Here is a 45,217-nt window from a genome sequence, read left to right as displayed (position 1 = left end):
TCTACAATGCGGGCTCGATGCCCTAGGAGCGGCTCTGCTTCATGGCCTTCCCTCGATGATCAGTCGAGAACTTTGGCCTGCAAGGAGGCAAAAGTCGAGATACAAGGAGCGGCCCCTGTGCCGCGATCGGGCCCGCGGGGCCCGTAGCATTAGCCACGCCGGACATATAGCTCACTCGACAGGCTCAGCCAAGTCCGCCGCTCACAACCCTTCGAGAATGTCCGACATGTCGTCGGCGTGCTCTTCTTCCTGGGCCAGGATGTCTTCGTAGATACGGCGGGTGGTCGGGTCCTTGTCGCCGATGTACTTGATGATCTCGCGGTAGCTGTCGATGGCGATCCGCTCGGCCACCAGGTCTTCCAGGACCATCTCGCGCAGGGTGTTGCCTGCCACGTACTGGGCGTGGGAGTTGCGGCTCAGGTTGTCCGGGTTGAAGTCAGGCTCGCCGCCCAGCTGCACGATACGCTCGGCCAGACGGTCGGCGTGTTCGGCCTCCTGGTTGGCGTGCTCGAGGAATTCCTCGGCTGCGATGCTGGCCTTGATGCCGCTGGCCATGAAGTAATGGCGCTTGTAGCGCAGCGTGCAGACCAGCTCGGTGGCCAGCGACTCGTTCAACAGGCGCAGGATCTCTTCGCGGTCGGCCGAGTAGCCCTCGGTGACGGCGCCGTTTTCCACGTGCTGGCGGGCGCGTTCGCGCAGGACTTGGATGTCGGTCAGTTCAGCGTTGCTCATCGTTATCTCCAGGAAATCAGGTCAGGGTGCTCGCGGCGACTTGCAGGCTCAGGCACCTGGGGTCGCTCTGCGGTCTTGCTCGCGTTCCTTGCAGGTCTTGAAGCCCTTGGCATCCACGTGGCCGGTGGCGTCGAAGCGCACGTAGTACGGCTGCTGCTGGCCTTCGTGATTCAGGATGTAGTCGTTGCAGGTGCCGCCGTTGGGCAGGTCGCTGACGAAGGACGGGCTGCCGCCGATGGCGATGACGCGCTGCATGGTCATGCCGTTTTCCACCTGCTTGACCAGGGGCTGGTCACGGTAGGTGACGTAGTCCACCGGGTTTTCCGGGCGGCTGCTGCAGGCGGCCAAGGTCATGCCGGTCAGAAGGATTGCCAGGGTCTGCTTGTACATGGTCCGGTCCTTGTTCAGGTCTGTGTGGTTTGGAACCGCAGCACGCGCCAGGAGTTCGATCGCGATGGCCAGCATTGGGCCGGTAGTTTGAAAAACCCTGAAACACCTTGGCGCAAGACGCTATGCCTGATGGCTGAAGGCTGGCAGACTGCTGCCTTTTCGCCGCCCACAGCGAGGCCGTATGACCTTCACCCCACGTCAGATCACCCAGGCCAGCTGGATCATCGTGGGAGCCGGCCTGTTGCTGGCGCTGCCGTTGAAGCTGCTGCCAAGCCTGTTGGCAGGCTTGTTGGTGTTCGAACTGGTCAACATGCTGACGCCGCGGCTGCAGCCGCTGATCGCCGGTCAGCGGGCACGCTGGCTGGCAGTGGCCCTGCTGGGCACGCTGGTGGTCACCAGCCTGGCGTTACTGTTCGCCGGTGCGATCAGCTTCGTGCTGCACGAGGCCGAGAACCCGGGTGCCTCGCTGGACCGTTTCATGGTGGTGGTCGACCGCGCACGGGCGCAGCTGCCGCCGTTCATCGACAGCTACCTGCCTGCCAGCGCGGCGGAGTTCCGGGTGGCCATCGGCGACTGGTTCAAGAGCCACATGGGCGAGTTGCAACTGCTGGGCAAGGGCGCGGCGCACATGTTCGTCACCTTGCTGATCGGGATGATCCTGGGCGCCATCGTCGCCCTGCAGCGCCTGCCGGACGTGTCACGGCGCAAGCCCCTGGCGGCGGCACTGTTCGAACGGCTCAACCTGCTGGTCCAGGCGTTTCGCAACATCGTCTTCGCGCAGATCAAGATTTCCCTGCTCAACACCGCGTTCACCGGGATCTTCCTGGCGCTGGTGCTGCCGTTATTCGGGGTGCACCTGCCCCTGACCAAGACCTTGATCGTGCTGACCTTCCTGCTCGGCCTGCTGCCGGTGATCGGCAACCTGATGTCGAACACCTTGATCACCATCGTCGGCCTGTCGCTGTCGATCTGGGTGGCGGTCGCCGCGCTCGGCTACCTGATCGTCATCCACAAGGTCGAGTACTTCCTCAATGCCCGCATCGTCGGCGGCCAGATCCGCGCCAAGTCCTGGGAGCTGCTGCTGGCGATGCTGGTCTTCGAAGCGGCGTTCGGCCTGCCGGGCGTGGTGGCCGGCCCCATCTATTACGCCTACCTCAAGAGTGAGTTGCGACGGATCGAGTTGGTCTGAGCAGGGGCTGCATGCTTCGAGCTACACGCTTCAAGCAAGAGCAGGCCACAGGCGACCGTCGAAGTGCCGCTGCCTTGCTCTATCGCGTAGCTCGCCCCTCGTTCCTCTCTCAGCCGTAACGCTTGCGTGCCTCGATGGCCAGGCCGCTGCCGATGCTGCCGAAGCGGTTGCCTTCGACGTGGCGGGCGTTCGGCAGCATGGCAGCGACGCTCTGGCGCAGGGCCGGGATGCCGCTGGAACCGCCGGTGAAGAACACGGTGTCGACCTGACCGACGCTCACGCCTGCCTGGCTCAGCAGGTCGGTGACGCTGCCGCGCACGCGCTCGAGCAGGCCGTCGATGGCGTGTTCGAACAGCGGACGGGTCAGGTCGGCGACCAGGCCTGGCTCCACGCGCCCGAGGTCGATGCGGCGGCTCGGCTCGTCGGTCAGGGCGATCTTGCTGGCCTCCACTTCCATGGCCAGCCAGTGACCGGCGCGCTGCTCGATCAGCTTGAACAGCCGGTCGATGCCCTGGGCATCCTCGATGTCGTAACGCATGTTGCCCAGCGCCAGTTGCGACTTCTGCGCGTACAGGGCGTTGATGGTGTGCCAGGTGGCCAGGTTGAGGTGGTAGCTGGTGGGCATCAGGGCCTGGCTCTTCATGCGGCTGCCGTAGCCGAACAACGGCATCACCCCTTGCAGGCTGAGCTGCTTGTCGAAGTCGGTACCGCCGATGTGCACGCCTCCGGTGGCCAGGATGTCGCCCTGACGATCGTCGAGCGAGTGGCGCTCGGGCGCCAGGCGCACCAGGGAGAAGTCCGAGGTCCCCCCGCCGATGTCGACGATCAGTACCAACTCCTCGCGCGCGATGCTCGACTCGTAATCGAACGCTGCGGCGATCGGTTCGAACTGGAACGACACGTCCTTGAAGCCGAGCGTGCGGGCGACCTCGGCCAGGGTGTCCTCGGCTTCCTGGTCGGCCGCCGGGTCATCGTCGACGAAGAACACCGGACGCCCGAGCACCACCTGGTCGAAGCTGCGCTCGGCCGTGGCCTCGGCCCGGCGCTTGAGTTCACCGATGAACAGGCCCAGCAGGTCCTTGAACGGCAGGGCAGTGCCCAGCACGCTGGTGTCGTGCTTGATCAGCTTGGAGCCGAGCAGGCTCTTGAGCGAGCGCATCAGCCGGCCCTCGTAGCCTTCCAGGTATTCGTGCAGGGCCATGCGCCCGTAGGCGGGGCGCCGCTCTTCGAGGTTGAAGAACACCACCGACGGCAGGGTGATCTTGCCGTCCTCCAGCGCGAGCAGGGTGTCGCCGCCCGGTCGATGCCAGCCGACCGTGGAGTTCGAGGTGCCGAAGTCGATGCCGCAGGCGCGGGCCGGGGTGTGATCTGACATGCTTGCAGGTGTCCGGAGGCAAAAACGGCCGCGCAGTGTATGCGAGTGAACGTGAGAATCAAGACCGATCGTCTGCGCCAGATTCACCCACGGGGCAACTTGAAAGGCTATGCTTGGCCCTTATCTTCAGCAGTAACGCCTATTTTTCGAGGGTGAGCCCTTAGATGGACTTCAAAGACTATTACAAGATACTCGGTGTGGAGCCGACGGCAGACGACAAGGCGATCAAGGCCGCCTATCGCAAGCTGGCGCGCAAGTACCACCCCGATGTCAGCAAGGAACGGGACGCCGAGGACAAGTTCAAGGAGGCCAACGAGGCCTACGAAGTGCTTGGCAGCCCGGAAAAACGTGCCGAATTCGACGAGATCCGCAAGTACGGTGGCCAGCACGGCCGCCCCTTCCAGGCACCGCCCGGCTGGCAGGGCCGAGGTGGCGCCGAGAGCGGGTTCGAGCAGGGTGATTTCTCGGACTTCTTCAGTTCGATCTTCGGCGCACGCGGTGGGAACCCCTTCGGTCGCGGCCCACAACAAAGCGCGGGCAGACGAGGGCAGGACGTGGAACTGGAACTGGCGGTGTTTCTCGAAGAGACCCTGAGCAAGGAGTCCAAGCAGGTCAGCTTCCAGGTGCCTCAGGTCAATGGCCAAGGCCAGCGGACCGGCTTCACCACCAAGACCTTGAACATCAAGATCCCGGCCGGGGTGACCGATGGCGAGCGCATTCGCCTCAAGGGCCAGGGCGCACCCGGCCTCGGCGGCGGCGCCAATGGCGACCTGTACCTGACGCTGCGCATGGCGCCGCACCCGCTGTTCGATGTCGAGGGCCACGACCTGATCATCACCGTACCCCTGGCGCCGTGGGAGGCTGCCCTGGGCACCAAGGTGGCGGTCCCGACCCTGACCGGCAAGATCAACCTGACCATCCGCCCCGACAGCCAGGCCGGGCAGCGCCTGCGCGTCAAGGGCATGGGCCTGGTCAACAAGCAAGGCGGGCGCGGCGACCTCTACGCTCAGCTCAAGGTGGTGATGCCAAGCCAGTCCAACGCCGATACCCGCGAGCTGTGGAGCAAGCTGGCCGACAAGGCCGCGTTCAACCCGAGGACTCAATGGAGTAGCTGATCATGAGCAGCACCCTGATCGTTCAACTGGACATGCGTACCCTCTGCCAGGAAGCCGACTTGACGGCCGACTGTGTGATCGAAATCGTCGAGCACGGCATCGTTGAACCGTCGGGGCGCACGCCCGACGACTGGCGCTTCGACGACCAGGCGTTGCACCTGGCCCGCCGCGCGGCCCGATTGCGTGACGAGCTGGAGCTGGAGTGGGAAGGTGTGGCGCTGGCGCTGGAACTGCTGCAGGAGGTGCGCACGTTGCGCAGCGAGAACGATCGGTTGCGACAGCGGTTGGGGCGGTTCACGCAGGTGTGAAGCCTGTATGGCCTTGCTCGGGCGTCGGCTCCATTAGGGCCTGTCGGCTTGAGACGCTGTGCCCCTGCTGACGCTATCGCTGGCAAGCCCCCACTTGTGGCGCTACCCGCCTGGTTGCTGGTAGCGGGCGCGTTGCTGGCAGGAATACCGTGTTTCTTCTGTTTGACCATGGTAACTGTGCGTGTGGACCCTTCGGTCCCATGGATGAAACCAGCCCACACATCGGTGAATCACACAGAACACGAACGACGGCTGCCTACGGTAACGGCGATCATCCAATCTGTATGCGCTTGGAAACCAGACCTGTGGAAGCTGGCTTGCCAGCGATAGGTCCCGTTCAGGCGCCGCCTGCATCGCGGGCAAGCCCGCTCCCACAGGGGGCCAATCAGTGGGCTGATACCAGGTAGTTGCTTGAAATAAGGGCCAGTGGGAGCTGGCTTGCCAGCGATGAGGCCAGGTCAGACGCACCTGTCCCCTTCCCTTGCGCTGGCATCCAGGCACTGTCCTGCCTTCACCTCACTTCTTGCCTGCTTTCATCTTTTCCAGCAGCGGCCGGCACTGGTCCGGCACGTCGTCCCCCGGCGCGATCAGGGCCAGCAGCCCGGCTGCCGGGCCGACGGTAGCGCCCAGGGCCAGCATGCCGGCGCCGCGCAGCGCCAGTGGTACAGCCTTCACGCCCGCATTGGGCTTGGCGAAGGTCCCGCGCACGTACAGCGGTGAACGCAGGGAGAACAGCCGGAAGCCCTTCGATTCCGGGGTCACTTCAAGGTCCATGCGCTCGCTGGCCAGGTTGACGTTGCCATCGATGTAGATGATCGCGTTCTCGGTGTCGAAGACGAACACCCGCGTGCTCGCCAGGCCATCCTTGATCCCGACGTCGGCCGCTGCGCAGTTGATCTTCACGTCTTCGTCGCCGAACAGTTTGTCGACCAGGTAGTTACCCACGTTCAGGCCTGCGATCTCCATCAGGCTACGGCTGATCGCGCCATCGTTGATCAGCAGGCGCAGGTCACCATTGGAGCTGCCCAGCAGGGCCGCCACCGAGTTGCCGCGCCCGCGCAGGTCGGCATCGCCGTTGAGTTCACCGAAGCTGGTCTGCATCGGTGCGAAGCTCGGGAACAGCTGTTTGAGCTTGAAACCACGGGCGCTGAGCTTGGCATGCCCCTGGAGCGGCACGTTGCGCCCGTCCAGGCGAATGCGCGACTCCAGATTGCCCCCGGCGACACCGAAACGCAGCGGGTTCAGGCGCAGCAGGCCATCGTCGAGCAGCACATGGGCCGACAGGTCGCTGAACGGCAGCTCCTTGCTGTGCACGATGCGCTTGCCGGTGAACTTCACGTCGGCATCCATGGCGCGCCAGCGCTCGGTACGGAATTCTTCCACCGGCAGCACCTTGTCCGTCGGCTGCTTGCTGGCGCCACCGCGGGACTTCTGCTCAGTGTTGGAATCGGCGCCGATCAGCGGCGCCAGATCCTCGAACAGCAGCTGGTTCGACACCAGTTCGCCACTGAGCTTGGGCCGTGGCTTGCCGGCGGCGAAGGCCAGGGTGCCGTGAATGTCGCTGTTGCCGATCTTGCCGTTGAACCCCTCATAGCGGAAGCGCATGCCCTGCTTGTCCTGCAGGTTGGCCGTCAGGTGACCGTCGGTGGAGTAAGGCGGTGTGTCTGGCAGCGTTACGCCGGTCAGCGGGTACAGGTTGCCCAGGCTCTTGCCCGACAGGCGCAGGCGCAGGTCGAGCGCCCCCAGGTTGAGTGGGTCGATCAGGGTGCCCGCTAGCACCACGCGCGTGTCAGCGGCTCGCACGTCGGCCTGGAGCGGGAACGGCTGGTCGCTGTCACGCAGGGCCAGCAGCCCGCCGATCTTGCCCGTACCGGACACCGGCTGGCCTTTGTAGCGCCCTTCGGCCTTCAGCCCGAACGCGTAGTCCTGGGCGCCACCGGCCTTGTCCGCACGCTCCTTGCCGACGATGTCGCTGAACGGGATCGGCTTGCCTAGAGGGTCGATCTGCACCTTCACGTCCGCCTTGAGCATCTGGTCGTCATACCGCACGTTGCCCTGGTCGAAGCGGATCGAGCCGATGTCCAGCGTCCAGCTCGAGGGTTCGGCGTTCTCATCCTTGGGCCCCAGATCGAAGGTCCAGTTGGCGCGGCCATCGGCCAGGCGCGTCAGTTGCGCGTCGGGCTTGGTCAGGTCGATGCGCGGGATGGTGATGCGCTGCGCCAGCAGAGGCAGGGGCGACAGGCGAAACTCCACGCGTTCCAGGCCGACCATGCGCGGCTCCTTGGCCCAGTCCGGGTTGCCCAAGGTCAGGTCATCGGCGATGAACCGAGGCCATGGCACCCAGGCGCGCCAGCCGCCTTCTTCGGGTTCGCGTTGCCAGCGCACGGCCAGGTTGCCGTTGATGGCGAACGGCCGATGCAGCGCTTCGGACACCTTCTCGTTGAGCATCGGCTTGACCCGATTCCAGTCGAAAGTGGCAATGATCACCACCAGCACCGCCAGCAATGCGACGAGGCTGGCGAGGGTCCAGGCGATGATTCGAGCAGGGCGCGTCATTGCGAAGTTCTCCTGAGAGCGGCGCAAGCCGAGGATGACGAGAGCGACAGTATTACGTCGGACTGACGAAACCCCGTCAGGTTTTATCCGAGGCACGATATCGCGATTTTTTTACGTCGCGCTTGAATGCACCAGGACGTCCAACTCGCCCGCAGCCTGCGCCTTCTCAAGGCCGACCGGCTGGAAAACCGCATTCCAGAGCGCCTTCGGCGACCATCATCGGCGTCGATGATCACCATCACCCGGATGAACTTCTCGTCTCGCGCACGCGGCGTAGCATGGGCCTCGTTCCCCTTTTCACTTGCCCATCAGGAGCATCCCCATGAAATCTCTCTTGCTGCTCAGCCTGAGCCTGTCCCTGCTGTCGACCCAGGCCCTTGCCCTGCCCGCCCCGGATCAACCCACGATCGGCGAAGCGCGCTCGACGCACGCGGCCCCGGCCTACCTCACCGAAGGCGGCGCCGACCGGTTGCTCGAACGCGCCGGGCAGCTCGCCGAAGGCGGCGCCGACCGTCTGCTGGAGCGCGACACCGCCTTGGCCGAAGGCGGTGCCGATCGCTTGCTCGAACGCAGCGAAGCGGTAGCCGAAGGTGGCGCCGAACGCGTGCGCAAGGCAGGTCATCTTGGGTGAGCGCATCGCCTCGAGGCACAGGTACGATCGATTCAGCCTGCATTGACCCCGCTCGGTGCTTTTCTCTAGAGTGCGATTCCACACCAGCCACAGATTGCCCGCCATGCTGCCGCGCGCCGAACAGAAGCTTCAGACTCGACAGGCCTTGCTCGATGCCGCCTGCCAGTTGATGGAGAGCGGGCGCGGTTTCGGCAGCCTCAGCCTGCGCGAGGTGGCGCGTCTGGCCGGTATCGTGCCGACGGGCTTCTACCGTCACTTCTCGGACATGGACGCCCTGGGCCTGGCCCTGGTCGGCACCATCGACGCCACGTTCCGTCAGACCATTCGCCTGGTGCGGCAGAACGAGCTGGAAATGGGCGGCATCACCGATGCCTCGGTGCGGATCTTCCTCGACGTGGTCGCAGCCCACCGTGCCCAGTTCCTGTTCCTGGCCCGCGAGCAATATGGCGGTTCGCAGGTCGTGCGCCAGGCCATCGCCCGGCTGCGCCATGGCATCAGTTCGGACCTGGCCACCGACCTGGCGCGCATGCCACGCTGGCAACACCTGGATGCGCCCGCCCTGGCGGTCATGGCCGACCTGGTGGTCAAGACCGTATTCGCCACCCTGCCCGAGCTGATCGACACCCCGGACGCCGAGTGGCCGGAGCCCTTGAGCGCGCAGGAAAAGATCATCCAGCAGCTGCGCTTCATCTTCGTCGGGGCGCGTCACTGGCAGGGCCTGGGCTACCCAGGCTGAGGCCGCGCGGCGGTCGATTCTGCTACCATGGCGCACCGCCCGACCGTCCTGAGCGCTTTCATGTCCACGCCCTCATCTGCCCTGTCCGACTTCGATGCCCGTCTGCGCCGCTTCAGGCATCACCTTGACGATATCCTTGTGCCGTTGTGGCAAGGTCCCGGATGGAATGCGGACATGGCCTTGCCCTACGAAGCCCTGGACGCCGAGCACCGTCCCTTGCCCGTGGTGCGCTACCGTGCCATGGCCTGCGCGCGTCAGTTGTACCTGTTCAGCAGCCGCCTGGGCGAGCCCGGCGCTGCGGCGCGTGCCGCGACCTTGTTCCGTTCGTTGCGCACGCACTTTCACGATGCCGAGCACGGTGGCTGGTTCTACAGCATCGATGCGCAAGGCCAGCCGTTGGATCGACGCAAGGATCTCTACACCCACGCGTTCATCGTGTTCGCCTGCGCGCATTACTGGGGGCAGGTGGGCGAACGCTTGGTCGAGTCCACACTGGAAGGGGCGTTGAGCGTCGTTGCCGAGCGCTTCGCCCGTGGCGATGGCCTGTACGAGGCCAGCCTGGGCGAGGATTGGTCGGACCTGGGCAGCGGCCCTCTGCAGAACCCGCAGATGCACTTGGCCGAAGCCTTCCTGCAGACATTGGCCGTCAGGCCGGACGAGGCCGTACAGCACGCGCTGACCGGGCTGTGCGATGCCCTGCAGCGCGACTTCGTGGACCCCGACACAGGCGTGATGCTGGAGCTTCCACGGGGCGCAGCGGATAACTGGTTCGAGCCGGGGCATCAATTCGAATGGTTTTTCCTGCTCGACACCTCGCCGCTGCTGCGTGACACGCCGCTGCATGCGTCCATCGACCGGGCGTTCGGCTTTGCCGAGCAGTACGGGGTGAAGGATGGGGCGGTGCTGGCAATGCTGGCTGTGGATGGCCAGGCACTGGATGCCACCCAGCGGATCTGGGCGCAGGCGGAATACCTGCGGGCGCTGGTGCTGCGTGCGGGCGGCGAGGCGAAGCTGGCTGGGCAGTTGCAGGTGCTGGAGGCGCGGTTCCTGCGTGAGGCGGGCTGGTATGAATGTCGGGATGGAGAAGGCAATGTCAGTCGGCATGATATGCCGTCGACCACGCCCTACCATTTGGCGACTTGCCTGCAAGGTCTCCTCAGCGCCACCTGACCTGACATTTTTATCAGTTTCGACGAGATCAAGGCGTTGCTAGATTCAAGGCCTCACTCATTGGAGGCGTCAGCATGGACAGAGCAGCGTTCAAGAGTTTTCTCGAAGCCCAGATCAACGCGGCAGCCAAGCAGATCGTCGACAAGCAGAAAGCTGACCTGGACCACATTGCCCATGGCAAGCTTGGTTTCCTGCTCAGCCTTCGTCGAGTGGTAGACGGCACTGCAACCCGGGAAGACCTCGGGTTGCACGACGCCATCAACGATGTGTTGCAGCGCTTGGACCTGCTAGAAACAAACGCTACTTACCTGAAGAAAATTCCTCAATAGCGTCTGTGGGCGATTCGCAAGGCCTGCCGCGGCTGGGCTAATGCATTCGCGGGAGAACCCGCGAATGGGCCCTTGGATCAGCCTTTGACCGAACGATCGATGGAGAACCCTGCCCAGTCCTGGCTCACCGGCATCAGCTCCAGGCTGTTGATGTTGATGTGCGCCGGCTGGTTGAGGATCCAGAAGATGGTCTCGGCAATGTCCTGCGGCTGGATTGGCTCGGCACCGGCGTAGGTCGCATCGTACCTGGCCTGGTCACCGCCGAAGCGCACCAGCGAGAACTCGCTCTCGCAGAGGCCCGGCTCGATATTGCTCACACGCACGCCGGTCCCGCGCAGGTCGCAACGCAGGCTCAGCGAAAACTGGCCGACGAATGCCTTGGTACCGCCATACACGTTGCTGCCTGGGTACGGGTAGTTGCCTGCCACCGAGCCCACGTTGAGGATGCTGGCGCCGCGCCCATGGGCGATCAGGCGGGGCAGCAGCAGGCGGGTGGTGTAGATCAGGCCTTTGATGTTGGTATCGACCATGGTCTCCCAGTCGTCCAGGTTGCAGGCCTGGGCCGGTTCGACGCCCAGGGCCAGGCCGGCGTTGTTGACCAGGGCGCGCAAGGTCGCGAATGCCGGAGGCAGGTCGGCGATCGCCTGCTCCATGGCCTGGCGGTCGCGGACATCGACGACCAGCCCATGCACCTGGGTCTTGGCCGACAGCTCGGCGCACAGTGCGTCCAGTCGCTCCTTGCGGCGCCCCGTCAGAACCAGCGACCAGCCGGCTTCGGCGAATCGCCGGGCAGTCGCTTCGCCAAAGCCGGAGGTGGCGCCGGTGATGAATACGGTGGACGTCATGCTGTTCTCCTTGATCGATACGGGCGTGTGACAGGGGCCGAAGCATGCCCCGATGGAAAGCTCTCGGCAAGCCACCTGCCACTGATCAAAAAATGATCAAACCTCTGCAGGCCACGGCGGACAAGGCCGCCAGCGGATTATGCGCACCTTATCCACAAGCCTTTCCCCACAGGCTGGGGGCAAAACGCTCGTTTTCAGGATCAGGCCTGGGTGCAACGGTGAACACTTGGAAAACGTGAAGACTCAACAGCTTCAAGCAGGCAGACGAGGCGCTATCCCGGCTTTTTCCACAGACTTATGCACAGAGTTTCCACACAGTGAGACGCATGGCGTGGGCACGCCTTGCACGAACTTCTCATCGTCCTGTCGTTTTTGATCAAAAAACGAACAAAGCTCTGCAGGCCATGTCAGGCATGGCCTCCAGAGGATTGCACCCATCTTATCCACAGCCGGTTCCACACGAACCGTGCACAACGTGTCGCCACGTACATCACTTGCACGTGGCGCTGAGGCGCCTGTCAATGCCCGCCACATGCGACACGTTGTCCACACGGTGCCCCCCTCGCTCGCCGAACCCGACCGAAACACCGTTCATCCAAGGCGGTCAGTGCCCGCCCAGGTAGGCGTTGCGCACTTCATCGTTGGCCAGCAGCTCCTGCCCCGTGCCGGTCATGCGGATCTGCCCGTTGACCATCACGTAGGCACGGTCCGAGAGCTTGAGCGCATGGTTGGCGTTCTGTTCCACCAGGAAGATGGTCATGCCCTCCTGGGCCAGCTCGCGCAAGGTCGCGAAGATCTGCTTGACCACGATCGGCGCCAACCCCAACGACGGTTCGTCGAGCAGCAACAGGCGCGGCCGACTCATCAGCGCGCGGGCGATGGCGAGCATCTGCTGCTCGCCACCGGACATGGTCATCGCCCGTTGCGTGCGCCGCTCCTTGAGCCGTGGAAACAACGCGTACATGCGCTGCATGTCCGCATCGGCGTGCTTGTCGCCGATGGGGATGGTGCCCATCATCAGGTTTTCCTCGACCGTCATGTCCGGGAACACCCGCCGCCCTTCCGGGGATTGGGCGATGCCGTTGGAGGCGATGTAGTGCGGCGTCTTGCGCGTGATGTCGGTGCCTTCGTAAAGGATCTGACCCGAGGCGGCGCGCGGCTGGCCGAAGATCGACATCAGCAGCGTCGACTTGCCCGCGCCGTTGGCACCGATCAGGCTGACGGTCTCGCCTTTGTCGATGTGCATCGACACCTTGCGCAATGCCTGGATCGGCCCGTAGAACACGTCCAGGTCGCGCAGTTCGAGAATCGCTCCGCTCATGCCAGTTCCTCTTCGTCAGCGCCCAGGTAGGCGGCGATCACCGTGGGGTTGTTGCGGATGTCCTGGGGGGCGCCCTCGGCGATGACGTTGCCGTGGTCGAGCACGACGATGTGGTCGGAAATGCTCATGACCATGCCCATGTCGTGCTCGATCAGCACGACGGTGATGTCGTGCTCGTCGCGCAGCACCCGGATCATCCGGCTCAGGGCCTCGGTTTCCTGGGGGTTGAGGCCGGCGGCCGGCTCGTCCAGGCAGATGATGCCGGGCCGCGTGCACATGGCCCGGGCGATCTCCAGCCGCCGTTGCTGGCCGTAGGACAGTTCACCGGCCAGGCGGTTGGCGCAGTCGACCAGGTCGACCACTTCCAGCCAGTAGAAGGCATGGTCGAGCGCCTCGCTCTCGGATTGCCGGTAGCCTGGCGTATTGAGCACGCCGGCCAGCAGGTTGCGGTTGACCCACATGTGCTGGGCCACCAGCAGGTTCTCCACCACCGACATTTCCCGGAACAGGCGGATGTTCTGGAAGGTGCGCGCCAGGCCTGCACGGTTGACCAGGTGGGTGCCGCCGAACATCTTGTAGTACACCCGGTTGGCGAAGCGTGCGGGCGAGAAGAAGTCCGTCGCCTCGAAGCGCTCGCCCAGCAGCTGGATGATGTCGGTGCGAGCACCGCGCAGGTTCAGTTCGATGCGCCCGCCACTGGCCTTGTAGAAGCCGGTCAGGCAGTTGAACACGGTGGTCTTGCCAGCGCCGTTGGGGCCGATCAGCGCGAAGATCTGGTTGCGCCTGACCTTCAGGCTGACGTCGCTGAGCGCCTTGATACCGCCGAACTGCATCATCAGGTTGTCGACCGACAACACGACTTCATCGCTCATGGCGCCACTCCTTTACGCGGGACCACGCCAGCACGGCTGATACGGATCAGCCCACGCGGACGCCAGATCATCATCAACACCATCAGCACGCCGAACAGCAGCACCCGGTATTCGGAGAAACTGCGCAGCAGCTCGGGCGCCACGGTCAGCACGAAGGCAGCGATCACCACGCCGACCGTCGAGCCCATGCCGCCCAGCACCACGATGGCCAGGATCAGCGCCGACTCGAAGAAGGTGAAGGACGACGGGTTGACGAAGCCCTGGTAGGTGGCGAAGAACACCCCGGCCAGCCCGGCCGTGGAGGCGCCGAGGGTGAACGCCGAAAGCTTCACCAGCACATGGTTGAGCCCCATCGAGCGGCAGGCGATCTCGTCCTCGCGCAATGCCTCCCAGGCCCGGCCGATGGGCATGCGCGTCAGCCGGTGCTTGATGTAGAGCACCGCCAGCACGACGATGAACAGCACGGCGTAGATGAACAGGAATTTCAGGTTGGGGTTGTAGTCGATGCCGAAGAACTCGTGGAACGGCACGCCACCGTCCTTGGCCCGTCGCCCGAACTCCAGGCCGAAGAAGGTCGGCGACGGCGCCGGCATGCCGTTGGGGCCACCGGTGAACGACAGCCAGTTGTTCAGCACCAGGCGGATGATCTCGCCGAACCCGAGGGTGACGATGGCCAGGTAGTCGCCGTGCATGCGCAGCACCGGGAACCCCAGCACGCAGCCGGCCAAGGCCGCCGCGATGGCCGCCAGCGGCAGCACGCTCCAGAAGCCCAGGCCCAGGTACTGATAGCCCAGTGCCAGGCCATAGGCCCCGATCGCGTAGAAGGCGACGTAGCCCAGGTCGAGCAGCCCGGCCAGACCCACCACGATGTTCAGGCCCAGGCCCAGCAGCACGTAGATCAGCCCGAGGATGACCACGGTCAGCAGGTACTTGTTGGCGAAGACCGGGAAGACGATGGCGATCACCACCAGCGCCGGGATGATCCAGCGCAGCCGCGACTTGTAGTCCGGCGCCAGCACGTGCACGCCCGAGCCACCCCGCTCGAACCCGTGCAGCACGCGCTGCCCGGCGGCGGTCTGGAAGTACAGGCTGAGCACGAAGCGCCCGAGCATCACCGCACCGACCAGCCAGGCGACGCGCGCCGGATGGGCGTTGAAGCTGTAGCCATCGAGCACCACGCCGACCACCGGGCCGAACACGATCAGTGCCAGCAGGCCGGCCACCACGGTTTCCAGCAGGCTGCGCTTGAGGCTGAAGGCCGGCGCGGTGGGGGCGGAAACGACAGAATGCGTAGAAGGGGTCATGTTCATACCTTGGCCACCAGTGGACGACCCAACAGGCCCTGGGGCCGGAAGATGAGGATCAGCACCAGCAGCGAGAAGCTGAACACGTCCTTGTAGTCGGAGTTGATCAACCCCGAGAACAGCGACTCGGAGATCCCCAGGATGATCCCGCCGAGCATGGCACCGGGCAGCGAACCGATGCCGCCGAGCACGGCGGCGGTGAACGCCTTGATGCCGATGATGAAGCCGGCGTAGAAGTCGAAGGTGCCGTAGTTGAGGGTGATCAGCACCCCGGCGAGCGCAGCCATCACGGCGCCGATGACGAACACGTAGGAGATCACCCGGTCGGTGTTGATCCCCAGGATCGAGGCCATCTTGCGGTCCTGCTGGGTCGCCCGGCACATGCGACCGAGCTTGGTGAACTTGATCACGTAGGTGAGCACGCCCATGCCGACGAAGGCGGCGATCAGGATGAAGATCTTGGTGTAGGTCAACTGCACGAACCCGCTGCCCACGTCGATGCGCAAGGCCCCTTCGAGCAGCGTCGGGACGCCCTGCTGGCGGGCACCCTGGCTGATCTGGGCGTAGTTCTGCAGGATCAGGGAAATGCCGATGGCGCTGATCAGCGGCGCCAGGCGCGTGGAGTTGCGCAGGGGTTTGTAGGCGATGCGCTCGATGGTGAAGCCATAGACGCCGGTCACCACGACGGTGAACAGCAACGTGCCGAGCATCAGCAACGGGAAGGATTCGATGCCGAACCAGGCCAGCAATGCCAGGCTGATCGCCGCGAGGTACGCGGAGATCATGTACACCTCGCCGTGCGCGAAGTTGATCATGCCGATGATGCCATAGACCATTGTGTAGCCGATGGCGATCAGGCCATAGACCGACCCGAGGGTCAGGCCGTTGACCAGTTGCTGCAGGAAAATACCATCCATAACGCAATCTCACCTGATCGAGACCACACCCGGTGGCGCACGCACGGCCGCGGAAAACACGACCTTGCGCTGCACGACCTGATGGGTTCACGAATGTGGAGGGGTACCGCGAAACCGCCCCGGCACCCGCCCGGACGGCTCATCGTTCTTATTGTTGTTGTTCGAGCTGGTGATACTTGCCGTTGGCGTCCCACTGGTAGACCACATAGTCGGAGACGGTCAGGTCACCCTTCTTGTCCCAGCGTTTCTCGCCCATCACGGTCTTGACCGGGTTGGCCTTGAGCCATTCGGCGGCGTCTTCGCCCTTGTTGGACTTGGCACCGTTGAAGGCGGCGGCCAGGGCCTGGATCGAGGCGTAGGCGTACAGCGTGTAGCCTTCTGGCTCGGTACCGCCCTTGCGGAACTGCTCGACCACCGCCTTGCTGTCGGGCAGCAGGCGCGGGTCGGCCCCGAAGGTCATGTAGACGCCGTTGGTGTACTGCGCCCCGCCTGCGGTAGCCACCAGCTCGTCGGTGACGATGCCGTCGTCGGACATGAACGCCACGTCCTTGAGCCCCTGCTCACGCAACTGCCGCACCAGCGGGCCGGCTTCCGGGTGCAGGCCACCGAAATAGACCACGTCGGCACCGGCAGCCCGGATCTTGGTCACCACGGCGCTGAAGTCCTTCTCGCCACGGGTCAGGCCCTCGTAGAGCACCGGCTTGACCCCGCGCTTTTCCAGCTGCGCCTTGGTCGCGTCGGCCAGACCCTGGCCATAGGTGTCCTTGTCGTGCAACACCACGACCTTCTTGCCCTTGAGGATGTCGACGATGTAGTTGCCGGCGACCACCCCTTGCTGGTCGTCACGGCCGCACATGCGGAACATGCCCACCATGCCGCGCTCGGTGACCTGCGGGTTGGTGGAACCTGGGGTGATGGCGATCACGCCGGCCTCGTCGTAGACCTCCGACGCCGGGATGGTGGAGGACGAGCAGAAGTGGCCGACCACGCCGGCGACCTTGTCCTGGTCGACCAGGCGGTTGGCGATCGACACCGCCTGCTTGGGCTCGCAGGCATCGTCCCCCTTGACCAGCACGATCTTCTCGCCGTTGACCCCACCTGCAGCGTTGATCTGGTCGGCCGCGGCCTGTGCGCCCTTCATGTATTGCTCGCCGAACGCTGCGTTCGCGCCGGTCATGGGTCCGGCGACACCGATCTTGAGGTCGGCCTGTGCGTAGGATGAAAGACCCAGCACCGACGCTACGGCAATGGCCAATACGCCTTTTCTGTAGAACGACTGCGACATGAGGTAGTGCTCCTGGAATTGTTATGGGGTAGGCACTGCAACTTCAGCATCGAGCTATGAGCAAGCGGCGTGCCATGCGTCCCGGCTCGCCCGGCGATACGGAGCGGATACGCACGCCAGAGAGCCGCGCGAGGTGGCCGCACGGCACGTGCAACCGTCAAGCACGTGCCTGTCGCCACCTTCCGTGCACGGACGGCGCAACCGTGACGCGCCATCATTGCAACCCCGAGCGGGCCACCACCTGCCCCGTCGTGTAACAGCCAGCGTCACCGAAGTGCACAACGCCGGTGCGTGAATGCTACTGCGGGCACTGTTGCGAGGCTGGGGACGCCTGGCTGGGTCGGTGCCCGTGGACGCCCGGCGCTTCATGCATCGCTAAAGCCGGCGGCATTGGGCACAATGACCGCTACCCCGCGCGCCTGGTCGTTTCGGCAGGCGCCGCCGACTTGGAGTCCTTACATGAGCGAGAGCGCATTCGCCGAGCGCATCGTGCACAACCTGCTCGACACCGATTTCTACAAGCTGACCATGATGCAGGGCGTCCTGCACAACTACCCGGATGCCGACGTCGAGTGGGAGTTTCGCTGCCGCAATGGCGAGGACTTGCGCCCTTATCTGGAGGACATCCGGCAACAGCTCGAGCGGCTGGCCGACCTCACCCTCGACGAAGGCCAGCTGACTTTCCTGGAGCGCATCAGCTTCCTCAAGCCGGACTTCCTGCGCTTTCTGGGCCTGTTTCGCTTCAACCTGCGCTACGTGCGCATCGGCATCGAGCACGATCAGCTGTTCCTGCGCCTGCGTGGGCCCTGGCTGCACGTGATCCTGTTCGAAGTCCCCCTGCTGGCGATCATCAGCGAAGTGCGCAATCGTCACCTGCACCCGCAGATGCGCCTGAGCGAAGCCCGCGACCAGTTGTACCGCAAGTTCGACTGGTTGCAGGCGCATGCCAGCGCCGAGGAGCTCGATGCCCTGCAGGTGGCCGACTTCGGCACGCGGCGGCGCTTTTCCAGCCAGGTCCAGGCCGAAGTGGTGCGGGTACTGCGCGATGACTTCCCGGCGCGCTTCGTCGGCACCAGCAACGTCGACCTGGCCTGGAAGCTCGGGATCAAGCCGCTCGGGACCATGGCCCACGAATGGATCATGGCCCACCAGCAGCTCGGCCCGCGCCTGATCGACAGCCAGATCGCCGCCCTGGACTGCTGGGTACGCGAGTACCGCGGCCTGCTGGGCATCGCCCTGACCGACTGCGTCACCATGGACGCGTTCCTGCGTGACTTCGACCTGTACTTCGCCAAGCTCTTCGACGGTCTGCGCCATGATTCGGGCGACCCGATCGCCTGGGCGGAAAAGGCCATCGCCCACTACCGCCAGCTGGGCATCGACCCGATGACCAAGACCCTGGTGTTCTCCGACGGGCTCGACCTGCCACGTTCGCTGGCAATCTTCCGTGCCCTGCGCGGTCGGATCAACGTGAGCTTCGGCATCGGCACCAACCTGACCTGCGATATCCCGGGCGTGACGCCGATGAGCATCGTGGTCAAGATGACCGACTGCAACGGCTCGCCGGTGGCCAAGATTTCCGACGAGTCCGCCAAGACGCAGTGCCGCGACGAGAATTTCGTCACCTACCTGCGCCATGTGTTCAAAGTCCCCAACAAGGAGTAACCCATGCAAGCCAGCCAGCAGGAGATCATCCAGCAGCTCAAGGTCCAGCCGCCCTTCGCCGATGACGCGGCGCTGGAGGCCGAGATCACCCGACGTGTGGCGTTCATCAAGCAGTGCCTGGACAATGCCGGGCTGAAAGCGCTGGTCCTTGGCATCAGCGGCGGCGTCGACTCGCTGACCGGTGCGCTGCTGGCGCAGCGTGCGGTGCGTGAGCTGCGCGAGGAGACCGGTGATGCGGCGTACCGCTTCATCGCCGTGCGCCTGCCCTACCACGTGCAACAGGACGAGCACGATGCCCAGGCCTGCCTGGACGTGATCAAGCCTGACGAGGTGCAGACGGTGGACATCGCGCCAGCCGTGCGCGCACTGGTCGCCAACGTGAAAGCCCTGGACGACCGCTCGGCGGGTACCAAGGACTTCGTGGTCGGCAACACCAAGGCACGTATGCGCATGGTGGCCCAGTACACCATCGCGGGCGCCTGCCAGGGGCTGGTGATCGGTACCGACCACGCGGCCGAAGCGGTGATGGGCTTCTACACCAAGTTCGGCGACGGCGCGTGCGACCTGGCACCGCTCAGCGGCCTGGTGAAGCGTCAGGTGCGCGCCATGGCCCGCGTCATGGGAGCCCCGGCGAACCTGGTCGAGAAGGTGCCGACCGCGGACCTCGAAGACCTGGAACCCGGCAAGCCGGACGAAGCGGCCCACGGGGTGACCTACGCCGAGATCGACGACTTCCTGCACGGCAAGCCGGTGAGCGACGCTGCCGCCGAGGTCATCCTGTCGGCCTACCGCAAGACGCAGCACAAGCGCGAACTGCCGTTCGCGCCGTGACCCAGCCCTTCGGGAGCAGGATGATCGTCATCCGCTCCCGGCAGGCTTCACGCGTGTGTCACTTGACGACGACCTTGCCCTTCATCAAGGCCATGTGCCCAGGGAAGGTGCAGAAGAACGTGTAATCGCCACCGGCCTCCAGCCTGGACAGGTCGAGGGTGATGGTGTCCTGCTTCTCGGGCGCGCCGATCATCTTGGTGTAGGCGATGATGCGTGGGTCGTCGGCCTTCAGGTATTCCTTGTCCAGGCCCTGGCTCATGCCTTCGTTGGCGATGGACTGGGCATCTTCCGTCTTGCTGATCACCAGGTTGTGGCCCATCACGTTCTTCGGCAGGTTGCCCGAGTGGGTGAGCGTGACCGTGAACGCCTTGCAGCCCTTGTCGACGGTGAACGATTGGGTGGTGTAGGCCATCTGATCGGTCGATTCGACCGTGACCGCACATTCGGCGGCGAAGGCGCTGGCACTGGCCAGCGTGAACAGGGATACCGCGACCGCTTTGAGAAACATCGTGACTCTCCTTGGCAAGGATGGCCGACTCACGTGGCTCACCGATCCATGCCAAGGGGGAGCGGCACGACAGTCGATCGGTTGAAACCCTGCATGGACGGCATACAGAAAATCTTGGAGCGCATCTTGCCCCTTTGAGGGACGATTGAACAATCGTTCATTCAGGAGTCGTCAGCATGTCGTTCACACAGTTCATGAAAGGTTTCCTGGCAGCCTATGCATGCGGGGCCACCGGCGCACCGGCCTGCGAATTCGCCCGTCCCGAGTGATCGGTCTGGCCGTGAACGGCTCGGCGCCTTACCCTGTGGCCAGCTTTTCACTGGAGATGATCGATGTCCCTACGTTCCGTGTGTGTCTTCTGCGGCGCCAGCACTGGCGCCAATCCCCTCTACCGTGACGCTGCGATCGCCCTCGGTCGAACCCTGGCCGAGCGCGGGTTGACCCTGGTCTACGGCGGCGGCGGCGTGGGCTTGATGGGCATCGTCGCCGATGCGGCGCTGGCCGCCGGTGGCGAGGTCATCGGCATCATTCCACAAAGCCTCAAGGACGCCGAGGTCGGTCACACGGGGTTAACCCGTCTGGAAGTGGTGGACGGCATGCACGCGCGCAAGGCCCGCATGGCCGAGCTGAGCGATGCGTTCATCGCCCTGCCGGGCGGACTGGGCACGCTGGAGGAACTGTTCGAGGTCTGGACCTGGGGGCAACTGGGCTATCACGCCAAGCCGCTGGGCCTGCTGGACGTGAACGGGTTCTACGAGAAGCTGGGCAGCTTCCTCGATCACATCGTCGACGAGGGGTTCGTGCGGCCTCAGCATCGGGCGATGCTGCTGCTGGGCAGCGAGGCGGGGGCGTTGCTGGAAGGCATGGCACGGATGGAGACACCGGTGGTGCCCAAGTGGGTGGAAAGCAACCCGGGGTAAGCCTGGAACAGGGGCGCTCAGGGTGCAGCGCCACTGATATTACAGCTTTTGCGGGCCCCATCGCTGGCAAGCCAGCTCCCACCCAGACCTCTGCAGCCGTCGGTGTAGGCATGGCTGCGCAAGCAGCTTGTGGGAGCGGGCTTGCCCGCGATCGGCCCTGAAAGGGCCGCACACGTCATGCCCCCTACCCTCAGCGCGGCAACGCCGGCTGACGCGGCTTGCGCCCACCCTTGCCGCCCTTGGCCGCCTCCTTGCGCTCCTTCGCCGCCTGCTGGTTGCGTGCAAAGGCTTCGGCCTTGGCCTGCTCGCGCTTGTCCCATGGCTTGCTGCCATCGCTGGCGCGCGGCGGCAGGCCCGTGTGCTGGCTGAGGATCTTCTGCTCCTTGGCCACCTTGTGGCTGCCGGCCGGCGTGGAGTTCTTGCGCCGCGCACTCTGGTAGCTGTCGGACTGCGGCTGGTGCAGCGGGATCAACTGGTGCTTGCCCGGCCCGATCAGGTCGGCGCGGCCCATGCGCTCGAGTGCTGCACGCAGCATCGGCCAGCCCTTCGGGTCGTGGTAGCGCAGGAAGGCCTTGTGCAGGCGACGCTGCTCCTCGCTCTTGACGATCTCCACGCCTTCGCTCTTGTAGGTGACCTTGCGCAGCGGGTTCTTGCCCGAGTGGTACATGGCCGTGGCCGACGCCATGGGCGACGGGTAGAACGCCTGCACCTGGTCGGCGCGGAAGCCGTTGCCCTTGAGCCACAGCGCCAGGTTCATCATGTCTTCGTCGGTGGTGCCGGGGTGGGCGGCGATGAAGTACGGGATCAGGTACTGCTCCTTGCCCGCCTCCTTCGAGAACTTCTCGAACATGCGCTTGAAGCGGTCATAGGTGCCCATGCCCGGCTTCATCATCTTGTCCAGCGGGCCGCGCTCGGTGTGTTCCGGCGCGATCTTCAGGTAGCCGCCGACGTGGTGGGTCACCAGCTCCTTGACGTACTCCGGCGACTCGACCGCCAGGTCGTAGCGCAGGCCCGAGGCGATCAGGATCTTCTTCACCCCCGGCAAGGCACGCGCCTTGCGGTACAGCGAGATGAGCGAGCTATGGTCGGTGTTGAGGTTCTCGCAGATGCCGGGGAAGACGCACGACGGCTTGCGGCAGTGCTTTTCGATGTCCGGGCTCTTGCAGGCGATGCGGTACATGTTGGCGGTCGGCCCGCCAAGGTCGGAAACCACGCCGGTGAAGCCCGGCACCTTGTCACGCATCTCCTCGATTTCGTGCAGGATCGACTCGTGCGAGCGGTTCTGGATGATCCGCCCTTCGTGCTCGGTGATCGAGCAGAAGGTGCAGCCACCGAAGCAGCCGCGCATGATGTTCACCGAGAAACGGATCATCTCGTAGGCCGGGATGCGCTCCTTGCCATAGGCCGGGTGCGGCACGCGCGCATAGGGCATGCCGAACACGTAGTCCATTTCCTCGGTGGTCATCGGAATGGGCGGCGGGTTGAACCACACGTCCGCCTCACCGTGCTTCTGCACCAGGGCCCGCGCGTTGCCGGGGTTGGTCTCCAGGTGCAGCACGCGGTTGGCGTGGGCGTACAGCACCGGGTCGTTGCGCACTTTCTCGAACGACGGCAGGCGAATCACCGACTTGTCACGGGTCATGCCCGGGCTGTCGAGGATCTGCACCACCTTGGCTTCGTTCGGGTCTTCGACCTCGCCCTTGGCCTGCTCGATGGCGCACGCCTGGGTGTCCTGCGTGTTGACGTAGGGGTTGATGATCTTGTCGACCCGGCCAGGCCGGTCGATGCGGGTCGAATCGATCTCGAACCAGCCCTGGGGCGTATCGCGGCGCACGAAGGCGGTGCCGCGCACGTCGGTGATGCTCTCGATGCTCTCCCCGAACGCCAGGCGCTGGGCCACTTCGACCACCGCGCGCTCGGCGTTGCCGAACAGCAGGATGTCGGCGCAGGCATCGATCAGGATCGAGTGGCGGACCTTGTCCTGCCAGTAGTCGTAGTGCGCGATGCGGCGCAGCGACGCCTCGATGCCGCCGAGCACGATCGGCACGTGCTTGTACGCTTCCTTACAGCGCTGGCTGTACACCAGGCTGGCCCGATCGGGCCGGCTGCCGGCCAGGCCACCGGGGGTGTAGGCGTCGTCGGAGCGAATCTTCTTGTCGGCGGTGTAGCGGTTGATCATCGAGTCCATGTTGCCGGCCGCGACGCCGAAGAACAGGTTCGGCTCGCCGAGCTTCATGAAGTCGTCCTTCGACTGCCAGTTCGGCTGGGCGATGATGCCCACGCGGAAGCCCTGGGCTTCCAGCAGCCGGCCGATGATTGCCATGCCGAACGACGGGTGGTCGACGTAGGCATCGCCGGTCACGATGATGATGTCGCACGAATCCCAGCCGAGCTGATCCATCTCCTCCCTGCTCATCGGCAGGAACGGCGCCGGTCCGAAGCATTCGGCCCAGTATTTGGGATAGTCGTAGAGAGGCTTGGCTGCGTGCATGTCAGTGACCAGTCTTGGGTGCAGGGAAAATCGCGGGCGCGAAATATAGCACAAAAATTGATCAAGTCCGACGGTCTTGGTGGGAATTGCGGGGTCAAGCGACGTTCGGGCGTGCAGGCACGCCGAGCAGCCGAAGGCCACCTGGGGCAGACACCCGCCTCCCTTTTAAAAGGAAGTTATTACTTAATGTTTTAGCTAGATGACCCTTCATCACATCCAAACCATTAATTAATAAAGAATAACGGCTCTTTTCCAATCACCTTGTAGGAATTGTACTTCCACCCCTAGTAATAAATCCTACTCAACATGACCTGCCAACATAAAAACACTACTTGAACCGAAAAAAACAGCACGCTACAACTGACTGGCGCTCACCGCGCATCTCATTCATCAAGAGGAGTAACCCTTATGGGACGCCGTCGCTCTGAAATTGCAGTACCGCACATTGTTCAGACCACGAACTACATGTTCACCGAGTCCGAGACCCACTTCCTTAATCAACTGTAAGCGTTCGACCGGGAGGGCTGAGCCCTTCCGGTCTTTCTGAGGAACATGTCATGATGACTGAACGCGAATTTGCTACGGACGAAGCCATTCAACGCCTCAATGCGTTGACCACCCTGTTAGGCCTACATGCCGTTCTCACCCCCCAGGAAAGCACTCAACGGGTGATAACCTGCCAGCTCTACGGTGCCCACGGTGACGAGGTGGCCTGCGGCGCTGGCAAAGGCGAAACCTGTGCCGTGGGTGCTTTGGCCGAAAGCCTCGAGCACTACTTCATCGATATCGCCCCACCTGATCCCACCCTCAGCGATCAGATCCTCACTACCGTGGCGCCATTCGACGACTGGCTGCTCAACGCCATACCATCAGGTTGCCAGGTACCCAGCTTCACGTTTGGAGGCTTGAACAACGACAAGCACATCAAGATCCCAGCGGTACTGGTAGCGCCCGCTGCCAGACACGTGTCTTTTATCGAACGCACAAAGGCTGGCTTCTTGAGCAAATACGCGAGCAACTCGGGCATGGCGCTAGGCTGCACCCCGAGCGAAGCGTTGCTGCATGCCGTGAACGAGGCGGTCGAGCGTCATGCGCTGTCGATGTATTACCTGGCGCTCTGCGGCTTGGCGGCTGCACCCCGGCTTTACCGCCCTTCTCGAACATTCCTGCAAGAAACGTTCACGAACGACAGCGTTTTGCTCGAGCATGTCAACGATCTGGATATCTTCCTGACCCACGATTTTTTCAACATACCCTTTTGCATCGCGTTGTCTCGTCCTGATGCCAGACGTCCTCTCGGCACTGTCGGCTCTGGCAGTTCGCTCAGCCCTGCTGTGGCCCTGTATCGCGCGGTGACCGAACACCTTCAATGCGAATGTTTACATGGCCCAGCAGAAGCGCAGGAAGATTATGCAACTAAAGCGCTTTTAAACAGTTCGACCCGACTCACTGCGCTGGTGCATCCCTGCCCCACCGAGCCGGTCGAGATTTTCCACCCACCGCCTGAATCCTTCAGCGTGTGCAGCCAAATCGAACATCTATCGAAGAAATTAAGTACTTGCAACATGTCCATCTTCTATCGAACGGTCTTCGAGCACCCCCACCTGGCGACCATCGTGCAAGTCTATATTCCCGGCCTGGAAAGGTTTCACTTGATCAGGGCCGGCGTCCCCGTCGCCCCCCAACAGGCATTCGCACCTGGAAGACCTCGACATGCGGATGCCTAACGGCCTGGTCGCCGCTCTGGGTGCCACGCTGATCCTGAAAATGGCCACCGTCGTTCCTGCCTTGGTGCTGGCAGACATCATCGATGGCCTTTCTGTTTCGTCAGCCTCCACGCCACGCCTGCTGGGAGTCTTTCTATGCCTCATTGTCGTACACGCCTTGCTGATCCCTTTGCAAACCTGGAGCCTGGCCCGGCTTTGCCAAGCGCGCGTGAAACAACTGTCCATCCGCTGGTGCCGTGCGTTGCTGGACAAACGCTTCGAGGCTTATGGACAACTCCATGGCGGCACCTTGGTCAAGGTGCTGGATAGAGGCATCACCGCCCAGGAACGCTGGCTGGGATTCCTGATCGGCTCGGCATGGCCGGTGTTGGCAGAATCGCTGGTGCTCGCCATGCTGTTCGCTCACCTGGGCGCCGGCACGGTGTTGCTGGGCCTCGTACCCCTCAGCCTGGGCTACTTGTGGGTCAATGATCGCCTGGTGCGCTGGCGCCGCCCGCATATCGAGGCCGTGAATGCACGTGAGGACGAACTCGCCGAACAATGGGTGGATACCTTTGCCAGTGCCTCGATGGTCAAACTCGAAAGGGCCGAAGACGCCGCCATGCGACCGGTCAACCAGACCCTGGCCGGTTACGCCGACGCAGCGACACGCGTGGCCTACAGCGGGGGCTGGGTGCAGGGCCTGCGCGTTTTGTACGTCGGCCTGGGCAGTGGCGGCTTGCTCATGTGGGGCATGCATGACCAATCCTCGACCGCACCCCAGGTGAGTCTGGGCGAACTGGTTGCATTGTTCACGCTGGTGAGCGGTTTGCTGGCGGGAGTTGCGCAAGTGGCCGAAGCCTGGCGGCTGCTCGATCAGTTCCGGCTGGATAAACGCAAACTCGAACATTGGCTGCAACTGCCCGCGTTCGGCCCGACGGTCGTCGACACCGCCTCGTCAAGCCCGGACACAGGACTGCGTCTTGCGCCCTGCCAACTGCGTACCCACACCACCGTGCAACTTCAACTCGACGAAGCGCTCGTGTTTCGGCCAGGCGAACGCGTTGCCTTGATCGGGCCGAGTGGATGCGGTAAGTCGACATTGCTTCAGGCCCTGGCAGGTACTCTGCACCCCTTGCGTGAGCACGTGTATCTGAACGGCCGCAGCCTGGCCTCGTTCGAGGCCCATGAACACTTTTGTCGAATGCGGCTGTGCGCTCAGGACGTCCACTTCATACCGGGCCCCTTGCAGCGCTCCGTGTTGCTGGAGCAGGCCCATGATCGACCTCAGATCGAACGCTGGCTCGAAGGCATGGGGCTGGACAAGACGTGGTATGAACGCGAACTGGACGCTCGAGCAGATTCCTTGTCGGGGGGAGAGGCACGCCGATTGACACTGCTCCGCCTCTTGAACCGGCCGGGCGAATTCAATCTGTTCGATGAACCCACCAGTGGCCTGGATACCGACACGGCAGCACGCACATGGGATGTGCTGTTCGACACGTTACAAGGCCGCGGCTTGATTTGCGTGACCCACGACCTGAGCGCCTTGGAACGCTTCGACCGCGTCATCGAATTGCAGGAGGGACGAATCGTCAGCCAGACCTGACCTTGCGCACACCACGCAGGCGATGGACGCGCTGGCCTGAACATGACTCAGGTCACGCTACCGTCGGCCCTCGTCATTCATCGTCATCGAAGTTGTAACTCCCCGGCGCCAGGTTCTCGAACCGGGTGTACTTGCCGATGAACGCCAGCCGCACGAAGCCGATCGGGCCGTTACGCTGCTTGCCGATGATGATCTCGGCGATGCCCTTGTGCTCGGTCTCCGGGTGATACACCTCGTCACGGTAGACGAACATGATCACGTCGGCGTCCTGCTCGATGGCGCCGGACTCACGCAGGTCGGAGTTGACCGGGCGCTTGTTCGGGCGCTGCTCGAGGGAGCGGTTGAGCTGCGACAGGGCGATGACCGGGCAGTTGAATTCCTTGGCCAGGGCCTTGAGGGAGCGGGAGATCTCGGAGATCTCGTTGGTCCGGTTGTCGCCGGCCGAGCCGGGGATCTGCATCAGCTGCAGGTAGTCGACCATGATCATGCCGATCTCGCCGTGCTCACGGGCCAGGCGTCGGGTGCGGGCGCGCATCTCCGAAGGGCTGATGCCGGCAGTGTCGTCGATGAACAGCTTGCGGTCGTTGAGCAGGTTCACCGCCGAGGTCAGGCGCGGCCAATCGTCGTCGTCCAACTGGCCGGAACGCACCTTGGTCTGGTCGATGCGGCCCAGCGACGAGAGCATACGCATGATCAGCGATTCGCCTGGCATCTCCAGCGAGAACACCAGCACGGCCTTGTCACTGCGCAGCACGGCATTCTCCACCAGGTTCATGGCGAAGGTGGTCTTGCCCATCGAGGGTCGGCCGGCGACGATGATCAGGTCGGCTGCCTGCAGGCCACTGGTCTTCTCGTCCAGGTCGGTGTAACCGGTGGAGATGCCGGTGATGTCGCTGTCGGAGTTGAACAGGGTGTCGATCCGGTCGATGGCCTTGGTCAACAGCTCGTTGACGCCGACCGGGCCGCCGGTCTTCGGCCGTGCCTCGGCGATCTGGAAGATCTGCCGTTCGGCATCGTCGAGGATTTCCTCGGCGTTGCGCCCCTGGGGGTTGAAGGCATTGTCGGCGATGTCGGTGCTGATGCTGATCAGCTGACGCAGCGTGGCGCGCTCGCGGATGATCTGCGCGTAGGCCTTGATGTTGGCCACCGACGGGGTGTTCTTGGCCAGCTCGCCCAGATAGCCCAGGCCACCGATCTGCGACGACACCCCTTCCTTCTCGAGCTGCTCGTGCAGCGTGACCACGTCGAACGGCTGGTTCAGGTCGACCAGCTTGTGGATCGCGCGGAAGATCAGGCGGTGGTCATGCCGATAGAAGTCGCCGTCCGAGACCTGGTCCAGCACACGTTCCCAGGCATTGTTGTCCAGCATCAGGCCGCCGAGCACGGCCTGTTCGGCCTCGACGGAATGCGGAGGTACCTTGAGCGCTGCGGTCTGCAGGTCCAGTTGTTCGGCGTTTGCGATCTCGTTCATGTCCACCGGGAAATCTGGGTGATGAAAAACACAAAGGGCACGACCTGCTGTGCAGGACCGTGCCCGATGTTAACCGGCCAGCCCACGAGGGACCAGCCGATCGGTACCGCTTAGGCTGCGACGACGACCACGCGAACGGTGGCTTCAACGTCGCTGTGCAGGTGCACGGCAACGTCGTATTCGCCGACGTTACGGATGGTGCCGTTCGGCAGACGCACTTCAGCCTTGGCCACTTCGACGCCGGAGGCGGTCAGGGCGTCAGCGATGTCGTGGGTGCCGATCGAACCGAACAGCTTGCCTTCATCGCCAGCGGTGGCGGTGATGGTGACTTCCAGCTCGGCCAGTTGGGCAGCGCGCGTTTCAGCGGACGTTTTACGGTCAGCAGCGGCTTTTTCCAGCTCGGCGCGACGCTCTTCGAACGCAGCCAGGTTGGCAGCGTTGGCAGCGACGGCTTTGCCGAACGGCAGCAGGAAGTTACGGCCGTAGCCAGCCTTTACTTTAACTTTGTCGCCCAGGTTGCCCAGGTTGGCGACTTTTTCCAGCAGGATCAGTTCCATTTGGTAAAACCTCTTAACTTTTAACCTTCACCGTTCGCGGAATCGTCACCCTTGGGTGACAGGCGACCGCGAAAATCAATCAGGCTATCGACAATGGCTAGAACCACGAGCAACGGATAGGTCAGTTGCATGAACAGCACGAGCGTTACGTACATCCCGATCAGCCAGAACCTGGCCAGCCGCTTCTGCGCCACCAGCCCGTGCAACAGGGCTGCCCCTGCCAGCATGAGCGGCACGCTGCACAGCGGGGTCAGCATCGCCAGGCCCAGATTGGGACCGAACAGCATGCCGACCACCAGCAGCGACGCCGGCGCCACGGTGAATCGCACCGCATGGAACTCGCGGCCGAAACCACCCGGGTTGTACAGTGCCGCCTGCCAGTACCGGCCCAGCATCAGGGACAGCACGGTCACCAGCTGCAAGGCTGCGGCCACCAGGCCGACGAGCACCGGCACGAGAATCGCCCCGAGGCGTCCCTGCTCTTCTACCGAGAGTTTCTGGTAGAAACCGCCGAGCATCTGCGGCAAACCCTTTGCCAGGGCCTGCGCCAACGCTTCGATCGGTTCGCGGAACACCGAACCCAGGATGACCCCGTACACCAGGCCCAGCCCGACGCTGTACAACAGCACCCGGTTCCAGGACTGGCCAGCGCGCAAGCACGCCGCCAACCCCAGCGTTCCCAGCAGCACCATCAAGGTGCGGGGTTCGCCGAAGAACCACCACGCCAGGCCCGGCAAGACTGCCCAGGCGATGACCGAGGTGGCATCCTTGAAACCGCGCCGCAGCAGCACCAGGCTCGCCGCGGCGGCACTCAACCAGAACAACAGCGGCAACGCCGCACAACCGACCACCACCAGGGTGGCCTGCACACGACCGCGCATGATGAAATCAGCCAACGCTCGCATGCTCTATCCTTGCTACCTGTCGATCACCCGGTCTCAGCGGCCGTGGCTGTCGGTGTAGGCCAGCAGGGCCAGGAAGCGGGCGCGCTTGATAGCGGTAGCCAGCTGACGCTGATAACGAGCCTTGGTACCGGTGATACGGCTTGGAACGATCTTGCCGGTTTCGGATACGTAAGCTTTCAGGGTGTTGAGATCTTTGTAGTCGATCTCTTTCACGTCTTCAGCAGTGAAGCGGCAGAATTTACGACGACGGAAGAAACGTGCCATGTAATGGGCTCCTCAAGAAGGTCCGTGGATTACTCGTCAGCGTTGTCGCTGTTGTCGCTGTCATTGCTGTCGTCGCCATCGGCGGACTCAGAATGCTCAGGACGTTCACGACGCTCACGGCGCTCGCTGCGGTTCTCTTCGGCCTTCAGCATCTCGGACTGACCGGTAACGGCTTCGTCGCGACGGATGATCAGGTTACGGATCACGGCATCGTTGTAGCGGAAGTTGTCTTCCAGCTCGGCCAGGGCCTTGCCGGTGCACTCGACGTTCAGCATCACGTAGTGAGCCTTGTGAACGTTGTTGATCGCGTAGGCCAGTTGACGACGGCCCCAATCTTCCAGACGGTGGATCTTGCCGCCGTCTTCTTCGATCAGCTTGGTGTAGCGCTCAACCATGCCGCCGACTTGCTCGCTCTGGTCCGGGTGGACCAGGAAGATGATTTCGTAATGACGCATGAATGCTCCTTACGGGTTGTAGTCTGCCAGCGAACTGGTCAGACAAGGAGTGAATGACACTGTGTGTCTCGCCAAGAGAAAGGCGCATGCGCACCTGCCTGCGGGCAAGGGGCGCAATTGTAGAGAAGGGTGAACGGGCACGCAAGCGCAGTGGTGATTATTTGAGCAGCCGCTGGGCGGCTGCTCGCACCCTGGACGTCAGCGCTTGGCCTGACGCTGGCGCACCGCTTCGAACAGACAGACGCCGGTGGCCACCGAGACGTTCAGGCTGCTGACACTGCCGGCCATCGGCAGCTTGACCAGGAAGTCGCAGTGCTCGCGGGTCAACCGGCGCATGCCCTTGCCTTCGGCGCCCATGATCATCACCAGCGGGCCGGTGAGGTCCTGCTGGTAGATCTCCTGCTCGGCCTCGCCGGCCGTGCCGACCACCCACAGGCCGCGCTGCTGGAGTTTCTCCAGGGTGCGCGCCAGGTTGGTGACCGCCACCAGCGGGATCACTTCGGCAGCGCCGCAGGCGACCTTGCGCACCACGGCGGTCAGGGTCGCGGACTTGTCCTTGGGGATCACCACGGCCGTGGCCCCGGCGGCATCGGCGGTGCGCAGGCAGGCGCCGAGGTTGTGCGGATCGGTAACGCCATCGAGCACCAGGATCAGCGGCGGCCGCTCGCTGCGCTCGAGCAGCTCCTCGAGCATGGCTTCGCCCCAGACCTGGCTGGGGCTCACGTCGGCGACCACACCCTGGTGCACGCCTTCGACCCAGGCATCGAGCTCACGTCGCTCGGCCTGACCGACCGGCACACGGTTCTGCGCGGCCAGCTCCAGCAAGCGCTGCAAGCGCGGCTCGCTGCGCCCTTCGGACAGCCAGACCTGCTTGACCCGCTTGGGATGGTGATCGAGCAGTGCCTGGACCGCATGCACCCCGTAGATTTTTTCCAGCTGACTCATGAGGTGCTCTTGCCCTTGCGTGACGAACCCGACTTCGACGGCCCTTTGCGATGCTTGGTCGGCTTGCCGCTCGACTTGTCGGACTTGTCCGACTTGCTGCCGGCACTGCCGCTGCGCGCCTCGCTCATCAGGGCCTGCTTCATTTCACGGCTCTTGCGCACCTCGGCATTGCGCTGCACGGCCTGGGCCGGGAAGTAGGCCTCGGCGGCCTCGCCCTTGCGGGCACGCGTGGCCTTGGGCTTGAGGTCGGCGGCCTTCTCGGCCTTGGCCGGTGCCTCGGCCTCGCTGCGCGCACGCCCCCCGGACTTGGCGGCCGCAGGCTTGTCGTTCTTGCCCTTGCCCTTGTCCTTGCCGTCGCTGGCCGTCGAGGCACTGCGCGGCTTGCGGCCGATCGGCGCGTCGAGCGTCGACTGGGCCACTTCGAAGTCGATCTTGCGCTCGTCGAGATCGACGCGCATGACCTTGACGTCGACGGTGTCGCCCAGGCGGAAGTGACGCCCCGTGCGTTCGCCGGACAGGCGATGGTGCACGGCATCGAAGTGGTAGTAGTCACCGGGCAGCGCGCTGACGTGCACCAGGCCTTCGACGTAGATGTCGGTCAGCTCGACGAAGATGCCGAAACCGGTCACGGCGGTAATCACACCTGGGAAGGTTTCGCCGACGCGGTCCTTCATGTACTCGCACTTGAGCCAGTTGACCACGTCGCGCGTGGCCTCGTCGGCACGGCGCTCGGTCAACGAGCACTGCTCGCCCAGTTGCTCCAGCGCCTTCTCGTCGTATGGGTAGATACGCGCCTTGGGAATGCTCGCGGCGCCCGCGCGCTTGACGTGCGGCGTGTCGACCTTGGAGCGGATCACGCTGCGGATGGCGCGGTGCACCAGCAGGTCCGGGTAGCGGCGGATCGGCGAGGTGAAGTGGGTGTAGGCGTCGTAGTTCAGGCCGAAGTGGCCGTTGTTCTCGACGCTGTACACCGCCTGGCTCAACGAGCGCAGCATCACGGTCTGGATCAGGTGGAAGTCCGGACGCCCGGCGATGCTCGCCAACAGGGCCTTGTAGTCCTTCGGCGACGGTTCCTTGCCCTTGTGCAGGGACAGACCCAGCTCCCCCAGGAAGGCGCGCAGCTTCTCGAGGCGCTCCGGTGGCGGGCCATCGTGCACCCGGTACAGGGCCGGGACGGCATGCTTGCTCAGGAATTCGGCGGTGGCCACGTTGGCCGCCAGCATGCATTCCTCGATCAGCTTGTGGGCATCGTTGCGCACGGTCGGACGGATTTCCGCGATCTTGCGCTCGGAGCCGAAGATGATGCGGGTTTCCTGGGTCTCGAAATCGATCGCACCGCGAGTCTGGCGCGCGGCCAGCAGGACCTTGTACAACGCGTAGAGCTGCTTGAGGTCCGGCACCACCTCGCTGTATTCCTCGCGCAGGGCCTTGCCTTCGCGGGTACGGGCGTGCTCGAGCATGCTGCTGACCTTGTTGTAGGTCAGGCGTGCATGGGAGTGGATGACGGCTTCGTAGAACTGGTAGTCGACCATCTGGCCCGACTTGTTGATGGTCATCTCGCAGACCATCGCCAGCCGGTCGACGTGCGGGTTCAGCGAGCACAGGCCGTTGGAGAGCTCTTCGGGCAGCATCGGCACCACGCGCTCGGGGAAGTACACCGAGTTGCCGCGCTGTTGCGCTTCGTCGTCCAGGGCCGAACCGAGGCGGACGTAGCTGGACACGTCGGCGATGGCGACATACAGGCGCCAGCCACCGGAGAACAGCCGCAGCTTGCCCAGGGGCTCGCAATAGACGGCATCGTCGAAGTCGCGCGCGTCTTCGCCGTCGATGGTGACGAACGGCAGGTGACGCAGGTCGATGCGTCGCTCCTTGTCCTTCTCCTCGACTTCGGAGCGGAACTTGCGCGCCTCCTTCACCACGGCCTCGGGCCAGACGTGGGGGATGTCGTAGCTGCGCAGCGCCACGTCGATCTCCATGCCCGGCGCCATGTAGTTGCCGATCACTTCGACCACGTCGCCCTGAGGCTGGAAGCGCGGGGTCGGCCAGTGGGTGATCTTGATCTCGACGAACTGGCCGACGCGCGCGCCGCCATTGCGGCCGGCGGTGACCAGCACTTCCTGCTGGATCTTGGGGTTGTCCGGCGTCACGTAGCCGATACCGCCCTCTTCGAAATAGCGGCCGACCACGCTTTCGTGGGCGCGGGAGACGACCTCCACCAGCGCGCCTTCGCGGCGGCCACGGCGGTCGACGCCAGACACACGTGCCAGCGCACGGTCGCCGTCGAACACCAGGCGCATCTGCGTCGGGCTGAGGAACAGGTCCTCGCTGCCGTCGTCGGGGATGAGGAAGCCGAAGCCATCGCGGTGGCCCGACACGCGGCCGCAGATCAGGTCGAGCTTGTCTACCGGGGCATAGGTGCCGCGCCGGGTATAGATCAGCTGACCGTCGCGCTCCATGGCGCGCAGGCGGCGACGCAGGGCCTCGATGTCGTCTTCTTCGTGCAGGCCGAACTCGGCGGCCAGTTGTTCGCGCGCAGCCGGCTCGCCACGATCGTCGAGGTGCTGCAGGATCAGCTCACGGCTGGGGATGGGATTCTCGTATTTTTCCGCTTCTCGGGCGGCCTCGGGATCGAGGGATTGCCAATCGGCCATCAGGAGGGGTTCACCTTGGTGTATATAGGGAGAGAGTTTGGCATAGACGTATTGAAACCGGAAATGTCGGCGTTGGACAGCCCCGTCGGCAGGCATCGAGCGCTGATACCGGCGAATGAAATCAAGACGTTGAAAAATTTCGCTATTTTTTTCGATCGGGGGCTTTACAGCCTCAGGACCCGCCCGTATAGTGCGCACCACAACGACGGACACCCGAAGTTGTAGTCGAGAATGGCAACGATGTAAAGCAGTAAAGCATCCTGTGATTTCGATGATGTGCCCAGGTGGCGGAATTGGTAGACGCGCTGGTTTCAGGTATCAGTGACTTAACGGTCGTGGAAGTTCGAGTCTTCTCCTGGGCACCAAGATTTTCAAGTGATAGACACTTCGGGTCTGTCACCGCAGCATCAGCTGAAACGCTCGAACGCTTCAGTCTGAAGAAGTAAAGCTTTGCCCAGGTGGCGGAATTGGTAGACGCGCTGGTTTCAGGTATCAGTGACTTAACGGTCGTGGAAGTTCGAGTCTTCTCCTGGGCACCATCTAAAAACCCACTAGCTTGCTAGTGGGTTTTTTCTTGCCTGTCGTTTGGCGAGCCCGCCACGGCGCCCGCCAGACCTCGCCTCCCCCGCCCGCCGCACTCGATGAATTTTCCTCCATCCGGCCACTTGAGAAACGATTTCGTTTACCATTGTTTCCTAATATGTAGCCGTAAGCGAGGAACCACCCGCATGACGATCCGTCCGCACACGCTGATGCGCACCTTGGCCGCCGCCGCGCTGAGCCTGGTCATCGGCACGCCCGCCGCCCTGGCCGATGCGCCTGTCACGCTGACGATGTACAACGGTCAGCACAAGGAGATCGGCGAGGCCATCGCCAAGGCCTACGAGGCCAAGACCGGCATCCACATCGACATCCGCAAGGGCAGCAGCAATCAGCTGGCCAGCCAGATCATCGAGGAAGGCGACCGCTCGCCGGCCGACATCATCTACACCGAAGAGTCGCCACCGCTGAACAACCTGGGCGAGCTGGGGCTGCTGGCGAAGATCGACGACGCCACGCTGAACATGCTGCCCAAGGAATACGTCGCGGCCAACGGCACCTGGATGGGCGTGACGGCCCGCACGCGGGTGGTGGTCTTCAACCCCAAGAAGATCGACGAAAGCGAGCTGCCCAAGTCGGTGATGGACTTCGCCAACCCGGAATGGGACGGCCGTGTCGGTTTCGTGCCGACCAGCGGCGCCTTCCAGGAGCAGGCGGTGGCCATCCTGAAGATGCACGGTCGTGAAGCGGCCGAAGAATGGCTGACCGGGCTCAAGGCCTTCGGCAAGACCTACACCAACAACATGGTGGCGCTCAAGGCGGTCGAGAAAGGCGAAGTTGCCGCGGTGCTGGTCAACAACTACTACTGGTACGCCCTGGAACGCGAGCGCGGCAAGCTCGACTCCAAGCTCTACTACCTGGCCGATGGCGATGCCGGTGGCCTGGTGACCATTTCCGGCGCGGCGGCCGTCAAGGCCAGCAAGCACCCCAAGGAAGCCCAGGCACTGCTGAACTGGATGGCCAGCGAAGAAGGCCAGCGCGTGATCACCCAGACCACCGCCGAATACCCCCTGCACAAAGGCATGGTGTCCGACCGTGGCCTGAAACCGTTCGAAGAGCTGCGTCCGCCGAAGATCACCCCGGCCGACCTCGGCAACGCCGAAGAAGCCCTGGAACTCGAGCGTGAGGTCGGTCTGCTCTGATGACTGCCGCCCTGCCCGAGCCGGCCCTGGTTCGTTACGTACCCCGCCGCAAGCGCCCCTCGATCTGGGTGGTGCTGCCGGTGCTGTTCCTGGTAGCGATGAGCCTGCTGCCACTGCTGTACGTCGCCATCAAGGCGTGGGAAGCCGGCTGGCAGGAAGCGCTGCACCTGCTCTGGCGTCCCTTCGTCTGGGGCCTGCTGCGCAACACCCTGCTGCTCATGCTCGGCGTCACCGCCACCTGCCTGGTGGTCGGCCTGGCGCTGGCCTGGCTGCTGGAGCGCAGTGACCTGCGCGGTCGACGCCTGTGGGGCGTGGTGCTGTGCCTGCCGTTCGCGGTGCCATCGTTCGTCTCCAGCTTCACCTGGGTGTCGCTGAGTTCGAGCTTTGAAGGGCTGGGTGGGGCGATCCTGATCATGGCGCTGTCCAAGTACCCGCTGATCTTCCTGCCGGTGGCCGCCACCCTGCGCAACGTCGACACCTCCCTGGAGGAGTCGGCGCGCACGCTGGGGTGCAGTCGCTGGTCGGTGTTCTTCAAGGTCACCCTGCCCTTGCTGTGGCCGGCCATGATCGGCGGCGCTCTGCTGATCGCCCTGCACATGCTGGTGGAGTTCGGTGCGCTGTCGATCCTCGGCCTGCAGACCTTCACCACGGCGATCTACCAGCAGTTCGAGCTGGAGTTCAGCAATGCCAACGCCGCCATGCTGTCGGCCGTCCTGCTGGCGCTGTGCCTGGTCATGCTCTGGCTCGAACTGCGCGTACGGGGCAAGGCCCGTCACGTGCGTATCGGCCAAGGCGTGGCGCGCCGCGCTGCGCCGGTCAAGCTGCGCGGGTGGGCCGTGCTCGGGCAGTTGTTCTGCCTGGGCCTGGCCATCCTGGGGAGCGGCATCCCGCTGGCGATGCTTGGCTACTGGCTGAGCGTCGGCTCGTCGGCAGCCTTCCCGGTCGCGGCCATCGGCAAGGCCCTGCTGACGTCCCTGTCGGTCTCCCTGGGCGGCGCAGGCTTCTGCGTGCTGCTGGCGCTGCCGATCAGCTTCCTGGTGGTGCGGTACAAGGGTCGCCTGGCGATCTGGGCCGAGCGGCTGCCTTATTTGCTGCATGCCCTGCCTGGCCTGGTCATCGCCCTGACCCTGGTGTTCTTCGCACTGCACCATGTGCCGGCGCTCTACCAGACCACCGCCCTGCTGATCCTGGCCTACGCCATGCTCTTTCTGCCCCTGGCGCAGGCACCGGTGCGCACGGCCCTGAACAAGGCCTCGCCTACCCTCGAGGAAGCCGCCCGTACCCTGGGGGCCAGCAGCTTCGCGGCGTTCTGCCGGGTCACCCTGCCGATCATCTTCCCGGCCCTGGCGGCGGCGTTCGCGCTGGTGTTCCTGGACGCGATGAAAGAGCTGACCGCGACCCTGCTGCTCAGCCCGACCGGCATGACCACCCTGGCGACCGAAGTGTGGGCCCACACCGCCAACGTGGAATTTGCCGCAGCAGCACCGTATGCGGCGTTGTTGATCGTGGTGTCGGGGTTGCCGGTGTACCTGTTGACGACGCGGATGTATCTGAACAAGGCGTGAAGCGGGGTCCGGGCCGAGCCGGCCTGGTCCCGTACCCTTGCAGACGCTGATAAGCCAGGCCCTGAAGCCAGCCCTCGCTGGCTACAGGACCTGGCTCATGCCTTGAACTGCCCCAGGCTCGCCCGCAGCTGCCCTGCCAGATCATCCAGCACCTTGCTGCTGGCCGTGGTCTGCATCACCACCGCAGCGGAGCGCTCGGCCTGGGCATGGATGGTTTCCACCCGTCCACGCACGGCCTGGGCGCCGTTGGCCTGTTGCTCGGCGGCGCGGGTGGCCAGGCCGATGGCGGCATGGACCTGCTCCACGGCCACCTGCACCGACTGCTGACGCCGTTCGTTGTCGCGCAGCACCAACAAGCCTTCATTGGCCTTGAGGCCGGCCTGACCGATGCTGGCCACCGCTTCCTTCGCGCCTTTCTGCAGCGCGGCGATGTGCGCCTGGATGTCCCCCGTCGAACGTTGCGTCTTGCTGGCCAGTGCACGCACTTCGTCGGCCACCACGGCGAAGCCGCGCCCGGTTTCCCCGCGCGGGCTGCCTCGATGGCGGCGTTCAGGGCCAGCAGGTTGGTCTGCTCGGCAATGCCATGGATGACCGTCAGCACCACCTCGATCTGCTGGCTCTGCCGGGCGAGCCGTTCGATCACCTGCGCGCCGGCATCCACCTGACCGGCCAGGTTCTCGATCAGACCGGCCAGCTGGGTGGAGCTGCGGCTGTTCTCGTCGGTGGCCTGGCGGATGTCCACCACCTGCTGCAAGGCCGCTTGCATGGCGTGGCTTTCGGCCTGGGCTTCGTCGGCCATGCTCGACAGGTCGCGCAGGCTGGCGGCCACTTCGTCGCGCTGCAACGCGGCCGCGGTATCGGCACCGGCATTGCGTTGGGCCATGGCATCGATCTCGACGCCGGTGCGCTGCGCCACCGCGCCGGCTTCGCGCACGATCGGTTGCAGCTTGTCGATGAAGCGGTTGACCGCCGAGGCCATGTCGCCGAGTTCGTCGCGACTGTCGAGGGGCACACGTCGGGTCAGATCGCCTTCGCCAGCGGCCAGGTCATCGAGCGCTCCGATCAGCAGCCTTACTTTGCTCAGCACTCGACGGCCCAGCACCACGGCCACCAGGAGCAGGACGGCCAGCCCGACCACCGCCAACATCAGGCCGATGCGCCAGCGCAGTTCGCTGGCCGCCTCGCGCACGGCCTGTGCGGTGTTGGCCTGCATGGCCGTAGCGCTGGCCTGGGCCTTTTCCAGGCGCTGGCGCAGCACATTGCCGCTGTCGGCGGCCGCCCCCACCAGGCTCTCCTGGACCAACTGCCCGCCACTGCCGATCAGGGCGGTGAAACGCTGGTCGAGGGCCGAGAGCTGTTGCTCGATGTCAGCGGTGGACACCCCCATCAGCACCTTGCCGATCTCGGCGCCGTTGGGGCTGATGGACGCTTCGACGAAGTACACCGCCGCATCGTGGCGAGCGGCATCGATCACCTTGTCCAATGCCCGCTCGCCCTGGCCCTTGGCCAACAAGGTCTGGTTAATCGGGTTCTGGCGGTTGAGGTAGCGGGTCAGGTGCTGACCCTGGGCGTCGTCGTAGACCACGAACAGGACATTGGGATTGCGCTGGGCACGCCGGGCGAAATCCGACAGCACCGGCACGTCGTTGTCCCAGATGGCGCGCGGGGCCACCGAGGCCAGCAACTGCGCCATGTCATTGGCCGACTCCTTGAGGTTGTTCTCCAAGGTGGTGCGCAACTGCTGCTGCTCGCCCTGCAAACGGGCGGACAAGCCTGCGCTCAACCGCTGTCGGGTGCTGTCGGACAGGCTGTCCAGGCCCGAACGCACCTCCTGACCCGCCTGTTGCAGTTCATGGGCCAGCTCGCGGCTGTCGTCACCGAAACGCTGTTCCAGGTCCGACTGCAAGCGGGTGACGGTGCCCCGGGTCAGCATCACCGCGACCAGCACCTGGACCAGCAAAGCGATACCCAAGGCCACGAACACCGGCCGCAGGAGTCGGCTTCGTAACAATGAAAGGATGGCGGACACGGCGTAACCCTCGTGTTTCTGGAGCCACTATTTTGATGGCACTGACAGAAACGCTTTGCAGCAAGGGTTATGCCGATAATGGCCGGTGGGCCTCACGGTCTGAAGCTTGTCTGAAAAGCCCTCGACCTGCGTACGGCTCGAGAAGCGACCTGCCGAAAGCACCTTGTCCAAACGAAAACGCCGCGCCCCTTTCGGGAGCGCGGCGTCGGGTCGATCAGCCGAGGCGAATCAGGCGAACGGGTGACGCAACACGATGGTTTCGTTGCGGTCCGGGCCGGTCGAGATGATGTCGATCGGTGCGCCGACCAGCTCTTCGATGCGCTTGATGTAGTCGCGCGCTGCCGCTGGCAGACCGTCCAGGCTCTTCACGCCCAGGGTCGACTCGCTCCAGCCTGGCAGGGTCTCGTACACCGGCTGCAGGCCGATGTAGCTGTCGGCGTCGGTCGGTGCTTCGATCACATCGCCATCGGCGTTCTTGTAGCCCACGCAGATGTTGATGGTTTCCAGGCCGTCCAGCACGTCCAGCTTGGTCAGGCAGATGCCGGAGATGCTGTTGACGTCGATGGCGCGACGCAGGATCACGGCATCGAACCAGCCGCAACGGCGGGCACGACCGGTGGTGGAGCCGAACTCATGGCCGCGCTTGGCCAGGGTGGCACCGGTTTCGTCGAACAGCTCGGTCGGGAATGGACCAGAACCGACACGGGTGGTGTAGGCCTTGGTGATGCCGAGGATGTAATCCAGGTACATCGGACCCACACCAGAACCGGTGGAGATACCGCCGGCGGTGGTGTTGGAACTGGTCACGAACGGATAGGTGCCGTGGTCGATGTCCAGCAGCGAGCCCTGGGCGCCTTCGAACATGATGTCCTTGCCGGCACGGCGCAGGTTGTGCAGTTCGGCGGTGACGTCGAGCATCATCGGCTTGAGCTGCTCGGCGTATGCCATGCACTCGTCCAGGGTCTGCTGGAAGTCGATGGCCGGCTCTTTGTAGTAATTGACCAGCTGGAAGTTGTGGTAGTCCAGCAGCTCGCCCAGCTTGGCAGCGAAACGCTCGCGGTGGAACAGGTCGCCCACACGCAGGCCGCGGCGCGCGACCTTGTCTTCGTAGGCCGGACCGATGCCACGGCCGGTGGTGCCGATCTTGGCTTCGCCACGGGCTTTCTCGCGGGCCTGGTCCAGGGCCACGTGGTAGGACAGGATCAGCGGCGCGGCCGGGCTGATGCGCAGGCGCTCACGTACGGGTACGCCCTTCTCCTCGAGCTTGGTGATCTCACGCATCAAGGCGTCCGGCGCGACGACCACGCCGTTGCCGATCAGGCACTGCACGCCTTCGCGCAGGATGCCCGAGGGGATCAGGTGCAGGACGGTCTTCTCGCCATTGATCACCAGCGTGTGGCCTGCGTTGTGACCACCCTGGTAGCGCACCACGGCGGCGGCGTGCTCGGTCAGCAGGTCGACGATCTTGCCTTTGCCTTCATCACCCCACTGGGTGCCCAGGACGACGACGTTCTTACCCATGATTACTTGTCCTCATTCACGCAACTTGGTTGCCGGCCGACGGCCGGCGAAGAAATTCAGCGGGTCAGCGGCAGAACCTGCCAGCGCCCGTCTTGCAGGATCAACTGGCGGTCGCAGTCCGCCTCGAACGCCGCGCTCAGCGGCTGCCCTGGCAGGGCCTGCACCACGCGCTGGCCGTCCTGACGCAACTGGCAGACCGCCTGCCACAATGCGGCGTCGCCATGATCGGGTGTCCAGATGCCGCCCGTGGGCAGCACGATCTCGGCACGCCCTAGGGTGACCAGGGTCTTCAGGTCGGTGGAGAAGCCGGTGGCAGGCCGTGCCCGCCCGAAGTCGGCACCGATGTCGTCGTAACGACCGCCCTGGGCGATGGACTGCCCGACCCCAGGGACGAAGACCGCGAAGACCACACCGGTGTGGTAGTGGTAACCGCGCAATTCGCCCAGGTCGAAATACAGCGGCAGCTCCGGGAACCGCGCCGCCAGGCGATCGGCGATCGACAGCAGGTCGTCGAGGGCCGCCAGCACGGTGGCCGGCGCGCGGCCCAGGCGGGTCCGCGCCTCGGTCAGCACCTCACGGCCCCCGCACAGCTCGGTCAGGGCGCGCAGCATGTTCGCCAGGTCCTGCGGCAGGTCGGCGGTCAAGGCGTGCACCTCGTCGCTGGCCTTGCGCTGCAGGGCATCGAACAACTGCTGTTCGGCTGCGCCCGACAGGCCAGCGGCGCGCGCCAGGCCGCGGTAGATGCCGACATGCCCGAGGTCCATGTGCACGTCCGGCACGTCGGCCAACTGCAACATGGCCAGCATCAGGCTGATGACTTCGACATCGCTGGTCGGGCTGGCATCGCCGTACAGCTCGGCGCCGAGCTGGATCGGGCTGCGCGAATTGGACAGCGCACGTGGCTGAGCATGCAGCACACTGCCGGCGTAGCACAGGCGGCTCGGGCCTTCGCGGCGCAGGGTGTGGGCATCGATACGCGCGACCTGCGGCGTGAAGTCGGCCCGGAAGCCCATCAGGCGGCCGGACTGCGGATCGACGACCTTGAAGGTACGCAGGTCCAGGTCCTGGCCGGCGCCGGTCAGCAGCGACTCGAGGTACTCGATGTGCGGCGTGACGACCAGCTCGTAACCCCAACTCTGGAACAGGTCCAACACCTGCCGACGCGCGATCTCGATACGCGCGGCCTCAGGCGGCAGTACTTCCTCGATGCCATCTGGCAGCAGCCAGCGGTCTACCGTTGCCATTACGCCATTTCCCCTTTGGTTCGGGCGGCCTGCCTGCCGGCGAGCCATGAGTGAAACGAAGGTCCGCGCCCAACGGCGGGCAGCACCCATCCCAGCGTAACCGCCGTGCGGACATCCTTGAATACGTTGCATCCGGGCCGATCCTCAGGCCAACGAACCTTGCAGACGCAAAAAAGCCGGGAATTTCCCGGCTGACTGATCATACACCCGTTTTCCGTCGGTATGCACCCCGCCTGGCATTTTAGCTGCCCGGCGGGGTTCATCGACCACCCTGGGTCAGGGTTTGCTTTTTTCCAGGAAGCGGAAGAACTCGTTCTTCGGATCCAGGACCAGCACGTCGCTCTTGCTGGAGAAGCTTTCGCGGTACGCCTGCAGGCTGCGGTAGAACGCATAGAACTCGGCGTCCTGGGTGAAGGCACCTGCGTAGATCGACGCGGCCTGCGCATCGCCGTCACCGCGGGTTTCCTCGGCTTCGCGATAGGCCTCGGCCAGCAGCACGCGGCGCTGACGATCGGCGTCGGCACGGATGCCTTCGGCCAGCTCGTTACCCTTGGCGCGGTGTTCACGTGCCTCGCGCTCACGCTCGGTGCTCATGCGGTCGAACACGCTGCGGTTGACTTCCTTCGGCAGGTCGATGGCCTTGACCCGCACGTCGACCACCTCGATGCCCAGCTCCTTGCTGGCCATGCGGTTGAGCGACGCGGTGATGTCCGCCATCAGCGCATCCCGTTCACCGGAGACCACTTCGTGCAGGGTGCGCTTGCCGAACTGGTCACGCAGGCCGCTCTCCAGACGACGCGACAGACGCTCGTCGGCGATCTGCTTGAGACCGGAGGTGGCGGTGTAGAAACGCTCGGCGTCCTTGACCTTCCACTTGGCGTAGGCATCGACCATCACGGCCTTCTTCTCCAGCGTCAGGAACCGCTGGGTCGGGGCGTCGAGGGTCATCAGCCGCGCGTCGAACTTGCGCACCTGGTTCACGTACGGCACCTTCACGTGCAGGCCAGGCTGCACGTCAGGCTGCACCACGCGGCCGAACTGCAGCAGGACCGCGCGTTCGGTCTGCGCCACGATGTAGAAACTGTTCCACGCCACGATGGCCAGCACCACGGCGGCAATCAGGGCGATCAGCGATTTGTTGCTCATCAGCGACTCTCCCTGGTACGTACCGACTGCTGTTGCTGCTGCTGGGCGTCGGTGTTCGCCCGATTGGCCGCCTCACTGTTCGACAGCGAGGTCGAGGCGCTCTGCGCAGGCGCATTGCGGCTCCCTTCGACCATCTTGTCCAGCGGCAGGTAGAGCAGGTTGTTCTGCCCTTCCTTGGTCGTGACCAGGACCTTGCTCGAGTTGCTGTACACCTCTTGCATGGTCTCCAGGTACAGGCGCTGACGGGTCACGTCAGGGGCCTTGCGGTACTCGGTGACCAGCTTGGTGAAGCGGTCGGCCTCACCCTTGGCGCGGGCGACCACCTCGTCCCGGTAACCGTTGGCGTCTTCGAGAATCCGCTGCGCCTGACCGCGCGCCTCGGGGATCACGCCATTGGCATAGGATTCGGCCTGGTTGCGTGCACGCTGCTCGTCTTCACGGGCACGGATCACGTCGTCGAAGGCCTCCTGCACTTCACGCGGGGCTGCCGCGCTCTGCACGTTCACCTGGGTGACTGTGATACCGGTACGGTAGGTGTCGAGAAAACGCTGCAGGCGCTCGCGGATGTCCACGGCCATCTGCTCACGGCCTTCGGTCAGCACCTGGTCCATCGCGGTGGAACCCACCACGTGGCGCAGGGCGCTGTCGGTCGCATGCTGGAGGCTGATTTCCGGCTGGTCGACGTTGAGCACGAAGTCCTTGAGGCTGCTGATCTTGTACTGCACGGTCAGTGGCACCTCGACGATGTTCTCGTCTTCGGTGAGCATCTGCCCCTGCTTGGTGTAGGCCCGTTCGCGCGTCACGTTTTCCATGTATTTGCGATCGATCGGCGGGAAGTAGATGTTCAGGCCTGGACCGACGGTTTCATGGTACTTGCCCAGGCGCAGCACGACGGCCTGCTCCTGTTCGTCCACGACGTACACGGCGCTGTACAGCCAGATGGCTGCGAGCACCGCCAGGCCGATGCCCAGCAGGCCGAAGCCGCCACCCTTGCCGACGCGCCTGTCCCCACCACCGCGTTTCTTGTTACCGCCGAACATGCCGTTCAGGCTGTCCTGCAGCTTGCGGAAGGCCTCGTCGAGATCCGGTGGCCCCTTCTTGTCGCCACCGCCGCCACCACGGCGACCGCCCCAGGGATCCTGATTGTTCGAGTTGCCACCCGGCTCGTTCCAAGCCATAGCGCTCTCCATCTGATAAAGCAAAGACGCGCCCACGGCGCGCCGTCCAATGCTACAGAATGCCTGTCACGGCTGCCCGGCGACGTGGTCGGGCATTTATTGCAAAGTGTGTTGCTCGAGAAACGCTTCCGGCTCCAAGCCGGCACGGCTGACCAGACGGTTGAGCTCGACCCGTGGCAGACGCACCGCCAGCAGGCTGCTGCCTTCTTCGTCGTGTTCTTCGCTCTGCACCGCACCCAGTTCGAAGAACTGCGCACGCAGGCGCGACAACGGCTGCTCCAGACGCAGGGTGCCGACAAACAGGTCATGCCCCAGCAACTCGGCGATCGCCTGGCCAACCAGCTCCAGGCCACGCCCGTCCCGCGCCGAGACCCACACCCGCTCCGGCTTGCCATCCGGGTCGCGCTGGATCTGCGGCTCGACATCTTCGAGCAGGTCGAGTTTGTTATACACCTCGAGGATCGGCAAGCCTTCGGCACCGATCTCGCCCAGTACCGCCAGCACCTGTTCGATCTGCTCCATGCGCTCGGGCTCATGGGCATCGATCACGTGCAGCAGCAGGTCGGAGTTGCTCGACTCTTCGAGCGTAGCGCGAAACGCCTCGACCAGCTTGTGCGGCAGGTGACGAATAAAGCCCACGGTGTCGGCGAGCACGATCGGCCCCAGGTCGTCCAGTTGCAGACGGCGCAAGGTCGGGTCGAGCGTGGCGAACAGCTGGTCGGCGGCGTAGACCTCGGAC

At 64.2% G+C, this 45,217-nt stretch carries 38 protein-coding genes, 2 tRNA genes and 2 pseudogenes (1 of these 42 cut by a window edge); 16 read left to right on the top strand and 26 right to left on the bottom strand.

Translation table 11 applies throughout. The features are described 5' to 3' along the window. Positions 1-201: 201 nt before the first annotated feature. The gene (locus G7Z99_RS13675; RefSeq protein ID WP_181094646.1) at positions 202-732 is read right to left on the bottom strand and encodes a ferritin-like domain-containing protein; all 531 of its coding nucleotides are present in this window, start codon (positions 730-732) and stop codon (positions 202-204) included. A 48-nt stretch (positions 733-780) separates the two neighbouring features. Further along, positions 781-1,122: an osmotically-inducible lipoprotein OsmE gene (gene osmE, locus G7Z99_RS13670; RefSeq protein WP_181094644.1), complete on the bottom strand. Its 342-nt coding sequence runs from the start codon at positions 1,120-1,122 to the stop codon at positions 781-783. A gap of 181 nt (positions 1,123-1,303) precedes the next feature. Between osmE and G7Z99_RS13665 the strand changes: the two genes are divergently transcribed. Then, positions 1,304-2,311, top strand: a complete 1,008-nt coding sequence (locus G7Z99_RS13665) for an AI-2E family transporter (RefSeq protein ID WP_181094642.1) — start codon at positions 1,304-1,306, stop codon at positions 2,309-2,311. A gap of 109 nt (positions 2,312-2,420) precedes the next feature. On the opposite strand, the gene G7Z99_RS13660 is transcribed toward G7Z99_RS13665, so the two are convergent. Continuing rightward, positions 2,421-3,686, bottom strand: a complete 1,266-nt coding sequence (locus G7Z99_RS13660; protein WP_181094640.1) for an Hsp70 family protein — start codon at positions 3,684-3,686, stop codon at positions 2,421-2,423. A 164-nt stretch (positions 3,687-3,850) separates the two neighbouring features. Between G7Z99_RS13660 and cbpA the strand changes: the two genes are divergently transcribed. Beyond that, a complete protein-coding gene (cbpA, locus tag G7Z99_RS13655) occupies positions 3,851-4,801 on the top strand; it encodes a curved DNA-binding protein (RefSeq protein WP_181094638.1) in 951 nt (316 codons plus the stop codon). Between the two features lie 2 nt (positions 4,802-4,803). After that, on the top strand, positions 4,804-5,109 hold the full coding sequence (locus tag G7Z99_RS13650; protein ID WP_181094636.1) for a chaperone modulator CbpM: 306 nt from the start codon (positions 4,804-4,806) through the stop codon (positions 5,107-5,109). Positions 5,110-5,625: 516 nt separating this feature from the next. Here the strand turns inward: G7Z99_RS13650 and G7Z99_RS13645 are convergent. After that, positions 5,626-7,665: an AsmA family protein gene (locus tag G7Z99_RS13645; RefSeq protein WP_181094634.1), complete on the bottom strand. Its 2,040-nt coding sequence runs from the start codon at positions 7,663-7,665 to the stop codon at positions 5,626-5,628. A gap of 322 nt (positions 7,666-7,987) precedes the next feature. Between G7Z99_RS13645 and G7Z99_RS13640 the strand changes: the two genes are divergently transcribed. The 4 genes from G7Z99_RS13640 to G7Z99_RS13625 all read left to right on the top strand — a co-directional run bounded on the left by G7Z99_RS13640 (position 7,988) and on the right by G7Z99_RS13625 (position 10,531). Next, positions 7,988-8,296, top strand: coding sequence for a hypothetical protein (locus G7Z99_RS13640; protein ID WP_181094632.1), 309 nt, complete (start codon positions 7,988-7,990; stop codon positions 8,294-8,296). A gap of 103 nt (positions 8,297-8,399) precedes the next feature. After that, entirely contained in the window at positions 8,400-9,032 is a 633-nt protein-coding gene (locus G7Z99_RS13635) for a TetR family transcriptional regulator (RefSeq protein WP_181094630.1), read from the top strand. A 60-nt stretch (positions 9,033-9,092) separates the two neighbouring features. Next, on the top strand, positions 9,093-10,202 hold the full coding sequence (locus G7Z99_RS13630; protein WP_375139158.1) for an AGE family epimerase/isomerase: 1,110 nt from the start codon (positions 9,093-9,095) through the stop codon (positions 10,200-10,202). A gap of 74 nt (positions 10,203-10,276) precedes the next feature. Next, positions 10,277-10,531: a hypothetical protein gene (locus tag G7Z99_RS13625; protein ID WP_181094626.1), complete on the top strand. Its 255-nt coding sequence runs from the start codon at positions 10,277-10,279 to the stop codon at positions 10,529-10,531. A gap of 77 nt (positions 10,532-10,608) precedes the next feature. Here G7Z99_RS13625 and G7Z99_RS13620 read toward each other — a convergent pair whose 3' ends face one another. The 6 genes from G7Z99_RS13620 to G7Z99_RS13595 form a co-directional block, all read right to left on the bottom strand. After that, a complete protein-coding gene (locus G7Z99_RS13620) occupies positions 10,609-11,376 on the bottom strand; it encodes an SDR family oxidoreductase (protein WP_181094624.1) in 768 nt (255 codons plus the stop codon). Positions 11,377-11,980: 604 nt separating this feature from the next. Further along, on the bottom strand, positions 11,981-12,697 hold the full coding sequence (locus G7Z99_RS13615; RefSeq protein ID WP_181094622.1) for an ABC transporter ATP-binding protein: 717 nt from the start codon (positions 12,695-12,697) through the stop codon (positions 11,981-11,983). Then, the gene (locus G7Z99_RS13610) at positions 12,694-13,569 is read right to left on the bottom strand and encodes an ATP-binding cassette domain-containing protein (RefSeq protein WP_181094620.1); all 876 of its coding nucleotides are present in this window, start codon (positions 13,567-13,569) and stop codon (positions 12,694-12,696) included. The genes G7Z99_RS13615 and G7Z99_RS13610 overlap by 4 nt, the downstream gene beginning before the upstream one ends. Beyond that, positions 13,566-14,873 (bottom strand): high-affinity branched-chain amino acid ABC transporter permease LivM, encoded by a 1,308-nt coding sequence (gene livM / locus G7Z99_RS13605; RefSeq protein ID WP_181094618.1) that lies wholly within the window; start codon positions 14,871-14,873, stop codon positions 13,566-13,568. Before livM ends, G7Z99_RS13610 begins: the two co-directional genes overlap by 4 nt. 2 nt (positions 14,874-14,875) lie before the next feature. Continuing rightward, positions 14,876-15,790, bottom strand: coding sequence for an ABC transporter permease subunit (locus G7Z99_RS13600; protein ID WP_181094616.1), 915 nt, complete (start codon positions 15,788-15,790; stop codon positions 14,876-14,878). A gap of 148 nt (positions 15,791-15,938) precedes the next feature. Beyond that, a complete protein-coding gene (locus tag G7Z99_RS13595) occupies positions 15,939-17,075 on the bottom strand; it encodes a branched-chain amino acid ABC transporter substrate-binding protein (RefSeq protein ID WP_181094614.1) in 1,137 nt (378 codons plus the stop codon). Between the two features lie 459 nt (positions 17,076-17,534). Here G7Z99_RS13595 and pncB point away from each other — a divergent pair, with 459 nt between their 5' ends. Together pncB and nadE are read left to right on the top strand one after the other, a co-directional pair. After that, positions 17,535-18,740, top strand: coding sequence for a nicotinate phosphoribosyltransferase (gene pncB, locus G7Z99_RS13590; protein WP_181094612.1), 1,206 nt, complete (start codon positions 17,535-17,537; stop codon positions 18,738-18,740). A 3-nt stretch (positions 18,741-18,743) separates the two neighbouring features. Next, positions 18,744-19,571, top strand: coding sequence for an ammonia-dependent NAD(+) synthetase (nadE, locus tag G7Z99_RS13585; protein ID WP_181094609.1), 828 nt, complete (start codon positions 18,744-18,746; stop codon positions 19,569-19,571). Positions 19,572-19,629: 58 nt separating this feature from the next. On the opposite strand, the gene azu is transcribed toward nadE, so the two are convergent. Continuing rightward, complete coding sequence (gene azu, locus G7Z99_RS13580) at positions 19,630-20,079, bottom strand: azurin (RefSeq protein ID WP_181094607.1); 450 nt, start codon at positions 20,077-20,079, stop codon at positions 19,630-19,632. 332 nt (positions 20,080-20,411) lie between these two features. On the opposite strand from azu, the gene G7Z99_RS13575 reads away from it, so the two are divergent. Next, a complete protein-coding gene (locus G7Z99_RS13575; protein ID WP_181094605.1) occupies positions 20,412-20,999 on the top strand; it encodes an LOG family protein in 588 nt (195 codons plus the stop codon). A 190-nt stretch (positions 21,000-21,189) separates the two neighbouring features. Here G7Z99_RS13575 and G7Z99_RS13570 read toward each other — a convergent pair whose 3' ends face one another. Then, positions 21,190-23,490: a YgiQ family radical SAM protein gene (locus tag G7Z99_RS13570; RefSeq protein WP_181094603.1), complete on the bottom strand. Its 2,301-nt coding sequence runs from the start codon at positions 23,488-23,490 to the stop codon at positions 21,190-21,192. Positions 23,491-24,047: 557 nt separating this feature from the next. Here G7Z99_RS13570 and G7Z99_RS13565 point away from each other — a divergent pair. Together G7Z99_RS13565 and G7Z99_RS13560 are read left to right on the top strand one after the other, a co-directional pair. Further along, the gene (locus tag G7Z99_RS13565; protein WP_181094601.1) at positions 24,048-25,217 is read left to right on the top strand and encodes a YcaO-like family protein; all 1,170 of its coding nucleotides are present in this window, start codon (positions 24,048-24,050) and stop codon (positions 25,215-25,217) included. Continuing rightward, complete coding sequence (locus G7Z99_RS13560; protein WP_181094599.1) at positions 25,204-26,805, top strand: ABC transporter ATP-binding protein; 1,602 nt, start codon at positions 25,204-25,206, stop codon at positions 26,803-26,805. The genes G7Z99_RS13565 and G7Z99_RS13560 overlap by 14 nt, the downstream gene beginning before the upstream one ends. A gap of 73 nt (positions 26,806-26,878) precedes the next feature. Here G7Z99_RS13560 and dnaB read toward each other — a convergent pair whose 3' ends face one another. The 7 genes from dnaB to rnr form a co-directional block, all read right to left on the bottom strand. Continuing rightward, positions 26,879-28,276 carry a replicative DNA helicase gene (gene dnaB, locus G7Z99_RS13555; protein WP_181094597.1) on the bottom strand — a complete coding sequence of 466 codons (1,398 nt, stop codon included), beginning with the start codon at positions 28,274-28,276 and terminating at the stop codon, positions 26,879-26,881. 110 nt (positions 28,277-28,386) lie between these two features. After that, positions 28,387-28,833 carry a 50S ribosomal protein L9 gene (gene rplI / locus G7Z99_RS13550; RefSeq protein ID WP_060395108.1) on the bottom strand — a complete coding sequence of 149 codons (447 nt, stop codon included), beginning with the start codon at positions 28,831-28,833 and terminating at the stop codon, positions 28,387-28,389. Between the two features lie 20 nt (positions 28,834-28,853). Further along, positions 28,854-29,738, bottom strand: coding sequence for a hypothetical protein (locus G7Z99_RS13545; RefSeq protein ID WP_181094595.1), 885 nt, complete (start codon positions 29,736-29,738; stop codon positions 28,854-28,856). 33 nt (positions 29,739-29,771) lie between these two features. After that, complete coding sequence (gene rpsR / locus G7Z99_RS13540; RefSeq protein WP_002551829.1) at positions 29,772-30,002, bottom strand: 30S ribosomal protein S18; 231 nt, start codon at positions 30,000-30,002, stop codon at positions 29,772-29,774. 29 nt (positions 30,003-30,031) lie between these two features. Beyond that, positions 30,032-30,457, bottom strand: a complete 426-nt coding sequence (gene rpsF / locus G7Z99_RS13535) for a 30S ribosomal protein S6 (RefSeq protein WP_060395110.1) — start codon at positions 30,455-30,457, stop codon at positions 30,032-30,034. Positions 30,458-30,655: 198 nt separating this feature from the next. Next, positions 30,656-31,402 carry a 23S rRNA (guanosine(2251)-2'-O)-methyltransferase RlmB gene (gene rlmB / locus G7Z99_RS13530; protein WP_181094593.1) on the bottom strand — a complete coding sequence of 249 codons (747 nt, stop codon included), beginning with the start codon at positions 31,400-31,402 and terminating at the stop codon, positions 30,656-30,658. Beyond that, positions 31,399-34,053 carry a ribonuclease R gene (gene rnr / locus G7Z99_RS13525; protein WP_181094591.1) on the bottom strand — a complete coding sequence of 885 codons (2,655 nt, stop codon included), beginning with the start codon at positions 34,051-34,053 and terminating at the stop codon, positions 31,399-31,401. Before rnr ends, rlmB begins: the two co-directional genes overlap by 4 nt. A gap of 278 nt (positions 34,054-34,331) precedes the next feature. Here rnr and G7Z99_RS13520 point away from each other — a divergent pair. The 4 genes from G7Z99_RS13520 to G7Z99_RS13505 all read left to right on the top strand — a co-directional run bounded on the left by G7Z99_RS13520 (position 34,332) and on the right by G7Z99_RS13505 (position 37,360). Next, positions 34,332-34,418, top strand: a tRNA-Leu gene (locus G7Z99_RS13520). A gap of 87 nt (positions 34,419-34,505) precedes the next feature. After that, a tRNA-Leu gene (locus G7Z99_RS13515) sits at positions 34,506-34,592 on the top strand. 189 nt (positions 34,593-34,781) lie between these two features. Beyond that, on the top strand, positions 34,782-35,795 hold the full coding sequence (locus G7Z99_RS13510) for an extracellular solute-binding protein (RefSeq protein WP_181094589.1): 1,014 nt from the start codon (positions 34,782-34,784) through the stop codon (positions 35,793-35,795). After that, entirely contained in the window at positions 35,795-37,360 is a 1,566-nt protein-coding gene (locus G7Z99_RS13505) for an ABC transporter permease (protein WP_181094587.1), read from the top strand. Before G7Z99_RS13510 ends, G7Z99_RS13505 begins: the two co-directional genes overlap by 1 nt. 95 nt (positions 37,361-37,455) lie before the next feature. Here the strand turns inward: G7Z99_RS13505 and G7Z99_RS20195 are convergent. From G7Z99_RS20195 to hflX, 7 genes and pseudogenes are all read right to left on the bottom strand, one after another. Then, positions 37,456-37,940, bottom strand: a pseudogene (locus tag G7Z99_RS20195) (methyl-accepting chemotaxis protein); the annotation flags it as partial. Between the two features lie 420 nt (positions 37,941-38,360). Beyond that, positions 38,361-38,507: pseudogene (locus tag G7Z99_RS20190) on the bottom strand (hypothetical protein); the annotation flags it as partial. Between the two features lie 1,110 nt (positions 38,508-39,617). Further along, complete coding sequence (locus G7Z99_RS13495; protein ID WP_181094585.1) at positions 39,618-40,910, bottom strand: adenylosuccinate synthase; 1,293 nt, start codon at positions 40,908-40,910, stop codon at positions 39,618-39,620. A 56-nt stretch (positions 40,911-40,966) separates the two neighbouring features. Beyond that, positions 40,967-42,154, bottom strand: coding sequence for an ATP phosphoribosyltransferase regulatory subunit (locus G7Z99_RS13490; RefSeq protein WP_181094583.1), 1,188 nt, complete (start codon positions 42,152-42,154; stop codon positions 40,967-40,969). A 276-nt stretch (positions 42,155-42,430) separates the two neighbouring features. After that, positions 42,431-43,300 (bottom strand): protease modulator HflC, encoded by an 870-nt coding sequence (hflC, locus tag G7Z99_RS13485; RefSeq protein ID WP_181094582.1) that lies wholly within the window; start codon positions 43,298-43,300, stop codon positions 42,431-42,433. Further along, complete coding sequence (gene hflK, locus G7Z99_RS13480) at positions 43,300-44,478, bottom strand: FtsH protease activity modulator HflK (protein ID WP_181094580.1); 1,179 nt, start codon at positions 44,476-44,478, stop codon at positions 43,300-43,302. Before hflK ends, hflC begins: the two co-directional genes overlap by 1 nt. A 96-nt stretch (positions 44,479-44,574) precedes the next feature. Then, on the bottom strand, positions 44,575-45,217 hold the end of the coding sequence (gene hflX / locus G7Z99_RS13475; RefSeq protein ID WP_181094578.1) for a ribosome rescue GTPase HflX. The gene runs 659 nt beyond the window's last position; only the last 643 of its 1,302 coding nucleotides appear in the window; its start codon lies off the right edge, out of view — the gene reads right to left on this strand; the stop codon is at positions 44,575-44,577.

It is taken from the genome of Pseudomonas entomophila (genome assembly GCF_013523165.1).
GTDB classification, from domain to species: Bacteria; Pseudomonadota; Gammaproteobacteria; order Pseudomonadales; family Pseudomonadaceae; genus Aquipseudomonas; species Aquipseudomonas entomophila_A.
The sequence above is the reverse complement of the archived record's forward strand: the minus strand, read 5'-3'. Positions and strand labels throughout refer to the sequence as shown.

Coding starts and splice junctions, on each gene's coding strand:
- G7Z99_RS13675 (WP_181094646.1), bottom strand. CDS start 732: ATGAGCAACGCTGAACTGACCGACATCCAAGTCCTGCGCGAACGCGCC.
- osmE (WP_181094644.1), bottom strand. CDS start 1,122: ATGTACAAGCAGACCCTGGCAATCCTTCTGACCGGCATGACCTTGGCC.
- G7Z99_RS13665 (WP_181094642.1), top strand. CDS start 1,304: ATGACCTTCACCCCACGTCAGATCACCCAGGCCAGCTGGATCATCGTG.
- G7Z99_RS13660 (WP_181094640.1), bottom strand. CDS start 3,686: ATGTCAGATCACACCCCGGCCCGCGCCTGCGGCATCGACTTCGGCACC.
- cbpA (WP_181094638.1), top strand. CDS start 3,851: ATGGACTTCAAAGACTATTACAAGATACTCGGTGTGGAGCCGACGGCA.
- G7Z99_RS13650 (WP_181094636.1), top strand. CDS start 4,804: ATGAGCAGCACCCTGATCGTTCAACTGGACATGCGTACCCTCTGCCAG.
- G7Z99_RS13645 (WP_181094634.1), bottom strand. CDS start 7,665: ATGACGCGCCCTGCTCGAATCATCGCCTGGACCCTCGCCAGCCTCGTC.
- G7Z99_RS13640 (WP_181094632.1), top strand. CDS start 7,988: ATGAAATCTCTCTTGCTGCTCAGCCTGAGCCTGTCCCTGCTGTCGACC.
- G7Z99_RS13635 (WP_181094630.1), top strand. CDS start 8,400: ATGCTGCCGCGCGCCGAACAGAAGCTTCAGACTCGACAGGCCTTGCTC.
- G7Z99_RS13630 (WP_375139158.1), top strand. CDS start 9,093: ATGTCCACGCCCTCATCTGCCCTGTCCGACTTCGATGCCCGTCTGCGC.
- G7Z99_RS13625 (WP_181094626.1), top strand. CDS start 10,277: ATGGACAGAGCAGCGTTCAAGAGTTTTCTCGAAGCCCAGATCAACGCG.
- G7Z99_RS13620 (WP_181094624.1), bottom strand. CDS start 11,376: ATGACGTCCACCGTATTCATCACCGGCGCCACCTCCGGCTTTGGCGAA.
- G7Z99_RS13615 (WP_181094622.1), bottom strand. CDS start 12,697: ATGAGCGGAGCGATTCTCGAACTGCGCGACCTGGACGTGTTCTACGGG.
- G7Z99_RS13610 (WP_181094620.1), bottom strand. CDS start 13,569: ATGAGCGATGAAGTCGTGTTGTCGGTCGACAACCTGATGATGCAGTTC.
- livM (WP_181094618.1), bottom strand. CDS start 14,873: ATGACCCCTTCTACGCATTCTGTCGTTTCCGCCCCCACCGCGCCGGCC.
- G7Z99_RS13600 (WP_181094616.1), bottom strand. CDS start 15,790: ATGGATGGTATTTTCCTGCAGCAACTGGTCAACGGCCTGACCCTCGGG.
- G7Z99_RS13595 (WP_181094614.1), bottom strand. CDS start 17,075: ATGTCGCAGTCGTTCTACAGAAAAGGCGTATTGGCCATTGCCGTAGCG.
- pncB (WP_181094612.1), top strand. CDS start 17,535: ATGAGCGAGAGCGCATTCGCCGAGCGCATCGTGCACAACCTGCTCGAC.
- nadE (WP_181094609.1), top strand. CDS start 18,744: ATGCAAGCCAGCCAGCAGGAGATCATCCAGCAGCTCAAGGTCCAGCCG.
- azu (WP_181094607.1), bottom strand. CDS start 20,079: ATGTTTCTCAAAGCGGTCGCGGTATCCCTGTTCACGCTGGCCAGTGCC.
- G7Z99_RS13575 (WP_181094605.1), top strand. CDS start 20,412: ATGTCCCTACGTTCCGTGTGTGTCTTCTGCGGCGCCAGCACTGGCGCC.
- G7Z99_RS13570 (WP_181094603.1), bottom strand. CDS start 23,490: ATGCACGCAGCCAAGCCTCTCTACGACTATCCCAAATACTGGGCCGAA.
- G7Z99_RS13565 (WP_181094601.1), top strand. CDS start 24,048: ATGATGACTGAACGCGAATTTGCTACGGACGAAGCCATTCAACGCCTC.
- G7Z99_RS13560 (WP_181094599.1), top strand. CDS start 25,204: ATGCGGATGCCTAACGGCCTGGTCGCCGCTCTGGGTGCCACGCTGATC.
- dnaB (WP_181094597.1), bottom strand. CDS start 28,276: ATGAACGAGATCGCAAACGCCGAACAACTGGACCTGCAGACCGCAGCG.
- rplI (WP_060395108.1), bottom strand. CDS start 28,833: ATGGAACTGATCCTGCTGGAAAAAGTCGCCAACCTGGGCAACCTGGGC.
- G7Z99_RS13545 (WP_181094595.1), bottom strand. CDS start 29,738: ATGCGAGCGTTGGCTGATTTCATCATGCGCGGTCGTGTGCAGGCCACC.
- rpsR (WP_002551829.1), bottom strand. CDS start 30,002: ATGGCACGTTTCTTCCGTCGTCGTAAATTCTGCCGCTTCACTGCTGAA.
- rpsF (WP_060395110.1), bottom strand. CDS start 30,457: ATGCGTCATTACGAAATCATCTTCCTGGTCCACCCGGACCAGAGCGAG.
- rlmB (WP_181094593.1), bottom strand. CDS start 31,402: ATGAGTCAGCTGGAAAAAATCTACGGGGTGCATGCGGTCCAGGCACTG.
- rnr (WP_181094591.1), bottom strand. CDS start 34,053: ATGGCCGATTGGCAATCCCTCGATCCCGAGGCCGCCCGAGAAGCGGAA.
- G7Z99_RS13510 (WP_181094589.1), top strand. CDS start 34,782: ATGACGATCCGTCCGCACACGCTGATGCGCACCTTGGCCGCCGCCGCG.
- G7Z99_RS13505 (WP_181094587.1), top strand. CDS start 35,795: ATGACTGCCGCCCTGCCCGAGCCGGCCCTGGTTCGTTACGTACCCCGC.
- G7Z99_RS13495 (WP_181094585.1), bottom strand. CDS start 40,910: ATGGGTAAGAACGTCGTCGTCCTGGGCACCCAGTGGGGTGATGAAGGC.
- G7Z99_RS13490 (WP_181094583.1), bottom strand. CDS start 42,154: ATGGCAACGGTAGACCGCTGGCTGCTGCCAGATGGCATCGAGGAAGTA.
- hflC (WP_181094582.1), bottom strand. CDS start 43,300: ATGAGCAACAAATCGCTGATCGCCCTGATTGCCGCCGTGGTGCTGGCC.
- hflK (WP_181094580.1), bottom strand. CDS start 44,478: ATGGCTTGGAACGAGCCGGGTGGCAACTCGAACAATCAGGATCCCTGG.